The organism is Mycobacterium sp. HM-7 (genome assembly GCF_053852335.1).
Window position 1 is genome coordinate 4,134,925 of the sequence record NZ_CM132657.1, and the last position, 57,671, is coordinate 4,192,595.

Below are 57,671 nucleotides of genomic sequence, written 5' to 3' on the forward strand. Positions count from 1 at the left end.
CTTCAGTGAGCATGGCACTGACGTGGCCGCGCATCGAATCCGACAACTGGTCCGCATGCATCTCAGACATGACCCCTATGACCCTGGCCGCTGCCTCAGACATTCGCTCCACGCTGTAACCACGATCGCGAATCTCGGCTAGATAATCGCGCAAATGCCGCACCAGTGTGGGAGTTTTCACTCCGCTACGTTCGATCCACTGCTCGCGCTGCGGTTCGGGGTCCCAGGCTGCGTACGCAGGACCGAAAGGTGCTGCAAAAGGCAACCGATCCCCCACTGTCACCGACCAAGTCGGGTCCTGTTTCCCGACGACAGCGGTAATCACCAAGGTCTGATCGACGCGTTCAGATACGGACACCGCGTAGCGCAAGCTGTGCGACAGTTGCACCGCCGCAGCGCGCAACGCCTCGTTGAGGGGGCGGACCCGGCGCGCCGCTTCGCCCAGGCCTGCGACTGCGCTACCTAGCGCGTAGGACTTATCAACTGGGTCCCGAGTGACCCAGCCGCAAGCAGTCAGCTCACTCAAAATCGCATACGCCGTAGCCTGATTGAGCCCAAGTTCTCGCACCACGTCGCTGAGCCGGCTCACCGTGTCAACCCTGGCGGCGAGAAGTTCGACCACCTCAACGACCCGACGCGTAGGAGGTGACTCCATTGCCATGTCGATTCCTAACAGCCCTCGCCCAAGAGAACCATCCATCGGAATAACGGATAGTTGACATCTATAGTTGCATAGTCATCATTCCACCCGGCGCATTACTCGACGTTCAACTCCACGCCCGCCCAGTTGAAACTGGGCGTAGTCACAGTGGGGCCGGACACAGACATTCGCACGGCCGACCACTGCTATGCCACCGGAGCTCTGCGGGGTGGCGTGAGCCCCAAGGTCGTCAGCGAGCGCATCGGCCACGCCAACGTCGGAGCGCCAAGACTAATGGCCGCCACCCACGGGGGGCCGCATCGAAGGCAGGCCCGTGGCGTGCCTCATGCGCGTTCACAAATGGCATGAAAACGGCCCTCGGAGAGTCCTCCGAGGGCCGCTTTACCTAGTAGCGGGGACAGGATTCGAACCTGCGACCTCTGGGTTATGAGCTACCCGGTACGCATTTCATAGCGTCCGCACGGTCTCAGCCGTGCAGGTCAGAGCGACTCGACGTTCCGCGGCGTTACGGTCCGTTTCACCATGTTCCATTCGTCTCGCTGCGTTTCGTTCACAAATCCGTTCACAAACTTGGGCGCCGAAACGCGATCCGCACGTGTGCAAACCGCCCACACCCCATGCGCGACGTCATCCCTTCAAAGCCCGGGTTCCGTGCAGCTATCCCCGCAGCAGTGGACGTTGCAGCCCCAGCTCCGCCCTACGCTCTAACGGTGGGTTTCACCAAATCACAGGCCGAGGAAGAGGCTTCTCACGGCTATGGGTCGTCCGACAAGTCGGTACGCCCTGAGCATGTCGACGATGCCGTGCTGAGGGAGCTGACTCTTGAGAACACGACGGAATCGTCATGCAGCTACTTCAACAGGAGCCGGGCCAACCACGCGGCAATGATAACAACCGGGAAGTTCATGCGCCACGCGCCCGCCGGACGCAGCCAGCCGCGAGCCAGGCTGCATCTAAGTTTGAATTTTATTGGTGGACAATTGAATTCGATGTAGCGAGCAAAAATCGCTGGAGGATGCCAATTTCCAATGCCATTATCGAGGCATGTCTACCGTGACCCGCACACCGCTGCGCCGCATACATAAGCTGGCCGAAACAGCCGAGCGGCGGCCACGTTCGATAAATACCGCGGGCGCCGTGGCTCTCACCGGCCCGGAGCTCTTCGAAATGCACACGCCAGCGATGACAGTCACAGCGCCGAGAGCTAAACGGCGATGAACCAGCCACTGATGCACTACTTCACCGCCGACCTACATCTGGCGCATCCCAAGCTTGCCTCCCTGCGCGGCTTTGACACGGTCGCCGCACACGACGCTATGGTGCTGGCACCCATGCACCGGCTCGACCCCAATGCGGCCGTGCTGTGGATACTCGGAGATATCTGCTCAGGCAGCGTCGGAAGCATGAAATCTGCTCTCGCCCAATTGGCAACGGTACCGGTACGTATGCATCTGATCACCGGAAACCATGATCCCGCGCATCCGATGCACCGGAACGCGCAGCGGCGCTTCGCCGACTACGCCGCCGTGTTCGCCAGTGTGCAGCAGGTAGCACGAACGAAGATCGAGGGCGAACAAGTGATGCTCAGCCATTTCCCGTACGCGGGAACACCGGATCGGCTCATGCGCAAGTCTTTTGACCAGTACCAGCTCCCCGACTGCGGAACCTGGCTGATCCACGGACACACACACTCCACGCAACGGCGATCATCTATGCGATCGATCTGCGTCTCATTAGAAGCCTGGGACTTACGTCCGGCGTCGGCAGCGGAGCTGGCCGTGGAGATCGGACGGTAGCGCACCGGCGCGCACGAACTGCAGTATCCGAAGGGCGCTTTCAGGCTCAGTGTCATCGTGCTTGCAACGCCGGCAACTGCTCTGCCTGCTGATGACAAGCCGCCCTATGACTACTGGTCCACGCGCACAACCAAGCAGACGACGCCCGTCGGATGGTTGCTTGGCATCTCAGTTTTCCGCGGAAAACTGACCCAACGTGTGGCAGGCCGACTACCCGTGTGAACACCCATCGGTCATGGCCAACATCGTGGCATCCGGCTCGCCACACCCCGCGGTAATGTAGGCGTGCTGGATAAAGTCCAGCTCATGAACTAACCAGGGGCGGCTTGCCCCCTAAGGGGCGTGACCTTCGGGTCACGCCCCTTTTCATACTGCGAGAGGCTCGGCGTGACGGCACCTGGCCTGGATCCGGCCTCTCCGTACAGCCGACATCTGGCAGCCCGCTTCCTTGACTTCACCAGCCCCAAAACGCCCTGGGCGCGCAGACTGTTCCAGAGCGACATCGCAGCCGTAGCCCGGATGAACAGCCTCCTGGCTGATCCGGCGAAGACTCTGAAACAGGTCAGCGGCTACGTCGAAGCATCCCGTCGCCGAATGTACCGTTGCCGCAACGTTATTGTGCACGGCGGTTCCACCCGAGGCGACGTACTGGATTCAACTCTGCGGGTGGTCGCACCCCTAGTGGGAGCGACACTCGACCGACTGACTCACGCACATCTCGTGCTTGGCATCGAACCGCTCCAGCTTGCGACCCGCGCCGATGTAGCGATCTCAATGGCGTCCGACCAAAAGTTGGGCTCCGATGTAGTGGATCTCCTCGGAGGCTCGTAGTCGTATCCGTCTGCCGTTGAATGGCAGTATGGCAATCACCAGTTTTCCGCGGAAAACTGGCAGAAGGTCAGTTGGTGCCGGCCACCCCGCGACCGTCCCCTGGATCAGTTTCGGCTTACCGTCGCAGTTTGTGTGGGGAGGTCACCAGCCGCTGCACGACAGCCACAACCGTCCGCGAGCGTCAGTTTGATCCGGCACGCTGACCCACTCGGCAATGAGACCTCACACCCCGAACATACGCGCATTTTGCGCGTATGTTCGGGGTGTGAGCCAGCTGTGGACAGTTAATCAGGCCGCGGCCTACTGGGGCGTCACCGCTGCCCGGGCCCGCGGCATCCTGTCCTCGCGCGGCGTTGAACGTGTGACCGGATACCCGCGCGCCGAGATCCTGTCTGTGCAGCGCCGCCGCGGTGCTCGTACCGACCTAGCCGCTCCCACCAACGCACTCCCCATCACCGACGTCGCGCGCGATCGCTAAGGCAGAATCCGAGCAAGTCCGCTGGCGCATATTCCTGGAATTTCGCCGCGGTGCGGCGGAAGCCGACCGCGCCGCCCTGCCCCTGATCCAGGACGAACCCGCCACCACCGGCGACCTGCGCTACGACGCACTCTTGGCGGCAGCCGCCGAGGACGTGACAGCCCACTACGGCACACCCAGTCCCCTGTGGACGATCACCACTGATCGATTTCTACGGTCGGCCTGGTGGGTCAGCGACCTGCCGTCAGCGCGCATATACGCACTGGTGGGGACGCCCGCGGCGTTCCGGCGCCGCGGCATCTACGTCGACCGCTACGACATCACCCACGACGGAGAAACACCCATGCCCGCGCCGCTCTTTGACCACGATGGCATCATCGCCACATTGACCGACCTGGCGACCCGCCTCGAACAGGCGGCGGTTGTAGGGCATGTCCATGTGATCGGTGGTGCCACAATGCTTTTGACTTACGCGCCAGGCTGTTCGAGCTTGCGTGACATCGACGCAGCGTTCAGCCCGGACACCTCTGTGCTGAAAGCGGTCCGCGACATCGCGCGGCGACGTCGATGGCCGAGTAGCTGGCTAAACAAACAAGCGTCGGTCTACGCATCCCGGACACCAGGCGAAGGTCCACATATCTTTGACCATCCCCATCTGCAAGTCATGCCAACTCCCGCCGACCACCTGTTGGCCATGAAAGCACTTTCAGCCCGGGCCACCTCGGACCGCGACGACCTTCGATACCTCATCGATTATCTGAGTGTCACTTCTCAGCACGAAGTCTGGTCCCTCACCGCACGCTACTTCCCCGGCACACCCATCCCGCAGCGTTCGGCACGTCTAATTCGGGAGCTTCTAGAGCCGTGCGCGCCCGCATAAGTGGGGTTCCCCTCTGCGTAATCTTGATCTAAGACAGAATGATCTTCCGTTGACCGCGAAAACCGTGTGCCGATGGCGCCTGCCTCAACTGTCCTTCCGACCCGGCAGGAACGCGTTGAGGACTGGTGCGATCCAGGTGCTCCGCGTGCTGAATCCCAACTCCTCACCCTAAGCGTCGAGAACGCTTTGCTGCTCCGTTGTCGCGGCCAACGCGATTGGCATCGAGCCGCCCCCGAGATATCGCACCGCTGCCAGCCCAAGGAAACAGCACCTTCCGCGGGAACCAACAAGGCCTTTGATCTCTGCCGGCGGTCGACGCGTTGTCATCCCCTCGCCACGTTGCGCCTGCGAGAGTTCGTGACCCGGTAACGGCGGGCCTTAGGTCATTCAGCGACGTGGCAAAGCGAACGACAGTATCTACAGGATCACCGAGGATCCTTCAGCGCGGGGAGGGCGTCTGCGCGGCAATGGCTTCGTCAGGGCTGGTACCTGAACTTCCCGAGAGCACATGCCATAGCTCCCGGAGATCAGACCCCACTAACGGTGCGCCTTGAGGTACATGCCGGTCCCAATCGGAATCGGAAAGGCTGGCAAGGAATTCGCGGGCTTCTGACGGCCGCAACTGAGCTGAGGACTGGCGTTCCACGAATTCGGCGCCTAGCGAGTTCGCAGCAGTTCTTGGGACCGAACTCATTCGCATAACGACGCCGGCCTCTGTATTGACACCGTGGTACAGCATCGCACCCAAGAGATTCACATTGCGTAAGTCCGACTCAGAAACAGACTCGAAGTCAATACCGCTTGTTGGCAGCTTGGACAGGGCAGTCAGCCCCCATGTCCCAGCGGTTGCAAGATTGCGATAGATCGCCTTAGTTGCGTCCGTTAGCGCAGCGGTTGGACTTTCTGCGTTGCCGAAATAGCGTTCTGCAATCAACTTGATTGGTACGCCTTCGACCCAGTCACTCGCAATCTTCGCAGCCCGGTCACCAATCCCAGACCCGACTCCACCGAGTTCGTCGATACTGCCCCTGATCTGAGGAAGCTGCAGCATGACCCGCATTAGGTCTGGAAGTGCACTGGACGCCACATCACCAAACAGGCTATCCGGCTGCCAGTCCGAAACGTCGAGCGCGCTGTCCATCTCCCGCATCGCACCCATGGCGGAACGGATACCTTCTGGCGTGAAGCCGGTACTGTCCGCAAGGGTCGCCGTTTCAACGTGCTGTGCCAGCTCGGCCGCGTATGAGCGTGTCGCTTCAAGGAGTTTGAACCCTTTCTCTCGTTCCGCAGGAGTCGACTCGGCAAGTGAGGAATACCCAAAAGTGTTGCGCAGAAGCAACTCCGTCTCGGCGAGCACCGCATCAAGGTTCTTCTTTTGCGCGAATAGATGTGCGACGTAACTGCGGAAATCGGCCCATTGATCGTTGTAAAGTGACTTGTCGAGGTCAAGCAGTCGACCGGCATCTTCAAGTTCGTCGAGCAGGGTCACAAGCCGCGATACCAGGTCACCGGCCTGCCCAGATACGAACTCCACCAACGAATCGCGATCGCCTTCCTTGCAAGAGATTCCAACAATGCCGATGCTGTCCTGATCCACTCGCCCGGCCCGGCCCGCCAAGTTCCAGAATTCGCGCGGACGCATCGGCCGGCTGAATTTTCCACTTGGAAGATTCCGACTCGCTAAGAGAATCGATGAGACGGGAAAGTTCAGTCCCTGCGAGAGGCCAGTTGTCGCAACCAGAATTCGAAGTTTCCCCTGTTCGGCGAGCCATTCCATTAGAGTCCGAGTTTCGTCAGACAATCCGGCGTGATGAACCCCGACCTGATGGGACAATAACCGAATCAGCGCGTAATCCTCACTAATCTCGGTGGCGAGGTATCGCTGCACAAGTGCGATATCAGGATCGCTTAATTGAGGAAGCTTTGTAGCCAGCTCTCCAGCGACATTCCACACACTGCTAATGGTTGAACAGATGACGATTGCGGTTCCGCGCTCCGACAACGTCAATGCCGACGCTCCAGCAAGTCTGCCAAGGTCATTCTTGATCCCCGAATAGGTCCGGTCGAGTTGAGGTCGCTCCCCGATTTGGTACGTACCTGAAACCCGCATCGACGAACCGCTGGTGAGAAGTGGTTCGAAGTCGAGTCTCCAATCGCGTCCGCGACCGCTTGTAGGAGCAGTCGCCGACACCAGCCCGATGAGCCTGTCGTTTGGCTGCCATGGTGTAGTGGCCAAACTGATGCTCTTCCCTGTGCGGGGAGCCAGCCAACGTGCCAGATCATCACCGTTCGGTACATATGGCATGAGCAGCAAGAAGTTGGCCTGAGGGCAATCCCGTTTCACAGTCGCCAAGAGAAGCTCGATGCGGATACCTCGATCGGCATCTTCGATGTTATGCGCCTCGTCGAGGACCAACAGCGCAAGCGGGCGATCAACCGCCGCGTTTCTGATCGCGAGATGGAGCTTCTCCGGTGTTGCAACGAGAACATCAAACACCGAATCACTCAGCATTCCGGCCTCGATCTCGTCGATCTCGACCGCAGCGGTGAGTTCCTCAACGCGGATGCCGCTTGGTCCGAGATCGCGCCGAAGCCGCCGAGTGATCTGTGCGACCAAGGCGCGGGTCGGGGCCACATATGCGACCCATCCTCGATCTTGCTTGAACTGACTGATGGCCTGAACGATCTTGAACTCAGCGAGAATCGTCTTGCCCGCACTTGTTGGAAGATCGACGACAACTGCGGCGCTGGCAGGGTCCAACAGCCCTTGTTCCTGGATAGCGACGCGCTGTGGAGGAAGCATCTCGAACATCGAGCGATGGCGGGTTACCGTGGCGACGACATTTCTAATCTCCGGACCGATTCTGGTAACCGACCACAGCGCTCCTGCCACCATTCGCTGAGACATTGCACGTTGCCACTGCAGGACGACAACAAAGGCAGGGTCTGCTGACTGCTGGGCGGCAGAGATCGCACGGTCAAAGTGAAAGTCGAGCTGCGTCGAGACGTCTACAGGCTCACCCTGCATGAGGTACGTGGCAACCAGCTCCGAAAGCCTTGCCCAGTGGTAAAGAGCGACAAGTCGCCAGCCGGCCGCGTGCACATTCTCGGGACGATCCTTCGCCGCAAAGAGTTCCACTTCGTTTTCCAACTGGTCGGCGCGTAATCGACCCACGGTCTCCGCGACACCTTCCAGGTCCGCCCAGCCGTCTTTCCGCAGCAATCGGGTCCAGATTTGACCGAGATCGCTCAGAACCCGTGAATCCCACGTTCCGGAGGATTGAAAGCGCTCGGGTGTGATGTCCCGCTCACGCATCCACGAACGAAACTCCGCCCAGCGGTCTGAGCAATATGCGAGCGCACCAAGTTGAAGCACCTGTCGGACAAGCTCCTCAAGAGAGTCAGTCCTCAGAGGAAGCGAACGTAGCAACGCAAAAGCTTCATGAGCAGCTGCCTCCGCGAGCTCCGCTTGCGATCCGGGGATGACGGTTGAGGCCTTGGCCAGTTCGTCAATTCGCTCGCTCGCGGCGAGCTCATACGCGAGTGCGACATCTTCGATCAACCTCGATGCGTTGTGGTCAGCACCGGCGGCGCTCTTAAGCTGCGCTCCAAGGTTTGCGTCGACATACATTGCGGTCGCTGCCTTGTGCGCGGCTGCGACTCGCTCGACACCGACTGCGCTGACGGCCCAGTGCGACTGGAGTCGGTCAAAGGATTCCTGCGAGATAGTCACGCTGCCGTCTCAATCACGATGGCCGCATCAGCGATCTTGACGAGCAGCTCCGCTGGGAGGTAGATCGCGACGAGTTCCATCGTCGTCGGTTCCTTCAAAGTCTTCGAAAGTTTGACTGCCTGCCCCTGAAGGTCGTCCTGGTTGGGCGCGGCCACGTGGACGAGAAGCCCGTAAATGACTACGTCAAGCTTATCGGCGAGATATGTACGGACGGCTGAGCGAAAATCATCGAACCAGGGGCGCCCGTTCCCGTTCATTGCAAGGTAGCGAATGGCCCACTCGCTCCGTTGGTCCCCGGCGTTCAATCCGGTGAGTTGAGCGTGAAGTCCATGTGAGCGGCTCGTAAGGACACTCGGCGGCCAAGCCTGCTGATGACTTGTCTTCACTTCCGCGAATACAAATCTCACGCGTTCGCCATGCTCGAAGCCGATCAGGTCGACGCCTCCGCCACTACTGTTCGGGTTCCTCGTCGATCGGCAGTCAGGCCACGGGAAGCTGCAACTTTTGTTGTTGACAAGATGGTGCTCGGCTAGAGCCTCTCCGACCCGCCACTCGTCATACGAATCTGGAGCTGCGAGCACTCGTTGAAGGGTCTCCGTGTGGAAATCGGTCTTAGCCAGATCGGCGAGTGCCCCATAGGCATCCTCTATACCTTTGTCGTCACGCAGTATCGCGCGAACCTCGGCGGCGATTGCATCAGCCCGGTCCTCGTCGATCGAATGGCCAGCCGCATGCACCGCACAGTGATCGACTTTGTATACCGCAGCGTCAACCACGACCACCGCCTCTCCGTATTTACCCCCTCGGAGATTACGACCCCCTTCGCCTCCGCAAGTGTAATGAGACCCCGATGGTGCGAATTTGCGATGCGCAGCGAATCGTCCGCGGCTACTGCGGTTACCCGCTTGAAATGGAGCGCACCTCATCTGCGGAACCGCGACCTATATCGGTAACTCAGTTGGCGCCGATGACGCACCGCTGTTCGCCGGGCCATACGGTCCGAAGCCATCACTGCAGATGCAGACTCTCGTCTTGCTGGCCTCTCCAACGACGCGAGCGTTGCCAGCACCGTCACCACCGCTTGGTCCGGCCACGACGTGGAATGAAGCAGCCGAATCGCGCACACGGGTCGCGACAGATGATCTGGTCCAGCCACAATGTCGACCCAAAGCCCGTTGCACCACCGCACCCTAAGCGCCCGTACCGACATCTGCCCCGAAAAAGCGCATGGCCGCCAACGCTGCCGCTGCTGCTCACCTCGCAAGCGCCGCGCAGTAAGTGCGGTCGAACAGACCGCGGCCGCGCCGGCCACGACCTCACCTAGTGCGTCCGACGGCGCGCCCGCTCGATCACTGATCGCTGTGAGCGTTTCGCCGTGCTCCTGCACACGACGCAGTGCTGTGGCCGCTTCGCTTCGCCGCTCATCGCGGCCACGTTCGGCTTCGACCTGTACTTCGCGCAGCTGATCGGCTTCCCAGGTATCGACGGCCGTGATTTTGCCGAGCTCGACCATGATCACCGCCGCGTCTTCGACGTTGTCCCGCTCGCGCTTGGTCTGCTCAGCGTTCGCCTGGGCTTGGGCTTCTTTGATTTTCCGGCGCGCCGGCGCCATCGACTTCACTTCCATGGCCCGCACCCTAGAGCCGCTGCGCAATCCATCTCCAGCAACGCAACCAACTTCGTCGTCCGTGAGTTTGTCGTTGTCCATTGCCTTTTCGTGACCCCAACCAGCCGATCCGTTCACAGCTACCCCACAGAAAAAATTTTCCAGTTTCCAAATTCAAGTACCTCCCAGCCCCACCAGAAACGACACACCTCTTGCATTAAGGTCACGTTTTGGTAACAACCACCTGGGTGTTGATGGAATCCGGTGCGCCCCAGTTCATAACGTCCGGCCTGATGGGAGACCAGCGGCCGTGATGTCCTTGCACAAACTGACCGCCGGAGACGGGTACAAGTACCTGATCCGGCAGGTCGCTGCTGTCGATGCCACCGAACGGGGCCGGACCAGCCTCTCGGAGTACTACAGCGCCAAGGGTGAATCACCGGGCCGCTGGATTGGCTCGGGACTAGCCTCGCTGTCCGACACTGGAGCGCGTTGGGTACCGACCGAAACCCTGGCCAAACTCTGGACCGTCGAGGCCGGATCAGAGGTCACCGAATCACAAATGGAAGCCCTATTCGGGGAGGGCTATCACCCCAACGCCGAAGCGATTTCGCTCTACGTCGCCGGCCGGGGAATGCACGGCAGCGCGGCACAACAGGCCGCCAAACTCGGTCGCGAGTTCTACATCGGCGACGACGACAACGAGTTTCTTCGCGCCCTGGCCAAGGCCTACCGCGAGCACAACAACGCGGCTGGGCTGCCCGGCGATACCCCCATCGCCGCGCCCGTGCGCGCCACCATTCGCACCACCGTCGCGCGCGACAAGTTCGCCGAGCAGTACGGCCGCGCGCCCGCCGACGACCGCGAACTGTCAGGCTTCCTCGCCCGCGAAACACGCACGCGCACAACCGCGGTCGCCGGTTACGACCTCACCTTTTCGCCAGTCAAGTCGGTCTCGGTGTTGTTGGCGATCGCCCCCTTGGACACCGCACGGCAGATCGAAGCCGCACACGATGCAGCGGTAGCCGAGACCCTGTCATGGCTCGAAAACCAGGCCGCGCTGACCCGATCGGGCACCAACGGCATCGCCCAACTGAACACCACGGGCTTCATCGGCGCCGCATTCACCCACCGCGATTCGCGCGCCGGCGACCCTGATCTGCACACCCACGTGGCCATCTCCAACAAGGTCGCGACCATCGACGCACACGGCGTCGTACGTTGGCTCGCACTCGACGGCCAACCCCTGCACCGCTTCGGAGTGGCGGCCTCGGAGTTCTACAACACCCGCCTTGAGGCCGAACTTGTGCGCCGGGTCTCAGTGCGATTCGACGAAGTCACCCCCGACCGTCGCGGCAAGCGACCGATCCGCGAAATCGTCGGTGTCCCGGCCAAACTGAACGAAGCGATGTCCTCGCGGCGGGCCATGATTACCGCCCGCAAGGCCGACCTGGCCAAAGAATTTCACGCCGCACATGGCCGCGAACCGACCATGGCCGAGTCGATCGCCCTAGGTCAACAGGCCACCTTGGAGACCCGCGAAGCCAAACATGAGCCACGCTCGCAGGCCGAGCAACGGCAAGCCTGGTACACCCAGGCGGTCGAGGTGCTCGGCGACGTTCGCGCCGTGACCCGCATGCTCGGCGCGGTGCTGTCCACCCCTGCCCAGCAGGTCGAGCTCGTCACCGATACCTGGATTGCCGACCGTGCACGCGAAGTCATCGCCACCGTGTCGGGCGCGCGCGCGACCTGGCAGCGCCACCATGTGCTCGCCGAAGCCCAACGGATCATCCGCGCCACCGGTCACGCCGCCGACCTGGATTTGGCCGAGAAAATCAGCGATGCCGCGCTGTCCGAGCCATTGTCGCTGCCGCACGCGCGGATCACCGATGGCGAATTGGGCGAGCCCGCGTTGTTGCGGCGCCGCGACGGTGCCAGCGTCTACACCCGCCACGGCACGGAAATGTTCACCTCCGCCGAAGTGCTTTCCGCCGAACGCCGCATCATCGCCGCCGCGCACCAACAGACCGGCCGAGCCATCAGTTCCGCCGATGTCGAACTGGCACTGGCGGATTCGTCGGCGCGGGGCAAAACCCTCAATCCGGGACAGGTGGCCCTTGTCGAGGAGATGGCGACCAGCGGCCGAAGCCTTGCCCTGGCGCTCGCGCCGGCAGGCACCGGCAAGACCACCGCGATGGCCGCGCTATCGCACGCGTGGCGCAACTCCGGCGGCCAAGTGATCGGGTTGGCGCCCACGGCCGCGGCCGCGATCGAACTGTCCACTGACTTGTCCGCGCCCACCGACACTCTCGCCAAGTACGCAGACCTTTCTGCCGGCCGCTCGCTGTGGACCGCGCCGGATTGGTTCGACCAGATCACGTCCGAGACGCTGCTGATCATTGACGAGGCCGGTAAAGCCGACACCCTGTCGCTGGAAGCGGTCGTCTCGCACGCCATCGCGCGGGGTGCGACCGTGCGGCTGGTCGGCGACGACGCGCAGCTGGCATCAGTATCGGCGGGCGGTGTCCTGCGCGACATCGCCGCCGAAACCGACGCATTGACCCTGACCGAGTTGGTGCGATTCGTCTCGCCCGCCGAAGGTGCTGCGACACTGGCGATCCGCCGCGGCGACCCCATGGGACTCGGGTACTACATCGACCACGGGCGCGTGCACGTCGGGTCCGAACAGACCGCCGCCGACATGGCATACCGCGCGTGGGCGGCCGATCTGGACGCCGGGCGCGACAGCGTCCTGCTCGCCCCTACCAACGACATCGTCGATGCCCTCAACGCCCGCGCACGCCACGACCGCCTCGTCGCGGCCGACCCCGCCGCGCTGCATGGGCGCGAAATTGTGCTCGCCGACCTACTGCACGCCTCACCCGGTGACATCATTCGGACCCGCAAAAACGCGCGGCATCTGCGGCTGAGCCGCACCGACTTCGTCCGCAACGGGTACCGCTTCCAGATCATCGAAACACTCGACGACGGCGCAATCAACGCCAAGCACCTGAGCACCGGCCGGATGGTGCACCTGCCCGCCCGCTACGTCAAAGACAACGTCACCCTCGGGTACGCCTGCACCATCGACGGCGCTCAAGGCCTGACCGCCGGACACGCCTGCCACGTCGTCGGCGCGGGATCGCTGTTTCGTCAGCTGCTCTACGTCGCCCTCACGCGCGGCCGCGTTGAAAACCACATCTACCTGTCCACCGCCGAATCCGACCCGCACCGCGTACTGGCACCCAAAGCCACCCACCCCGAGACCGCGGTGGACGTACTGTCCAAGGCACTGGCCCGCGACGGCGCCCAAATCTCGGCCACCACCGCCGCCCGCCTGGCACAAGATCCGTTCCAACGACTCGGCGCGGTCGCCGAAATGTACGACGACGCACTGGGCTCCATCGCCGAAACGCTCGCCGGCGCCAACGTCATGGCGGCGATCGACGCCGCCGCCAACGAGGTCCACCCCGACCTGGCGGGCATGCCCGCCTGGCCCACGCTGCGCAAACACCTGGCCACCCTTGCTGTACAAGGACGTGACGCCGCGAGCGCCCTCCGTGAATCGGCGGGCGCTCGCGAGCTGGGCACGGCCGCTGATCTGGCCGCGGTGCTCGACTGGCGGTTGGACATCACCGGCGAGCACTCCTCGGGTATCGGCCCGCTGCGCTGGCTGCCCTCGATCCCCGAGCCGATGGCCGCCCTCGAGGAGTGCGGCCCCTACCTCGCCGACCGCGACACGCTGGTGTCCGAATTGGCCGACGAGATACGTCAGCAGGTCGCCACCTGGACACCAGCAACCGCGCCCGCCTGGGCCAAACCCGTCCTGGCCGCCGACCCGCTGCTTGCCGCCGAAATCGCGGTGTTCCGCGCCGCGCACCGCGTCGAGGCCGAAGACACCAGGATTCTCGGTGCACCCCAATACGCGGTGCGACACCGAAAGATTCAACTTCTGCTCGAAAAATGCGCCGTCGAAGCGATCGCCGAGCACAACCCCGATACCCGCCGCTGGGAACGGCTCATCGACCACATCGACCCACGCATCCGCGCCGACGCCTACTGGCCCCAACTGGCCGCGCGCCTCGCTGAAGCCGCGCCCAGCCGCCCCGACCTGGCCACCCTGATCACTACCGCGGCCGAGTCCGGCCCGCTGCCCGACGAACTTCCCGCCGCCGCCCTCTGGTACCGGCTCGATGGGGAACTATCCCCGATCGCCACCCTGGACACCACCAACGCACACCTGCGCCCGCCCTGGACCCAGGAACTGCACAACATTTTCGGTTCTGCTGCGGCGCAAGCGATCACCGCCGGCGCCGCCTGGCCCGCATTGGTTGCCGCGATCACCGCCGCCGATCCGCGCCGCTGGACCCCAACGGACCTGCTGCACGTCGCGGCCGAACAGCTCGCCGACGCAGACCCCGACCGCACCATCGCGGCCTACCAGTACGCCCGGCTGATCACCTACACCGTGGACCTGCTGTGCACCCCCCACCCCGCCGGCGCCGCCCTGCCCGAGCATCCACCGATGTCCCGGGAAGAGGAAGAGCTTCTCCCCCACGACCCCGAGGCCCCATGGATCGACATGTCCGCAGAACCACTGTCCCAGAGCGACATCGAGCACTGGCTTGACCAACACGACCACCCAGCCCCAGATGCCGCGGCGATCGCCTTCGATGATCTGCCGCGCACCCGACCCGCAGTCCCCGTCGTCCCCGTCGCGGTGTCCAACGTGTATCTGCTCCGCGACCAATACGCCGCCGCCACCGCCGACCTGGCCGCCCTCGAACGCGACGTCGCGATCTTCGGCGGTCCGGCAATGCGCGCCGCCGCCACGCAAATCACCACCATGCGGGCACGGGCCGACGCCGACCGTCCCTACCTGATGGCCGTGCAAGAGGTCATCGCCGCATGGGCCGACGCCGACCAGGCATACGACGACGACCTCAAGTTCCACGACTGGACCCGCGACCAGCTTGCCGCGGTGCGCGCCGATCCCGACGCCGACGAACTCGACATCACCTCCGCTCGCGGCATGGTCGAGCTCGCCGCAATGCGGCTGGGCACCACCACACCGGCCAAGCGCTACCAGCCGCAACTGGCCGCCGCGCACGCCGCCCGCGCTGAGGCCGCCGGAGGCTCGCAGAACATCATCAGCGGACACGACGTCGACACGTTCGTCGCCGAGCTGCACGCCCGCGACCTCGAATCGGTCAAACAAGCACGCTACGACACCCAGCTGGTGCGCAAGCACCTCGATGCCGCTGAGCGCAACGTCGTCGCCGCTTTCGGTGACGCCGAAACCCGGACCGCCGAACATGTCGCCACCCAAAGTGCGTCCCTAGCAACAGAAATGCGGACTCTTGATGTCGCCGGACAACATCAGAGCAGCCGCGCCTTGCGTATCGCCCCGACCGCGACCGCTGGACCTTCCGATACCACTGCTGCGGCCCTGCGCAGCGTCGCCGAACTACCGTTCGCCGTCAGCGTCGTGCACGCACACCCCGACGCCGAACGCACCACAGCGCTGCACATCCTGCACAGCGCTGCTACCGCCGCCGGCCGAAAAGTATTGTGGTGCAGCCCCACCGCGGAACAAGCCGAAGCGGCAAAGCGCGACAACCTCGCCGACGGCGCGACCACCATCGACGACGCCCACGCGGAATTCACCAGCGGCAGCGCCAGCGCCATGCCCGCCGGCGGCCTCATCATCATCGACCACGCCCAGTCCGCCCAGCCCGAGCAGATCGCCGACCTCGCTGAGCACGCCGCACAAGCCAATGCCGGACTGATCCTCATCGACACCAGTACCCGCACCTGGCCACCACAGCCAGCGGACCGCATGATGAAACTGCTCTCGGCCGAACTGCCCTGGACCCGCGCGCTGACCAGCGCTCCGTCGGTGGCCACCAGCCACGCCGGCGCACCCGACCTTGATCCGGTCATCGCCCAGCTGCGTCGCGTCACCCCGGACGTCCTCACCGGCCCACTGCGCGGCGCGCTCGAGCACGCCGACCGCGTCCGTGCGGAAAACCTGGCCGCCTACCGTCGGCACCAGGACGCCAACTGGCTACGTACTCGCGGCCACAACCAAGGCTTGCAGCGCACCCAAGCCAGCACCGTCGACCTCACCGACGACTGACCGCCGTAGGTTTTCCAGGCGAATTTCGCACGGTAGAACAGTCGCCCACGCTGCCGCAACTCACCTTCGTGAGCGCGACTGTCCCCGCAAAGGTGAGTTGCGGCAAGTCGAGCATCGACCTACCGTCCGCGGCTATGGAAATCAACGTCATCCAAAGCAGGATCGACTACATACGGTGCTACCTGATACTGCACGGCGGGAATTGCAGCACAAGCGATTACGAGAACATGACCACCCAGCTGGACGCGATCGCGCAGCAGCGCATCTACCCAGGTATCAAGACCCGCTTGCTCCTAAAGCAAGTGACGCGTGTCGAGCGTCAATTCATCGACACGGTAAAACCACCAGATCCGTGGACATGAGCGCATCGGCGTGCGCTCCGAGCGATTCGTTGATTCGTTGCGGGAGAATGTTGTTGGTACCTACGTGCCCAAAACGGGAGCCATGCAAGTCAGAGCGGTCGATAACGGCCGTCGGCGGCCAGCAGCGGCGCACCCGTCGGGCTAATGAAAGCCCGTTTCAGCGTCTCCAGGTCACGGGACATGAAGTGCGACAGCGGAACCAATTTGACCAGACTCAAGGTTTCGTCGCGTGCGGCGGCCACGGGGCTACCGTCGACCCGGCTGAGCGTCCGGTATCCACGCGTGAACGGGCCCAGTACGTAGCCGGGGGCGACGAACTCGGCTGACCATGGCAAGTCGAGGTAATCGAGGTCCAAGTCTTCGCGGATGTCGTCGCCGAGAATTCTATCGCTAGTAACAACTGTTGATAGAAACTTCTTCCAGGCACGGAAATAGCTTGGTATCTAATGACTACGGTACGTAGATTCTGGCAACAGTATGGCCGGCGTTGGCTCAGGCCGTGGTGACCGGTTCTCGGGGTGCGGTCGCGGTGACGGGCGCCCGGCGCCGTGACGGCGTTTGTGGCCACCAGCTGGCTTCACCCAGCAGGGTTGCGATGGCGGACAGTGAGGGTACGCACCAGGAGCAGTCCGCAGCCGATGATCAGTCCGACTTGGAACATGATCGCCACCGAGCCGATCATCAGGCCGAACATGCTGGCGGCGAAGATCAGGCCGGCGGAGGTGATGACTGATCCGGTGGTGGCGACGGTGCGCAGGACCCCGACGCGCAGGTTGGCCGTGGATTCTTCGCGCAACCGGGACACCAGGAGCATGTTGTAGTCAGCGCCGACGGCGACCAGGATGATGAATGCCAATAGCGGTACGGGCCAGGCGATTTGGTAGCCGAGAATCCATTGGAAGACGATGACGCCGATGCCTAGGGAGGCCAGGTAGTTCAGGATCACGGTGCCCAGCAGGTACAGCGGGGCGATGAGGGCACGCAGCAGCGCCACCAGGATCAACCCGACAATGACCAGGGTGGCGATGGCCAGTTGGGTGAAGTCCGCGGACAGCAGGCGCGGGATGTCGGCGTTGACGGCCGGGAACCCGGCGACCGCCACCCTGGCATCGGTCAGGGTGGTGTTGGGGCGGGCGGCGTTGGCGACGTCGGTGATCTGCTGGGCCAGGCGCATCGCCCCGATGCTGTAGGGGTCGGTGTTGGTGTCGATGGCGAAGCGGGCGGTTTTGCCGTCGGGTGAGACGAAATGTTTGGCGACGTCGGCGAATCGGCGGTCATCGAAGGTGGTGGCGGGCAGGAAGAAACCGGCGGCGGCGTCCGAGCCGGCGGTGGCGCGTGCCGAGTTCTGCAGTGCGGTGGCGATCGTGCTCATGCCGGTGAGCATTTGGATGTTGCTGTCGGCCAGGGCGTGCACGCCGGTGGCCAGCGCACGGGACCCGGCGGCCAGTTGGCCGATGCCTTGCTGCAGCCGGCGGATGTTAGCGGCCAGATCGGCGGGATCACCGAGGGTTTTGAACGCGGCGTTCATGGCGGCCACGGTGTGTTGAATGTCGGTGAGGGTGCCGGTCACGGTGGCATCGGTGGCCGGGTTGTAGTGGTCGCCTAGTGTGGCGACCTGGGTGAAAAACCCGTTGTCGCGCAAGGTGACCAGGACCGCGACCTGGTCACGGATTTGGGCGCATTCGGGGGTGGCCACACACCACGGGGCCGCGTTGAGGGCGCCGGCCAGTGGGTCGAGGACACCGATGGCGTTCTCAGCGCGCTGCGCCAGGGGCCGGATACCGGGGCCGGCCTGGATGGCCTGATCGACACCGGGTGCGGTGGCCGAGAGTTGTTGCAGCAGTGGGCCGAAACGCTGCATGCGGGCACCGGCGGTGGAGGCCTGAGTGAGCACACCGCCCAGGGGTCCCATGGCGGTGCGCACGGCGGTGTCGAGTTGAGCCAGGCCATCGGCCAGTTGGTCGGCCCCGCGGGTCAGGGTGTTCAGGTCGGCACGGTGAGCGTTGGCGTCGGTGACCGATTGGGCCATCTTGTCGCCGATCTGCCCGTTCTGCCAGGACAGTTGGGCCTGCTCCAGGCGGGCGCCGGTGGGGCGGGTGACACCGGCGACCGAGACGACGCCGGGCACTTGGGCGATGCGGGAGGCCATTTCGTCGAGGTCGGCCAGCCCTTTGGCGGTACGCATGTCGGTGGGGTTCTGCACTACGAGGAATTCGGCCAGAACCATGTCTTTGCGGAAGTGCCGGTTGAGCAGCTGGTAGCCCTGGTTGCTGGCGGTGCTGGCGGGTTGTCCGGCGCGGTCGTCGTAGCTGATGGTCATCGCGGTGGCCGCGGCCGCCAGTAGCCCCAGGATGAGCAGGCTGGCGACCAGCAGCGGCACCGGGCGGCGCACCACCGCGACGGCGACGGCATTCCAGTAGCGGCGGGTGCGGTCGGGTTTGGGTTCGCCGATGCCGCGGCGGGCAGCCAAAGCGAGCACCGGGGGCAGCAAGGTCACCGTGGCGACGAAGCCGACGGCGACGGCGACCGCGCAGGCTGGACCTAGCGCGGCGAACACGCTCAACGTGGCGAACACCATGGACAGGAACGCCAAAGCGACGGTCGCCGCCGAGGCCAGGATGACCCGGCCGATGCTGGCGGTGGCGGTGATGACCGCCGCCTCCGGTGGTGTCCCGGCGCGGCGCTGTTCGTGGTACCGGCTGATCAGGAACACCGTGTAGTCGGTGCCGGCGCCGAGCAGGATCGCGGTCATGAACGCCACGGTGAACTGCGAGACCGGCAACCCGGACTCGCCGGGCCCCGAGAGCACGCCCCGCCCGACGGCCAGGCTCAGCCCGATGACCAGCAGCGGCAGCAGTGCGGTGAACAGGGATCGGTACACCATGAGCAGGATCAGCGCGATCAGACCAGCGGTGGCGATCGACACGAACAGCAAATCGTGTTCGGCAGAAGAGATCTGGTCACTGAAGGTGGCCGCCGGGCCGGTGACATAGGCGCTCACCCCCGATCCGGTGAACACCCCGGTGACGATGGCGCGCACCGCGACCACCGATTCGGCCGCAGTGGGATCACCGAGCGCGCCGGCGATACCCACCGGCAGATACCAGGCTTTCCCGTCCCGGCTGACCGCCTGAGTTCGGGTCACCGAATCGGCAAGCAGATCCTGCACGAGCAACACATGGGCATGATCGGCGCGCAACCGGTCGATCAACACCGCGTACCGCTGACGCGCCCGATCGCTGAGCCCGGCGGGGTCCTCCATCGCCACGAACAGCATCGTCTTTGAGCCCTGCTCGCCGAACGCCGTGCTCATGCGGTCCACGGTCTGAAACGACGGCACATCGCGCGGGATCAGGTCCACCGACTGGCGGCGCACCACAGTTTCCAGCTTCGGGAACAGCAGGGCCAGCAGTGACCCGGACCCGCCGCGCGGTGCCAGGCCCGTCGGTGTGATCACTCATGCTGCCCCTGTCGCCAAAATGGAACTAAAAGTATCGCTTCGATACTGGTATGAGCCCAATTAAGTTGCGGCCGAGTCACTTTCGTCGATGCCGTCCACACGGGCGCCGGTCCTCGCGGCCGGCGGCGGCAGTGAGGTCCAGCGGTTAGCCTCGATCTTTCACGTGGGCAGTGATGTTGTTGAGTTCTGTTCACCGTGGATGGGTAAGTGGTTGGGCAGCAGGGATTTCCGGCGTTGCTTCTCGCCGGTGCTCCTGGTCCTTGGTCGCTGAAGTGGTGGTTGTGGGTCAAGCGGTTTGTAGCGCGGTCCAGCCGGTTTCGATGAGGTCACTCCAGGGCCAGCCGCGGGGCAGTCGTAGGTATCGGCGCCGTCCGGTTCGGATGATCCGTCCAGCCACCGCCAGCAGGCGCAGGCGTAACCGTTTGGGTTCCCAGCGTCGCGCGGGCCCGCTGGCGAATGCCAGGACTTGGGTCCATACCAGCAGGTCAGCGGCCAGCAAGGTGACCTGCAGCCAGATCTGATTTTGGGCGAACCCGTGAAAGGGCAGGTTGGTCAGCCCGGTGTCTTTGAGGTTGCGGATACGGTCCTCGGCACGAGCGCGTTGGCGGTGGCGGTGGCGAACTTCCAGATCCGGGATCGACCAGCCCTTGGTGTTGGTCGCAAAGCAGGTGATGCGCCACCCGTTGTCGTCGGTCAGACGCAGCTGGGCACCGGGGTGAGGGCGTTCACGGCGAGCGATGACCCGCATCCCCGGCGGCCAGCCACGCAGCGTGTCGGGCAGATAGCGGGTCAGCTCAGCGACCTGGGCGCCCTCGCGCGGTGCGCCGTCCCCGTCCAAGGCAGCGCGCCATGCCTGCCGGGGCACCTTCGCCAGGGCGTCGACGATCGGGGGCATGCCGTAAAACCCGACGCTGTACTGCAATCCCAACCTGGTGATGTGGTGCAGGAAGTCTTTGACCCCACCGGTATCGGTACGCACCAACACGTTCGGTCGTTCGTGTTCGGGGAGCTGCGCCAGCGCAGCATCCAGGACGCTGATGTGGTCAGCGGCGCTGTTGGACCCCGCTGATCCTGGGCGCAGCAGCCCGGCAAGGGCTTCACCGGATCCATGCACACCGTGATCAACGAACGCCAACATGGGGTGAAACCCGTACCCGTACTTGAATGTCGGTGCCGCACATTCCTTCTCGCTATGTGCGGTCACCAAGGTGGCATCGAGGTCAACGATCACCTGATTGCCCGTCCCGGGCAACGGTCGTCGGCGACGCCAGACGCGCTGGCGAGCAGCGGCCCGCGCGGCGCCGATCGCGGCCAACACAACATCGACATCGCCGGCGAGCGTGGTGATCAACCGCGACACCGTGGCATCGGAGGCCACCGCCCCAAACAGGTCCGGTTGAGCCCGCACGATCGCGATATCAGCGGCGCAGTCCCCACCGAGGGCCACCGCGACCAACAAGTCGCACAGCGCCTTGGCCGGATCGTGGACCGACCGCGGCGCCCGCCACGGCCCCAATGCCGCTGACATCGCCTTTTGCAGTCCCGAACAGGCCAGCGTCTGCCGCAGCAGAACCCCACCCGCTGACGACACCAACGACTCGCGGGTCGCCTCCATCACCACAGAACCTACTGAGCTACCCTTCACCTACGGAGTGCCTTTCCTCGGACTTACTTGTGACGTCGCAATCCCAAGTTTTCCAAGTAGGACAGGCACTTCCGTGCATTACAGGCCCGTGTCACGGGCCAATTCATGAAATGTCGAGGTTAGGCGGCGATACCCCGGCACACCAGGGCGGTGATCGCGTTGGTCTGGGCGATCAGAACGTCACGGTCGGGTTGGTGCCCGTAGCGCAGCGCGATCCCGAAAGGGATCGCCACGATCGACTCGGCGGTGGCACCGATGTCGAGGTCGGGGCGGATGTAGCCGCGGTCGATGCCGTTGCGCAGCGCCGCACCCAGGACCGCGGCGCCGCTGTCATACATACGGTGAAACCGCTGCGACATCTCCTGATCCACCCCGGCGGCCTGCACCACGATCAGCTGCAACAGCCGCGGTTCTTCGGCGAGGACGTCGGTGTAGGCCATGCCGATCGAGGACAGGTACTGACCGAACTCCTCGATGGAGGTGACCAGGCACGGCGTGGCCTCGTCGATGGCAGCGCCCAGTCGGCTGTTGATCTGCCGCACCGCGTGATCGACGATGTCCCGCTTGTTCTCGAAATACCGGTAGAACATCGAGTGCCCCGAGCCGAGCCGCTTGGCGATATGGCTGATCGAGGTCTGGTGATAGCCCCGTTCGGCGAACTCGGCCAACGCGGCATCAATGACCTCTTCGCGGACCAATTCGGCACGCTGGGCGCGCTGACGATCGGCCATCGTGGTGCGCGGCTTACCCGCCGCGGACGCCGCGGCCACGGAGCTATCGGTTCGAGTACCCATCGCGAGCCTCCCACGTCAGTGGAACAAAAAGTATCCCTCCGATACTACTTGTTCCATGTTCGCCCGGTGCAGCGTTCGTCAACATATTTGTGGCGGCCCGCGGCGGAGTCGGCGAGGCAATTAGCTTGCGGCAGCGTCGATATCGTCGACCGGCAGGTCATGACGCACGATGCGGACCTGCCCGGGCGGCAGGCAGGCCATGTAGCCGTGCCGTTTGCCGTACAGCTCCCAGGAGGCCCGGTCGCCATCGGGGGTGACATCGATACGATGCCCGGTCGACAAGGCCAGATGTAGCGCCCCGTTGTCGTCACATTCGGCATGGGTGCACGTGGCGCCGGCCATATCGAGCAGGGCGCGGTGTTGCGGCGCCATGTTGTCCGGGTCGATCACCACCTGCTCTTCGGGATACGGGCCCACCGGCGGCAGCGTCAACTCCATCGCGGTGGCGATCACCAGCTCGTTGTAGTCGTCAAGATCGAGCACCAGCCCCTCGTGCAACGAAACCCGCTGGATGGTGCACTGCGTGATCCACAAAGTGTGCATGACCCGCTCCTTTCGGCACATCGTTGTGCACACTCATGGTACAAAAAGTAGCGCAGCGATACCACAAGTTCCGCTATCGAATGTCAGTGCGCGCCAATGCCCCCAGCAGCTGGCCGATGGCGCGGTCGATGCGCTCCCGCGCATCGGCGGGGGCCACCCGCCCGCTGATCACGGCCGTGAGGTTGGCCAGCCAGATATCGGCGATCAAACCGGCCAGGTGCCGATCCCGCGGCGCGGGCACGGGTCCGCCGAGCGCGCGGGCGAACATGTCCTCGATCACGCCGACGGCGTACTGCACGGCATCGGCCGCGCCGGCATCGGCCACCACGAACGCCCGCACCATCGCATCGGTCAACGCAGGCTCGTCCAGCCACCGCTGATGCAGCCGCGCCGTCAACCGCGCCCATCGCTGCGGCGAGGTCAATTCATCGGCGCTCCAGTGGAATTCGGCGTCCAGGCGCTCGATTTCGCGGGCCAGCACCGTCACCAGCAGGTGCGTTTTGGACGCATAGTGCCGATACAGCGCGCTCGCGGCCGTGCCGGCTCGCGCGGCCACCGCACGCATACGCACGCCCTCAAAGCCGTGCATCGAGGCAATCTCCAGCGCGGCATTGAGGATCTCCTCGCGCCGCCCGCCGACCGCCACCGGACTCGGGCGAACCGGCGGCGGGCGCAGGTGCGCATCAGGGGTGCTCATCTGAACATCGGGCATGCTCATCGCGGCCCACTATCGCGCGCGCCACCGTCGCCGTCGATGACAGCGTGGCGCGCGAGGTCGGCGAACATCTCGTTGAACGCGGCGATGTCGCCGTGCGCGGCGAAATGAGCCGCGTCCACGGCGATGAAGACCGCCGCCGCGGTGAACCGGGTGACGCCGTCACGGCCCACCCCGGTGGCCTCCACGCGCAGCACGCGGCCGCGGCGATCCACGACGCGGGCGCGCACGCGGTGAAGGTGGTGCAGCGGGACCGGCTGCAGATACTCGACTGTCAAGCTGCGTGTTACTGCCGGGGTGCCGGCGATCCACAGCGTGAAGCCGAGCACGTCATCGCAGGCCGCGGCGATCGCGCCGCCGTGGGCCAGGCCGGGCGCACCGATGTGCCGCTCATCGAAGGTCACATCGGCGAACACCTCCGGGCCGTCGCGGTAGGCCGTCAACTGCAGGCCATGCGGATTATCAGGGCCGCACCCCATGCACACCGGGGTGTGCGCGGGGAGCCGCTGCGGCACACCCTCATCGGCTACCGGGTCGCTCACGCCGCCCCCGCCGGCTCACCCGAACTCGCCGGGGCGGGCACCACCGGCGCAGGCTCCTCGGGTGGGGGTGCCGATCGGCCCGGCGCCCACACCGCGACGAGCACCGCCGACACCGCGCTGATCACCCCAAGCGCGAAAGCCCCTGTCGCGCAACCATGAACAAACGCCGACCTCGCCTGCTCGACGGCGGCGTCAGCCACCGGCCCGACACGATGCGCGGCCTGCGCCGCGGCCGCCAGCGAGTCCTCGAACGCGGCCCGCAGCGGCGGCGGCAGGGCGGCCGCGGTCGCGGCGACCCGACCGCTGTAGCCGGCGGCCAGCACACTGCCCGCGATGGCAATCCCGATGGCCGCGCCGACTTCGCGGGCCGCATCGTTGACCGCCGCGGCCACCCCATGCTTGTGCACCGGGGTGGCGTCCACCACCGCTGCCGTCGACGGCGCCGTGCACAGCCCCAACCCGGTCCCCAGCGCCAGCAGCGACCACACAATGTCCGCATAGCCCGAGTGCACATCGAGCCGGCTCGCCAGAAACATCCCGACCGCCAGCAACCCCAGACCACCGGCCAGCATCACGCGCAAACCCCAGCGCGCCGCCAACTGCGGTGCCGCCACCGAGACCACCACGATCGGCACAATCAACGGCGTCAGCGCCACCGCCGACCTGATCGGCGAATAGCCGCTGATCAACTGTAGGTACTGCACCAGCAGGAAAAACACCCCGAAAATCACCACGAAATGCAGCACCAACGACACCGTGCCCGCCGCGAAACCGCGATCGCGAAACAACCTCATGTCCAGCAGCGGGTCCGCGCGCCGCAGCTCCACCACCGCGAACGCCACCAAACATCCAGCGGCACAACCAAACAGCGCCATCACCATGGTGTCCGTCCAGCCGCGATGCGGCGCCTCGACAAGAGCGACCACCAGCAGCCCGATCGCCAGCGCGATCACTACCGATCCCAGCACGTCGATACGAGGATGGGCACCCTCGCAGGACGTGGGCACCCGCAGCGCCGCGACCAGAAGCAGCACCGCCGCACCGGCCAGTCCGACGAAAATCGCCCGCCACGACCAAAGCTGCAGCAGCACACCAGAAATCAGCACCCCCACCACTGCACCCGAGGCGGCCACACCCGCCCAGATGCCCACCGCACGTCGCCGCTGCGTCACCCCGAACTCCCCGGTGAGGATCGACAACGTGGACGGCATCACCAACGCCGCACCCACCCCGGCCGCCGCCCGCGCACCGATCAGCCACCACGGGCTGTCGAACGCCAACGGAACCACCGACGCCGCCGCGAACACCGCCAAACCGGCGATCAGCACGCCCCGCCGGCCATAACGGTCACCGACCGCGCCCGCCGGCAAGACCAGGCACGCGATCGCCAAGGTGTACCCGTCGACCACCCACGTCAGCTGACTCTGCATCGCCCCGGTATCGACCGCGATGTTCGGCAACGCGGTATACAGCGCCGCCATCGAACCGATCACCAGCGCCACCGCCGCACACGACACCACCAGGGTCCACTGCTGCCCACGCGAGAACGACCTCTGCTGATCCGGCACGCTCAACACCCCTGTACACTCGGTTTCGCTGCGCTACTCGATGTACCATATCTGAGGTTATCGACAAGCACACCCGGGATCAGCAAAGGAGCCACAGTGAAGAATCAGGCCCTGCCGATACCGGACGACTATGACGAGGACATCGATCCGCGCCGCACCCGGTCACGGAACCGACTGCTCGATGCCGCCGCCAACCTGCTCAAGACCGGCGGCGTTGAAGCCGTCACCATCGACGCGGTCACCAAAGCATCCAAAGTCGCCCGCACCACCCTCTACCGCCACTTCAACAGCTCCACCCAGCTACTCGCAGCGACCTTCGAACGCCTACTGCCGCAAGTCATTCCGCCCGAACCGACCAGCGGAACACCGCGCGAACGACTCATCGAACTGCTGTCACGACAAGCCGACCTCATCGCCGAAGCCCCAGTGCAAGTCACTACCCTCGCCTGGGCAGCACTCGGCACCACCGAAACCCCCAGCACCGACACCGACGGCACCCCTCACCCCAGCGCCCACACTCTCCGCGCCCGCGTCGTCGAGCAATACCGCCAGCCCTTCGACAACATCCTGCAAAGCCCCGACAGCCGCCACCAACTCGGCAACCTAGACCTCGACCTCTCCATGTGCCAACTCGTCGGTCCCATCGTCTTCGCCCGACTGACCGGCATCCGCGCCATCACCCACAACGACTGCGTCCGCCTCGTCGACACCTTCATGGACACCTACAGCATCAACCCGGCCACGACAAGACCCGAGGGGCTATCTCGTTAACGGTGTTTCCGGCGGTTTTCATCAGTAGGTTTCTGCTGCCGGGAATCGGTCGGCGAAGGTGATCGCGAACGCGTGGAGCGCTGGCTTCCACCGCATCATCCATCGTGCCCTGCCCACCCCGGTCGGGTCCAGGGAACGGGTCACCAGATACAGGCACTTCAGTGCGGCCTGCTCGGAGGGAAAGTGTCCGCGGGCCTTGATCGCGCGGCGGTGAGGGACTCGATGGCATTGGTGCTGCAGATGACCCGCCGGGTCTCCACGTCGTAGTCCAGGAACGGGATGAACTCGGCCCAGGCGTTGTCCCACAACCGGATCACCGCCGGGTAGCGCTGGCCCCATTTCTCGGTCAGATCGTCGAATGCCGTCCGGGCCGCGGTCGCGTTGACCGCGGTTTAGATCGGTCTAATGTCACGCTTGATCTCATCCCAATACTTGCGTTCTTCGCGGGCAGGCTGGTGGTCTGTCTGCCGGTTGCTGTCGTAACTTTGCGTCGAATGGTGTTCAGCGATTTCTTCGACGGGTAGGTGTAGATCAGTTTCCGGTCGCTTCCCCTCTGCCGGTGCCGCTGGATGCGGAACCCGAGGAAGTCGAAGCCCTCGTCGATTCCGACGACTCGTGTCTTATCGGTCGCCAAACGCAACCCGACCGTGGCGAGTACGGTCTCGATCTCGCCGTAAAGTTCCTCGGCTTGGTGCCGGGTGCCGAACACCATGACCACGAAATCGTCTGCGTAGCGGATGATCCGGTAGGTCGCGGCGCCGCGGCGGGTGGCACGCCAACGCTGGGTCTGGTTGCCCATGGCCTGCCACTTATCCCGGAAGTGCTCGTCGAGGACTGATAAAGCGAGGTTGGCCAGCAGCGGAGACAATATCCCGCCCTGGGGAGTTCCGGTAGTACTGTCGCAGGCTTCATTCAACTCGTCCAGCAGCCCCGCCTTGAGGAACGCTTTGACTAGCAACAGGATTCGTCGGTCGCTCACGCGAATCCTCAACCGGCCCACGAGGGCCGGATGCGAGATTTCGTCGAAACAAGCGGCGATATCGCCCTCAAAGACCTGTTCGTAGCCGCGCGCGGCATAGAAACGGATCTCCTCGATAGCATCCTGGCATCTGCGTTCCGGGCGGAAACCGTAACTGGATGGGTCGAAATCGGCCTCCAGAATCAGCTCCAGCACCAGCTTTAGGGCCGCTTGCACGACGCGATCGCGAACCGTGGGGATGCCGAGGCGACGGGGTTTACCGTTCGCTTTGGGAATCACCACCGTCCGTACCGGCACCGGACGAAACGAGCGGTCCCTCAGCGAGTTCCGCAGTTCAGTCAGGAAACCGGCAACGCCGCGCTCGCTGTTTTCGACCGACCACGCGGTGGCCCCGTCGATGCCAGCAGTTTGAGCGCCCTTGTTCTCCCGGACTCGGGTCCACGCCATCACGAGGAACGCCGGGTCCACCACGAGATTGAACAGATCATCGAAACAACGGCCGGGATCGGCCGCTGCCCAACTGTGCAGTTTGGTTTGAATCCCCAGTACCCGCTGGTGCACCACAGGGGAACACTCCAGCAGCGCAACGATATTCACCGGCGCATCTTCTGACATGACAATTCCGTTCTGCCTGACTTGCTGCCGCCCTTCGCCCTGTGACCGGCTCTCCCGATCTCTGACTACTACGACGGCTCCGCCCCGTCCCGGCCCGATCGGCCGACAACGAACCCAACCTCCACCGCCCGCACCGGATGTGCGGGAAATGTGGTGGGACCGAGACGGTTCCCGTGTTCATCTGTTACCGCTCAACGAGTCCGGTGCCCAGCTATACCCCGGCGGTCGACGGGAGTACGCCGCAGACTTTCCTCCCGCCCTGTCCCTACCGATGGGTTCGGTAGGGACGGACGCCACCACCGCAACAATGGTGACGCGCACCGCTGCCCGGCCCATATCCACCAGATTCGAGCCGGTTCCTGTTAACGAGGCGTCCCACGCTGGTTCCTCGCGTACACCTTCTCGTCTTGCTCGCCGAACCCGCACCATCTGGCAGTGCTGGCACGTTCCGGCTTTGTCGGGGCCGCTTCCACCCTCCTCGGCGTTTCCCAAGTCAGGCTGCCCCCAGCTTCACCCGGCCGCTACGACGGCCCAGCGTTGAAGGTCTTCCACCTCCAATCGGTAAAACAGACGCCTCACGGCGCACGTTGCGGATCAAATGAATGATGCAGGTCTGCACGGTCGCTTGTGGCCACACGTTGCTGACCGCCTCGGGCAGTCCCTTGAGCCCGTCACGGACCACGAAGAACACGTCCTTGACGCCGCGGTTACGCAGATCGGTCAGTACGCTCATCCAAAACTTCGCGAAAGCGCACGGGTTCGCGCGAACGTGTGCGAGGCGCCGCCTGAATTGTCACGGGTTTGGTAGGCGGGCGGTGTCAACGTGGTCGGTCAGGTAGGCGATGACGGCTTCGTGGCGCATGCCGTAGGCGACGGCGACGGCGACGGCGACGGCGACGGCGACGAGTTTGGGATCTACGGTGCCAACCAGATCGACCAGGCGGGTGGAGCGCAGGATGCGCGGTTGAAGGCCGACCCCGCGCAGGGTGTTCTTGACATAGCCGTCAGAGGCCGGCGCTCTGGTGGCCTTGGTCTGCGCGGTCACAAGCAGGTGGGAGTTTGTTGCTGCCGAGCGTCTTTCGGTGGTCTAGACAGCATTGCAGCGCCGTCCAGGTCCAAGGATCCAATGGGGTCGGCTGTCGTCGGCGACCCAGTCGGACGCGGTGCCGATCGTGATCGATGTCCTTGTCGGTGAGGTGTTGCAGGTCTTGGGTGGTAGCGCCGTGCAGCAGGGCGGCCAGCCCGACGAATGCCTCGTGCGGGTGAACCTCGGGGCCTGTGCTCCATCGATAGAACAGCTCGCGCTGGCGGTCGGCGGGACGAGTCGGTCCGCGAAATGCCATGGTCTGCGGTGCTTTTACCCCTGCAGTGGGGTCGATGAGCATCAGCCGGCGTCGGCGTGCGTAGCGGCAGAACTGGCGCAGCCCGGTCAGGTAGGAGGCACGTCGGCCGGGATGAGCGTGCAGTAACGCTTCGATATCACCGACCTCGACGGTGGCCCAGTCAGCTTTGCCGCGGTCGTTGAGCAGGTATCGGGCGAAATCACGCACCGCGGTGAGTCGGGCCTCGACGGTGGCGTGCCCGCGGGGTTGACCGCCGACGCGGCGGGCGCGATCGCGGCCGCTGACCATGTGCTCGGCGAACCTGGCCACCGCCGGCCGCAACGGTTCAGGGACGGCGTCAATGCGGGACCGTCGGCGGGCGGCGGCGCGACGCTCGTCGTGGTCTGACCACAGCACCAGCTTGCTCGCGGTGAGGAAGTCTTCCAGAGCCCGCGCGAGCGGCCCCTCCTTGGCGACAGCTTCCAGCAGTGCCTCCGGATGCACCGGGGAATCCTGGACCAGGTGCTGGCCGAGTCGGCTGAGCACGGCGCACGCCCGGCTGGGATGATGACGTCCGACTAGGTAGGCGGCGAAGTCGCCCAGCCAATCGGGTGGATCATCCAGTGTTGCAGCCAGATTGGCGGCCCGTACCGCGATCCTGTGCGGTGAGCGCGCCCAACAGGACCCGCACCGCCCGGCACCGGTCAGCCGGGTGACCCGCCCGCAGTCGACGCAGGCGGCGTCCGGATTCGGTGGCCGGCCCGGATGCGAGCACGACCCGCACCAACCGGTATCGGATCGCAGGACCCTGCGTTTGCGGCATCGTGGGCACTCGGCTCGATCGGCGTCCCGCCGCTGGCGTCGGACACAGTCCTTGCAAAGGTCGCGGTCGACAAATAGCACCGGCGCCCCGCAGGTCCGGCAGGTGCGCGAGCAGAGCACGCAGTGGCAGGTATCTGGCTGCCGGACCTGATCGATGCCGCAGCGCGGGCAGGGATGCTTGACCGGCACGTGCACAGCCGCCCACTGGCATCGAGCACACAGATCACGGCCGGGCTTGCCAACCGCGCGGCCGCACCGCCGGCAGTCCCGGATCCGTCGAGTCATTCTCAGATCGGCGGCATCGACCGGCCACGCCGCAACGCTGGCGCGTCGTTCACCACGGCCGTGGCCGGTTTGGGTGAAATTGGTTGTGCGACTGGAGTGGTATCGATGTCAAAGAGGTCGTTGGGCGTGCGCTCAAGCGCGGTGCACAATGCGATCAGGGTAGCCAACTTCATCTGGCTGGGCTGCTTGGTGAACAACGCCGACACCGACGCCGATGACAGCTCCAATCCCTCCTTCTCCGCCAGTAGCCGTTGCAGCTGGGCACCGGTCCACACCTCACGCTGAGCGGCGGCCATCCGAAGTTTCCACCTGATCTGCATGCTCACTCCTGTCCGGTCAGTTCGCTCAGCGTCGCTGAGATCGCGCGCTGGTAGGCATCTTCGATGAAGGTCTCCGGCGGGCGCACATACCACATGGTTGACGCGACTGTCCAGTGCCCTAGAAGTTGTTGGATGGCGACCAGATCCACGCCTCGTTCATTATTGTGGGTTGCGCAGGCACGGCGCATCCCGTGCGGGCTGAACCACTCGACTTCGGGCCGTCCCTCCACGCTCATCAAGTGCCGCAACCGATTGCGGATCGTGGCCGCGGCCATCCGACCACCAGACTCGTCACACAGCAGCGCCGGACTATCCGGGAACCGGCCGGCCGCGAACGTCCTGCAGATACCAACGCAGCACCAGATCCAGCCCGTCCAACATCGGTACCCAGCGCGGTCGAGGCCCGGACCCCTTGGCGCCCTTGCCGAACCGCACGTGCAGCTTGCCGAACGTGCCACGCCCAAAATGCACGTCGGACCGGTCGAGCATCACCGCTTCTTCCGACCGCAGTCCGGCGTGATACAGCGTGCGGAACAGTGTGTAATCCCGCGCAGCCGGCGCGTACTTACGGGCGGTCGCGATCCGCCCCTTGAGGAACTCGAAGAACGCGCCCACCCGCTCTGGAGTCGGCGGGGCATCGGTGCTCGGCGAGTCGTCACCGACGTGTCGGGCGGCGTTGAACTCATCCAGCGGACACGCCAGTCGCACCCCGAACGCCGCCTCGATCTCGACCGCTTTGCGGACCTCGAGAAATCGGTGAAAACCCTTGAAGACCTGCAGATAGTTCCGTCGCGTCGAGACCGCTCGTCCCGAGCTGGCCAGCTCGCCCACCACCCGGTCGACGTCGTCGGCGGTCACCTCCCATGCCGGTCGCCCTAGGGCTGCCAGCATCCGCTCCAGCACGCCAATGTCGTTGGCGATCGTCGATTCGGCGAACCCCCGCGCGGTCCACGATGTGACGAACGCGTCCACGCATTCGGCCTGGAACCGCTGCGGATCTCGCGTCTGGACGACTGGTGCGACGTCGCCCGTGATCACCCGCAGCGGCCCGTCGCCCACCTGCACCTTCTGCACGCCAGAGTTTTCGAGGCAGTACCTTAACTCACGGGCCTACGCCTTGAAGATCAGCGACACGCCAATAGACCGGAAAACCTCAGGCAGCAGCACCAATCCGGGGAAACGAACGTGTGCTCGTTCCATATCCCTCCCCGCCGGTGCCGGCCCACAATCCGAGGATGTCGCGTTCCCCGCCCAGGGTGACCCCGATCGCGGCATAGAACCGCCGGTTGGCGACCTGGCCGTCGCGGACCTTGACCACGATCGCGTCGATGAAAATCGCCGCGTAGGTCTCATCCAACGGACGCACCGACCAGTCATTCATCTCCTCGATCACCTTGTCGGTGATCCGGCTGATCGTTTCCTTCGATACCGAGGCACCGTAGATTTCGGCGAAGTGCGCCGAAATCTCGCCCGTGGTAAGTCCTTTCGCGTACAGCGACAATACGACCTCATCAACACCGGACAGGCGGCGTTGGCGTTTCTTGACGATCTGCGGTTCAAACGTCGCTGCCCGGTCCCTGGGCACGTCGAGCTCGACCGCGCCGGTGGTGTCGGTCAGCACCGTCTTGGCCCGTGTGCCGTTGCGGATGTTGCCCGTCCCCGCTTCCGGCGGGTCGTGTTTGTCGTAGCCCAGGTGCTCGGTCATCTCCTCATTGAGCGCGATCTCGAGCACCGTTTTGGTCAGCTGTTTGAGCAGTCCGTCCGGACCGGTCAGCGATGGCCCCTGTTGCTGGGCCAGCCGCACCAGCTCGACCGCAGCCTGCTGCGCAGCGGAGGGCCCCGACTTTTTCTTCGCCACATCCAGTGGCGTCATCACGGCACCTTCCTCGCCGAGCTTCGCTCAGCGTGTCAGGCCGGAAACACCGATAAATCCACAGTCCCGAAGCTCTGGACACAGCTGACGCCCGGCGTATCCATCGATCATGGCTCGGAGTGGATTCTTCGCACTATTCTTAGCCTGCTTGCCGCCAGCGGGCCCCGAGAGCGCAGCGGAGACGGATTACGCGGGTACGACGAACGGCCGCTAATTCCCGCGATCGCCTCCAGCAATAACGATCGCGCAACGGAACAACCTTGACGTACTGTCTCATCAGCATCTATGTCTTGAAAGGCTGAATATGCCGGTGAACTTCGCCACATTCAACGACCGTGTCGCCGAACAGTTGAAGGACTCCACAGTGACCGTCGGCGGACTCGCGGGCTACCTCGGTTTCCGACACACCGAGTTCATCGCCGGCCGACTGGTCGCAGAAATGGACGCCCGAGACGACTTGAAGACACCGTTCGGCAACCTGCACGGCGGCTGCCTGTCCGCCATGGTTGATCACTGCCTCGGTGTCGTGTTCTACCCAGTCATCCCTGAGGGCTCATGGGTTGCGACAACAGAGTTCAAGCTCAACCTGCTTCGGCCCGTATCCGCCGGCAAGTGCGTCGCAGTCGCCGAGATTGTCGCGCTCGGGAGAACCAGCGGCGTTGCTCGGATCGACATCACCAACCAAAGTCGCGCAGTATGTGTCGCCCAGGGCACTGTGACGATCGTGGGCCTGAAGCCGACCTCGTGATCAATGGCGAGCGGAAGGGCTGAAGGGTGACCGCTGCGCTTGAGCGCGTGCCAACCAGCGACGGGCTCACTCTGGCTGTTGACTTCTACCGCTGTGCCGCACCTCGCGCGGTTGTATTGCTACTCCACGGCGGCGGTCAGAGCCGACACGCCTGGGACGTCACAGCACTGCTTTTGCGCGCGCGCGGATTCACGGTGGCCGCGTATGACGCACGCGGGCACGGTGACAGCGACTGGGATCCCACAGGCCGTTACGATCTGAATCGGCTCGGATCCGATCTGATCGCAGTACGGTCGTACGCGAACCTGGGACGGCCGATCGTGGCCATCGGGGCATCCCTTGGCGGCCTCACCATTCTCGGCAGTCACTTGCTAGCTCCGCCAGACTTGTGGGACGCCGTGATTCTTGTGGACGTCACACCACGTATGGAGATGAAAGGCGCACGGCGCGTCGTCGCCTTCATGTCGGCGCACGCCAACGGGTTCGACAACCTGGAATCCGCCGCCGAGGCCATCGCGGCATACAACCCGCACCGCTCGAGACCGAACAACCTCGACGGACTTCGAAAAGTCCTACATCAACGAAGCGACGGCCGGTGGGTGTGGCGTTGGGATCCCGCGTTCGTGGCATCGAATTTCCAGTTTCTCCAAGGCGACCAGGCAGCCGGGACAGCGGAATTCGAGAAGATGAGCACTTTGTTGGTCGACGGTGCGCAGCGTGTTACGGCACCAACACTCCTCGTGCGCGGGTTGCTGTCCGACGTGGTATCCGACGAAACTGTGAACGATTTCCGCGACCTCGTGCCGCATGCGCGCACTGTCGATGTCACGGGCGCAGGCCATATGATCGCCGGCGATGACAACGCTGTCTTCTCGGAAGCGGTGCTCGATTTCCTCGACGACCTCGTCTAGCTCCTTGATCAACCACTCTGATGCGGCGTCCGGCGCCGTCGCGTTTATCCTGCTCACATGCCCACAGAATCCATGCGGATGTCATTCCGCCGACACATGCGCGACGAGGTGTTGCGGGCGGCCCGAGAACTCACGATCGAGAAAGGGTGGGAGCGAGTCCGAATGAGCGAGGTTGCCGAGCTCGTCGGCGTATCTCGCCCAACTCTGTACAAGGAATTCACCGACAAGCAGGGCCTAGGCGACGCATTGGTTGTCACTGAAGGTCAGCTCTTCTTGGAAGGAATTCACGCCGTCCTTGCATCGCATACCGGTGATATCGGTGGTGGAATCACCGCCGCCGTGGAGTACACGCTCAAGGAAGCTGAGGCCAGTCCTCTGCTGAAAGCCGCGTTGACATCGACCCGTACAACTACAACGGAGACACGCGACAGCGCAACCGGTGTCCTTCCGCTGTTGCCCACATCCGCATCACTGCTTGAGTTGTCATCGGCCGCGCTAATCGCGTGGTTCGGCGAGCACTTCGACCAGCTCGATCCCGAGGACGTCAATGAAGTGGCCGACGTACTGGTCCGGCTCACCGTCAGCCACCTCGTGCTGCCAGCCGCCGACGCCCACACCACCGGGCGGCGAATCTCGCAGGTAGCACTGCGCTATCTGGCCCCGCGATAGCGGTGCATCAATGATCGGCCTGTCACGCGCGAGGCACTGGCGGCCGCCGCCACCGTTGCACCGCTATTGTCCAAGGCCGCATAGTCAATGAGATCAGCTGTTCAAGAGGCACTCTCCGAAGGCAACAGATCGCTGCCGATGCCTCTGCCAGCTTCAACGATGCACTTTTAGGCACAAGCAGGCCGAGTAAGCACTTGCCGATGGCGTCGTCAGAAACAGCGTCGACTCTAACTCATCACTTCACGCGTGCATTGAAAATACGAGGCGTACAGCAGATTTCACTGGGGCATGGTCGGCCGATCCGAGTTCAAACCCTGGTCTCAGCCCGGTCTCGTCGCGAGACGCAAAATGCGCGGCGACGGTCAGCGAAGAGTTGGGGGCGCCGAAGAGTTGATTGCTCTACCCACATGCTCGTACTTCATCCTCTGGGGCCGCCTCTCAACAGCAACTGAATTCTCATCAGTTGTCGCGCGCTCTGGTCACGATTCAGTTGCCGCCGACACCGCCAAGCCGATTCCCGTAGGAGTGTCACACCGGCTGCAGTTTGGGTGGCTCGACTTGCCCAAAATGTAGTCGATCCTGGGCCACCCGCCCGCTCACTTCTAGACCGAGCCGACACCGCCATGCACACATAAGACTACGCTTGCAAAAGGGCACTTCTGTCGATATATTTACTTTCAATATATATCTGTAAACGTGCCGCGCCGTCAGGTCGGACACACAGAGCTGCCTCCTCCCGAAAGGTCAGAGCGAAACATGCTTGAAGACAAAGCTTCTCGGAATACTCGCGTTCTACCAACACCACGACGAGTGACGTTTGCGATGCCGTCAGGGAATCGCCGACAGCATTTCGTAGACGACGATCTTGTGATGAGTCATTTCATAGCCGTACTATCGGCGACGTTTCCGGAGGGAGAAGATTTCTTCATACGATCAGTGCGCCAATTCCGAACTTCGGTGATCGACGCAAGCCTGCAAGAGGCGGTAAAAGGCTTTGTGGGCCAAGAAGCGACGCACCGATACCAGCATCGACTATTGAACGAGCGCCTTCAGACCATGGGATATCCCACCGCGCGTATTGACCGCCACGTAGGCAGGCTGATAGAGCGACTCGAAAAGCGTCTTTCTCCAGCGATGCGACTGTCACTGACCTCAGCGTTAGAGCATTATACCGCAACACTGGCGGAGATAATCCTCACTAGCGAAAGCGCCCGCCAACTCATCGGCAATGGCGAAGTGAGATCGATTCTTCTTTGGCATGCGTTTGAAGAGTCCGAACATAAGGCGGTGGCTTTCGATGTCTATCAAACAATCGGGGGCACCGAGCAGATGCGTATCCGCGGCATGCGCATCGCTTCGGTAATCCTTTTCGCCGAGTTGTTCGCCCATACGGCCCTTTCAATGGCCGCAGATCGCGCATCCTACAATCCCATTCGCCTGTTGCGCAGCCTCTATCGATTTTCCCGTAGCCCGATTTTTACTGCGGACGCACTGCGGCGCTTTCGCTCTTACACGCAACGCGGCTTCCATCCAGACGACTGGGATAGTACCGCGGTCTTGGAATACTGGAGCCGAGAATTGTTCGAAGCAGATGGATCGCAGAAGTCCGTCGGCCCGTAGCTGAGTGGCCGACGCACGTCGTCTCGGTTACAGCGGGTCGACGCCAAGTACAGCGTGACCCATTTGAGTCAGTAGCGCAGTTGTGCGCTCGGTCGCCATCCCGGTTTCACCGTACTGAAGCGTCGACTGGATGGCGCCGATCGCTCCGTGCACTACGACACGTAGGCCGATTTCGTCTAGTTCGGGACGCAACTCACTCAGTACGTGCACCCACTCCTCAAGATACAGACGTTGTTTGCGGCGCAACCGGCTGCGGTGCTGCGCAGCGAGATTGTGAAGTTCACGGTAGTAGACGATGGCAAGCTCGCGTTGATCCAAGACGAGGGCTACGTGGTCTGCCACTAGCGCTGTCAGCGCCTCGGTCTCGCTTTTACTTTTCTCCACAATCAAAGAAGCGCGTCGCAGCAGGGAATCGATCACCTGCTCGAAGAGTGCCGTCAGTAAGCTTGCTTTGCTGTCGAAGTGACGATAGATCGCCGGACCGACGACACCAGCAGAATCGCCGATATCCGCCATCGACGCCGCGTGGTATCCGCGGTCGGCGATGTGCTGCGCGGCCGCCGCGAGAATCCTCTCCCGACGTTGATCTCCTTTACCGCGACTGTGAGCGACTGTCATGTGCGTTGGCGACCAGCCCTTTCGCCGAATTGGTGGAATTTATCATGCCACACAAGGGGTTGAACAAAATGTTAACACCGACTCATCAGGGAAGCCCACTGGCTTAGGTGGAGATTCAGATCCGATGGCCCGCGATCGTGCCGGCGAGCCGATGGCCGAGCGCGCCGGCTGTGCAGCGTCTTTGATGGCGCTAAGTGAAAGTTCCCAGTTTCTCCCGGTGCGGCCGTTGCCTGTCGTCCTGCGTGACGAGATGGCATGACCACAGTGGACGTTAGCGGGGTTGTGTCCGGAATCCGGTGTAAATAGGGAGGACGGGCGTAGGTTCCGCTTCACGACCTGCAAGTCTGTGAAGAAGGAGTCGCGCCCGTGCCTGTTCGAGTATCAGCCCATCGACCGTATCCGCACCGAGATCCACGCCTTGTTTGGCGAGGATCGCGAGCTGCCGGAGATCCTTGAAGAAGTCGCCCGCCTGGGCGCCCAGCTTTGATGCAGGCGGCCCTGGAGGCCGAGGTCACCGAGTTCCTTGGCCGCGAACGCTACCAACGCACCGCCGCCTGTCCCGACGCTAACGACGGCTCACGCAACGGGTATCGGCCGGTGATGGTCAAAACCATCACCGGGCCGGTCACGTTGGAGCGGTCAAAGGTGCGCGGCAGGACCGCAGCGTTCGCGTCGCGGTTGTTCAGCAAGCACGTGACGAAAACCAACGCGCTGGAGACGCTGGTGATCGCCTCGTTCGTGCGCGGGCTGTCGGTGCGCGACGTGGAGGCCACCCTGGTGAAACACTCGGTGATCCGGCCGCGATCTCCAAATCCACGGTGCTGGAAGTGTGCAAGGCGATTCGAGCCGAATACCAGTCGTGGGCGCGTCGCCGACTCGACGAGATCACGCTGGACTACTTGTTTTTAGACGCCAGCTTCTTTCGGATGCACCCCGGGTCACCGGCCGAGCCGATGTTGGCCGCCTGGGGCATCACTACCGAGGGCAAGCCGGTGTTCGTTGGGTTGACCCCCGGGACCGGCGACTCGACCGGCGTGTGCCGATTTCCTGACCGATCTGCGCGAACGCGGCCTTGGCTGTCCGCTGCTGGTCGTCTTTGACGGCGCCAAGGGCCTGATCGCGGCAATCGAACAGATCTACCCAAAAGCGTTGCGCCAGAGATGTCTTATTCATCGACTTACGCCATCAGCCTGGAGTGGGCGGTACTCGACCGAGCCTCGGCCGATTGGCGCGGGCTGACCATGACACCGGTCGGCACCCGATTGCTGCAAGACTTACGCCGATCACTGCTTGACCCACCCCGTGAACTGCGGCCGCCGCCCGCCTCCATGAGTTCCAACACCGGCTCCGCAGAGCCCATTTCGGCCACCGCGTAGCGACCTCGGGTCGCGACGCCGGTACGACTCAGTAAGGGATCGCCGCTATACGTGTGAGGGTCTACCTGCCCGCATCTGACAGCTTTTACCGCTGGCTATGATGGCTGGCGGTGACCAGGTCGATCGGTGGGATGTAGCCGGTGATGCTGTTGATGGTGCGATGCAGGCCGTGGTGCAGCGCGTCGATGTCGCAGCGGGCCAGGCCGCCAGCGGTGGCGATGACGTGTTCGGTGGTGAACGCTAGGTCGTTGATGGTGCCCAGGATGCGGCGGTCGGCGGTCTTGGCCACGGCCACCTGCTGGGGGCAAGATTGCCGAGCGTATCGGCGGGCAGCCCTTCGGCTTGCAGCGCGGCCTGGATCGCCGAGACGACGGGCGGTCCGATCGGGCGCAGCCCCGCGGCGGTGACGTTCGGCATGAACACCGGGAACAAGGTCCCGGCATGGGTCACCAGCAGGCATTTGCGCCGGTCGATCCAGACCAGGTGGGCATACCAGTCCCGCGCGCACGCTTCGCCGATGGCCGGCTCAGACACCCCCAGCAGCGCCAACACCTTGGCGGTACATCGCAGCATCACGGGTCATGATGGCAGGCAAAGCCACCGACGGTCGGTACGCCAGAACACCGTGGCTTGGCGCCGGTACAGTGTGGCGACGTGTTGGTCGCTGATCTGCATCACTTCCTCGACATGCCGGGGTGTGCTGCACGTATAGGTGACATCTGAGTTGGCTTGCCGGGACCGTCGGGCCTATCCGAATTTCGGTGTAAATGGCGGTTTTCCTAGCCTCGGTTGAGGTCGTGCATCCTGTCGGCGAATGTTACCGCGAGCGCGTTCAAAGCGGGCTTCCATCGCACTGCCCATCGCTGCTGGCCAGTGCCTTTCGGATCCAGTGATCGGGTCACCAGATACAGACATTTGAGTGCGGCAGCCTCGGAGGGCACATGGCCACGTGCCTTAATGGCCCGCCGGTAGCGGGCGTTGAGTGACTCAATCGCATTGGTACTGCGCAACACTCGGCGAATCTCGGTGGGATAGTCCAAGAACGGAATGAACTCGTTCCAGCAGGACCGCCACATCCGGATCAACGCCAGATAGCGTGCGCCCCACTGCTCGTTGAGGTGCTCGAGCGCGTCCTCGGCAGCGGTAACCGACGGTGCGGTGTAGATCGGCCGCAGATCGCGTTTGAGCCCGTCCCAGGTCTGGCGCGGCAGGTAACGGAAGCTATTGCGAATGAGGTGCACGGTGCAGGCCTGCACGATGGTGGCCGGCCACACCTCGCTTATCGAGTCGGGCAGCCCCTTGAGTCCGCCACAGACCAGGAAAAGACGTCGGTGACGCCCCTGTTGCGCAGGTCGGTCAGCACCGCGAACCAGAATTTGGCTGATTCCCCGTGCCCGTCACCGGCCCAGAGCCCGAGCACATCCTTGTGGCCGGCTAGGTCCACGCCGATCGTGGCGTAGAACGGCCGGTTGGCGACCTGCCCGTCGCGGACTTTCACGCTCAGTGCGTCGACGATTACTGCGGCGTAGATCGTCTCCAGCGGCCGGGCCACCCAGTCGGACATGTCACCGATGATCTTGTCGGTGATCCGGCTGATCGTATCTTGAGAGATTTTAGTGTCGTAGAGCTCGGCGAAGTGCGCGGCGATCTCCCCTGTGGTTATACCCTTGGCATACAACGACAACACGATCTCATCGACCCGGGTCAACCGCCGCTGACGCTTACCAACGATCTGCGGCTCGAACCTGCCGTCCCGGTCCCGGGCACCACAATGTCGATCTGGCCGACGGTGTCAGTGAGCACCGTCTTGGTGCGCGTACCGTTACGGGAGTTGGCACCGTTTCGGCCAGCCGGGTCGTGCTTGTCATAGCCCAGGTGAACGGCCAGTTCTTCCAGCGCAGTCTCGACCACCGTCTTGGTCAACGCCCGAAGCACCCCGTCGGCGGTATCGGCGAACGACACCCCGCAGGCCTGCAACAGGCGCACCAGCTCCCGCGCGGTCGCCAGCTCATCCGGTGCGGGTGAGCTGGCCATGGACACATCATCGTGAGTATCAGCTGCAGAGGACACAGCCCTCATCGTCTCGGTCACTGTGGACCCTTCCCACCAAGCTCACGCTCGGCGTGTTGGGCCATTTACACCGAATCCCGCAAACTCCCCCCAAGTATTCACTTGCGGTGCCGAAGCGGGCCACGACCGAAGCGTGGTGACGGCAGTTGGTAAGCGCGTCTTCACTTCCAGCCGGCGTTCTCTACAGCGATTGTCGCGAGCACGTTCGACGCTCACTCGATCATCGACGAACGATTCGAGCGCTCTTGTGAGTACAGGGTTCGAAAGTACCAGGTATCTACCGCTCGATACACGAGCAAGCCTAGCGCGATGGTAGTGATAGTTGCGATGAAACGACATCAGGATGGGTAAGTCCCCTGGCATGGTGGGGTTTCGGGACGGGGGGTGACAGTGCGGGGTCCTTGGCCGGGTGTTGGGGTTGACCCCTGATGGTGGACATCTGATCGCGGGACTGCTGGTCCTGCGGGGAGGATGTTCCCGTGTCGGGAAACCGCAAGAAGTACGCCCCGGAGTATCGCGAGCAGGCCGTGCGCCTGGTTTGTCGATACCGGTCGGCCCGTTGCGGACGTAGCCGCAGAGATCGGTGTCGGAGATCAATTGCTCGGCCGGTGGGTCGCCACCGCCAGAGCACGTTCGGCGTCCGATAATCCCGAGGTGCTCGACGATGATGAACGCAAAGAGTGAGAACGGTTGCGCACAGAGAACGCCGAATTGCGTTTGGACCGTGCGTTTTTGAAAAGGACGCAGCCTTCTTCGCCTCCGAACAGAACTGGTAGAGATGTACCGGATCATCGAAGCGGAGAAGGCCAACTTCACGATCGTGCGGATGACTGGACTGTTGGAGGTGTCCCGGTCGGGCTTCTACAAGTGGCGCACAGCCCGTGCGGCGGGGCCCACGCCGGCCCAGCAGCGCCGTGAGGCGATCGACGTCAAGGTCAAGGGTTTCCACGACGCCTCCGATCAGGTGTACGGCGCACCGCGCATCCTGGCCGATCTGCGTGAAGACGGGGAGGTGATCTCCCGCAAGACGGTGGCGGCCTCGATGCGCCGCCAACGCCTGGCCGGGATCAGCCCGCGGAAGTTCACCCCGGTGACCACCGTGGTCGACCTCGACGCACACCGCCCCAACGACCTGGTCAACCCTCGATTCGACCGCGGTGAGCTCGACAAGGTCTGGACCTCGGACATCACGTACTTGCCCACCGCGGGCAAGGCCCCACGCAGCGCCACTGCCATCGACGGTGCGGACTCCACCAGATCGGTGCGCATGTGGTCCTCGACTGCCCAACCCAGGACCCGCCGCGAGCACCCGTCGTCGAACCGCGCACAGGTACAGCCAGCCCTCACTATCCTTCTCGGGCGCCGACCAAGGTGCGGAACGGACCAGAGTCAAGTCGTGGCTCCTTGGGCAAACCGAGCAGTTTCTCCCCAACAATATTTCGCTGCACTTGAGAGCTACCCGCGTAAATCGTTGCGGCCCTTGCGGCGAGCGCAGACTCAACCCACGCGAGCGACGCGTTCGGCGTACCGAGGTCCGCCGTTATCAAGGCTCCATTTGTTCCCGTGCCAGACGGCGTGAGCACGTCCGACCCGAGTATCTCCATTGCAAGTTCGGTTTCACGTTGGAAGAACTCACTCCAGATTATCTTCGTCATCGCCGCCTCGGCTCCGGGATACTCACCCTTCAAGAAGCGCGACAACGCTTGGTAGCCACGACAGCGCATGATCTCGACGCGGCTGCAGCACCACGCGAGTTGTTCACGGATGTGCGGGTCGCTCGTCTTGCCTCGCTCTCGCGCCAGGTCAATGAGCCGAGTGACGTCGGCTTGAAATCGGATTGCATCGGTGGTGACGCTGGTTCCGCGCTCGAAACCGAGCAGGGTCATCGCCACCGACCATCCGCCGTTGAGCTCCCCCACAATGTTGCCCGCCGAGGTCCGAGCGTCAGTGAAGAATACTTCATTGAACATCGTCTGACCGACCATGTTCTTGATGGGCCGAACCTCGACGCCCGGCTGATTCATCGGTACGAGGAGGAAGGAGATCCCCCTGTGTTTGGAGGCGTCCACGTCCGTCCGACACAAGACGAAAATCCAGTTTGCGAGATGACCGGCGGAGGTCCAAATCTTCGATCCGTTGATCACCCACTCACCGTCGTCAAGCACCGCCCTGGTCCGCAAACTGGCAAGATCCGATCCGGCGTCGGGTTCGGAGAATCCCTGGCACCAGAGGTCCTCACCGGACAGAACTCGCGGCAAGAACCACTCCTTCTGCTCCTCGGTGCCGCAGACGACGAGCGTATTGCCGAGCAATTGGATCCCGAACATGTCGTTCTCGGTTCCCGTAGGTACTCCAGCGCGTGCGAACTCCTCAGCCAGGACGACCTGCTCGACCGGACTCAGACCGGCGCCGCCATACTGCTCTGGCCATGACACTGCGAGTAGTCCCTCGTCTGCAAGAATCTTCCGCCACTTGCGGATGAACTCCTCGCGCTCGGTTTGATTCAGCGCCCCGATTCCGGCGAAGTCGGCAGGCACATTGGCGGCGATGAAGCTGCGTACCCGCGTCCTAAACGATTCAGCTGCTGGGGGATAAGTTAGATCCATGGTCGGGTCGTTGTCCCTTCTTCAGTCATGGCGTCAACCCAAGTGCGGGAGCACTTAGATTCCGATGCGGTCGGCGACATCGAGCCACTGATCACGTATTGACCCAAGCAGCACGCTGTCGGCTTTCGCACGCCGGTAGTACAAGTGCGCGTCGTGCTCCCAGGTGAACCCGATCCCGCCGTGAATCTGCACATTCGACGACGCGGCGAGATCAAATCCGGCAATGGCGGTCGCCAGCGCCATCGGAGCCGCTTTAGCGAGTTCAGGCCTGTCCTCCGCCGCCGCCAGGTAGGCCGCGTAGAGGGTGATCGCCCGTGCGCTGTCCAAATCGATTGCCATCTCGGCACATCGATGCTTGATCGACTGGAAGGAGCCGATGGGTCGATTGAACTGATGGCGTATCTTTGCGTACTCGACCGACATCGACAGCGCACCTTCGATGCCGCCAACGATCTCCGCCGCAAGCAAGGTCCGCGCCACATCGAACGCTTGGCGTGCGCCTGCAGCACCGTTCGCGTCGGACAAGGGCACCGCCTTAACCGCTTCGAACACCAGCGTGGCCATCGGCCTGGTGATGTCAAGCGTGTCGACGCGGGTCCGAGTCAGACCCGCAGCATCGCCGTCGACGAGATACAACTCTGGTTCAACGGAGTCCCCAGGTGGCAGTGCAAGCACGAGCAACGTATCCGCAGCGTGCCCATCGATCACCTGGTTCTTGGATCCGGTCAGAGTGACCGCTCCGCCGTCTTCCATCGCACGCATGCACACGCCACCGAAGCTGGCGGCGTTACCCGGTTCGTTGACGGCGGTCGTCGCCGTACGAGTGCCAGCCGCGATTTCCGGGAGCAGTTCCTTCTTCCGCTCTTCACTCGCCCCGATCAGAATCGGAACGACTCCCAACGCAACGGTCGCGAACAGCGGGCACGGTACGACGCCGCGTCCGAGCTCCTCCATTGCGATGGCCACCTCGATCATCGTTGCTCCGGCCCCGTCGTACTCTTCCGGGATCAGCAGGCTCGGCAACCCGAGTTCCCGGCTCATGCGAGACCAGAGGTCGCTGTCGTATCCCGGCGCAGTTGCGACAACCTGTCGGACCTTTGACAACGGCGACAGTTTTTCCACGAACTGCCGGACGCTCTGTCGAAAGTCGTTCTGCTCCGGGCTCAGCACGAAATCCATGGCACCTCAATCCTGTTCAAACCCATTGTCTGCCTCACCCCACTGTGTGGCGACCCATCCATGCCGACGGTCCGGCAATGGCAATTGCCAGCGGCAGGACAGTTCCGAAACAGTTTGAGCAAGCTGCTTCGAAATCGCCGCTCCGCCAGCGGGCTTGGCGTTAGCCCCGGGGCAGTCCCATCTCCGATAGTCAGCGTTTGCGTCTGATGAAAGACACACCTTAGGTTGCGGCGAGTGCATCATCAGAACGCTGCTTCGTCGAGTTCCATGACGTCGTTGTCCATGGTGTCGATCACCTGGCGAGTGCTGGTGAGCAGCGGCAGGAAGTTCTTCGCGAAAAACGAAGCCACGGCGATCTTCCCCTCGTAATAGGTGCGATCAGTGTCGCTGCACCCGGCATCCAGCGCCTTCAACGCCACAGCTGCGTGTCGCTGCAGCAACCACCCGAGCATCAAGTCGCCGACACACATCAGGAACCGCACCGACCCCAGGCCAACCTTGTAAATGCTCGAAACGTCTTCCTGCGCATCCATCAAGTAGCCGGTCAGTGTCGCCGTCATCGCTTGCACGTCTGCGAGCGCAGTCGACAGCAGCGCTCTCTCGGCTTTGAGGCGACCATTGCCGGAGTCGTCGTTGATGAACTTCTCGATCTGACCGAAAACATGTGCCAGTGCCGCACCCTTGTCGCGGACGATCTTGCGGAAGAAGAAGTCCTGCGCCTGGATTGCCGTAGTGCCCTCGTAGAGCGAGTCGATCTTGGCGTCACGGATGTATTGCTCAATCGGGTAGTCCTGCAGGAAGCCGGAACCACCGAAGGTCTGCAGGCTCTCCGTGAGCTTGGCGTAAGCCTGCTCCGAGCCGACACCCTTGACTATAGGCAGCAGAAGGTCGTTGACCTTGACAGCCAGGTCGTCGTCGATTTCGTGCATTGCTTTGGCCATGACCGCGTCCTGGTAGGTCGCGGTGTACATGTACAGCGCGCGCAGTCCTTCTGCGTAAGCCTTCTGGGTCATCAGGCTGCGACGCACATCAGGATGGTGGGTGATGGTTACCCTTGGCGCGGCCTTGTTAGCCATCTGGGTCAAGTCAGCTCCCTGCACGCGCGACTTCGCGTACTCCAGGGCGTTCAGGTAACCGGTCGACAGGGTTGCGATGGCCTTTGTGCCGACCATCATGCGGGCATACTCGATAACGTCGAACATCTGCGCGATGCCCTCATGTACCTCGCCAACCAGCCAGCCCTTGGCCGCGACGTCGTGCTGGCCGAAGGTCAGCTCACACGTCGCAGAGGCCCTAATGCCCATCTTGTGCTCGACATTGGTAACGAAAACGCCATTGCGCTCGCCGAGTTCGCCAGTCTCGAAGTTGAACAGGAACTTCGGAACGAAGAACAGGGACAGACCCTTGGTGCCAGGTCCAGCGCCCCCAGGGCGAGCCAGCACCAGATGAAAGATGTTCTCGAATAGATCATCTGCGTCCGCAGATGTGATGAACCGCTTCACTCCCTCGATGTGCCATGAGCCGTCCTCTTGTTCAACAGCTCTCGTACGCCCGGCGCCAACATCCGAGCCGGCGTCCGGTTCGGTCAGCACCATGGTCGAGCCCCACCCGCGCTCGGCGGCGATGACAGCCCACCTCTTCTGCCCAACGGTCCCGAGTTTGTAGACGATGCTGGCAGAACCGCCGCCACCCGCATAGAAGAACGCGGCGGGGTTCGCTCCAACAAGCATTTCCCGCAGCGCCCAGGCGAGAGCCTTGGGCATCGGCAGACCCCCGAGTTCCTCCTCGATGCCGACCTTGTCCCACCCCCCATCGAGCAGCGCGCGCACGGATTCCTTGAACGGAGCAGGCAGCGTCACACTGTGTGTGGCGGGATCGAAAACTGGAGGATTGCGATCGGCACTGGCGAACGAAGCGGACAGCGCACCTTCGCATAGCCGACCCGCTTCGGAGAGCAACTCGCGAATCGTCGCTTGGTCCAAGCCGTTGAACTCGGCGCCGCAAACCTCGGGCAGGCGCAGCACTTCAAGCAGATTGAACTCGAGATCTCGCAATGGTGACTTGTAGTGATTCATCAGTCTTCCTTCGTGGGGCACTCAGATGCTCGCGTGGCTTGTCTGGGGTCCTGTCGTCGATCGGTCCGAAGTCCTCGTCGTTCTGGGAAAGTTAACCACGCATAACTATTTACGAATCGCCGAACCCATCCCGCGGCCGCTAAGAGATCAGCGAGAAACGACACTGGGGATACCGGCCTCAGAACTCCCATGTGGGTGATGTTAATCATTGTTCATCTCGGACGGGATAGGCTGATCGAAATTGAGACCAACACCACACCACCCGTCAACCTGCGCCACCGCTATGGGCCGCCGGTGATGCCCAACCCGACACGCCACTCGCTTCAGAATCTCGTTGGCGCGCTTGAGTTCTCGGATCTCCTGCGCGAGTTCCTTGACCCGCGCCGACTCCGTGGTCGTCACGCCAGGCTCGTACCCGTCGTCGATGTCAGCTTGGCGCACCCACGAACGCACCGACTCCACCCCGTAGCCGAGCTGACGGGCGACCCGATACACCGTCCCATGTTCGGTACCCAGCTCCGCCCGCCCCCAACGTGCGGACCGTCCGGACCGCAGCGGCGTTCTCCTCCCAGCTGTACCTACGTGTGGTCGGCTTCCCTGGTGACTGTTCACTCGGCATGACTCCATCCTCGTTTCCAAGGTCAGGAGCCTCCACATTTCCCGTTGCGATTCAATGTCGATCTGGCCGACGGTGTCAGTGAGCACCGTCTTGGTGCGCGTACCGTTACGGGAGTTGGCACCGTTTCGGCCAGCCGGGTCGTGCTTGTCATAGCCCAGGTGAACGGCCAGTTCTTCCAGCGCAGTCTCGACCACCGTCTTGGTCAACGCCCGAAGCACCCCGTCGGCGGTATCGGCGAACGACACCCCGCAGGCCTGCAACAGGCGCACCAGCTCCCGCGCGGTCGCCAGCTCATCCGGTGCGGGTGAGCTGGCCATGGACACATCATCGTGAGTATCAGCTGCAGAGGACACAGCCCTCATCGTCTCGGTCACTGTGGACCCTTCCCACCAAGCTCACGCTCGGCGTGTTGGGCCATTTACACCGAATCCCGCAAACTCCCGCTGGCTCCTCTTGTCCTCTCGCTCGACGTGCCGTACGCTCCCGACTGTGAATCTGAAGTAACATTCGAGTTCGGCTTTAGTAGGGGCCGTGAAGAGGGTTTGATTGCCAGCGCGGATGGTCACGCTCCCATTTGCATTACTTCCAGGCCCGGGTCTCTACGGGTGAGTCGCGAGCTTGCTGCTTTTACCGAGAAGTTGGGGAGTTATGCGGTCTGACGTAGTTCTGAAACCCGTTGGTGCGCTCGGGGGCTTCTTCGCGATGACCCTGGATACTCTGGTGGCAATGGTGCGGCCGCCCTTTGCCTGGCGAGAGTTCTTGCTGCAGGCGTGGTTCGTTGCACGGGTATCGGTCGTGCCGACTGTGATGCTGTCGATCCCGTTCACAGTGCTGTTGGTCTTCACATTCAACGTGCTGCTGGTGGAGTTCGGCGCCGCAGATTTCTCGGGCACCGGTGCTGCCCTCGGGACAGTCACCCAGATCGGTCCGATCGTGACGGTGCTGGTGGTCGCCGGCGCCGGCGCGACGGCGATGTGCGCGGATCTGGGTGCCCGCACCATCCGTGAGGAACTCGACGCGCTGAGGGTCATGGGCGTTGATCCAATAAAGACCCTCGTGGTGCCGCGCGTGCTGGCGGCCATGGTCGTCGCGCTGCTGCTGTCATCGGTCGTGGTGTTGGTTGGACTCGCTGGGGGCTTCGGGTTCTCGGTGTTTGTTCAGCACGTTACGCCGGGGGCGTTTGTCGCCGGTCTGACATTGGTGACCGGACTGTCCGACGTGATAGTCGCCCTGATCAAAGCCGCGCTATTCGGCTTGTCGGCCGGGTTGATCGCCTGCTACAAGGGCACCACCGTCCAGGGTGGGCCTGCGGGGGTCGGCAATGCGGTGAACGAAACCGTGGTGTTCTCGTTCGTAGCGCTGTTTCTTATCAACGTGGTTGCCACCGCCGTCGGCGTGAAGGCTAAATGATGACCGCTAGTGTTCCCAGCAGACGTTTGTCTAGGCTGAGCCGGACGGTGCGGGGCGTCGTCGACCGTTGGAACCAAATGGGTGGCCAGGCCCATTTCTACTTCAGTACGCTCGCGTCCACCGGTGACGCGCTGGTGCGCTACCGGGCCGAGACGGTGAGGTTGGTCGCCCAGATGGGACTGGGGACTGGGGCCTTGGCAATCATCGGCGGCACGATCTCGATCGTCGGATTCCTCACCCTGTCAACTGGAGCGCTGGTGGCGGTGCAGGGTTACAACCAGTTCGCTGATTTCGGCGTCGAGGCGTTCACCGGCTTCGCATCGGCATATCTGAATGTCCGGCTCATCGCGCCTCTGACCGCCGCCATAGGGTTGGCCGCCACCATCGGTGCCGGTGCAACGGCGCAGCTGGGCGCGATGCGGATCAACGAGGAGATCGACGCACTCGAGGTAATCGGTATCCGGTCGATCGCATACCTGGGTTCCAGCCGTTTGGTGGCAGGGGTGATTGTGCTAATCCCGCTTTACTGCGTAGCGGTACTGATGTCTTTCTTCGCTGCGCGCTTCGGCACTACCTTCGTGTACGGCCAGTCGACCGGTGTGTACGACCACTACTTCAATACGTTCCTGAGCCCAACCGACCTCATTTGGTCGTTCTTCCTGGCGATCGCGATGGCGATCGTGGTCATGCTCGTACATACGTACTACGGATTTACAGCCGCCGGCGGGCCGGCAGGCGTTGGTGAGGCAGTGGGACGGGCGATGCGTGCGTCGTTGATCAGCGCCGCGATGGTGATCGTGTTCGTGTCGCTGGCCATCTACGGTCAGGCCGGCAACTTCCACCTGGCCGGTTAAGGAGCTCCGCTCATGGACTTTCGATCAGGGGAACGCAGCATTCACCCGGCGTGGTGGACGCTGATTCTGGTGGCTGCCATCGTGACGTCAGTGGTGGTGTGCTTGGGTTTCTTCGCGGGGTCCTTCAAGTCTTTCGAGACGGTGACGTTGGTGTCGGACCGCTCAGGGTTGGTGATGGAGCGAGGGGCAAAAGTCAAAATGCGCGGCGTCGAGGTCGGTCGGGTGGCCTCGATCAGCGGCGGTGCCGGACCGGTAAGCATGAATTTGGACCTCTTCCCCACCCAGATGCAGTTCATCCCCGCCAACGTCGAGGCCGAGATCAAAGCGACGACCGTGTTCGGCGCGAAGTACGTCGAACTGATTGCGCCGAGTGATCCGAGCGCCCAACACCTGACAGAGGGGGCGGTGCTGCGATCACGCAACGTCAGCACTGAAGTCAACACGGTGTTCCAGAGTCTCGTCGGCGTGCTGAAGCAGGTCGACGTCTCGAAGCTCAACGCGACGTTGAGCGCGCTGGCCGACGGGGTGCGCGGTCAAGGCCGGCGCATCGGAGAAGCCACCACCGCAGCCAACAGCGTGTTAACGGCGGTCAACCCGAGAATGGACACCTTGGCGCAGGATTGGCGCTCGCTGGCGGGTTTCAGCGACGCCTACCGTGCGGCCGCTCACGACATACTGGCCACAATCGATGCGGCCAGCGTGACGAGCACGACGATCACAAACCACGCCTCGGACCTGAACGCCTTGCTGCTCAACACGATCGGTTTCGCGAATGCGGGTGTCGACGTGTTGGCGCCGAACAGGGACAACCTGGTTAATGCGATCAACATCGCGGCCCCCACCACAGCTTTGCTGCTGAAGTACAACCCTGAGTACACCTGCACCCTGGTGGCCACCAGGAATCTGATCACGTCCGAGAACGGCGGGTACTACGTGTACGGCGGCGGCAACGGCCATTCGATCATTTTGGATGTGGGTTTGGACCTGGGTGACGATCTCTACAGGTACCCCGAAAACCTGCCGATCGTCGCGGCCAAGGGCGGCCCTGGCGGAAAGCCAGGCTGCGGTTCGCTGCCCGACCCCAACAAGAACTACCCAGTGCGCTATCTGGTTACCAACACCGGGTGGGGTACCGGTCTCGATGTGCGGCCGAATCCAGGCGTCGGCCATCCGGGGTTGATCAACTTCTTCCCTGGCACTCAGGCGGTGCCCAAACCGCCATCCGTGCGGGGTGACGGGCCACCGGCGATCGGCCCGGTGCCGTACCCGGGAGCACCACCATACGGAGCGCCCCAGTACAGCCCGGACGGCGCGCCGCTGTATCCGGGAGTTCCGCCGGCTCCGCCCCCGTCACCCTGACCGCCCGACCAGACGCTGAGGAATGCAGCTATGAAAGAAAACCTAGCAGGAGCGACCCGGCGCCTCGCGATCTTCGTGGTCGTGTGTGCACTGGGCACCTTCGGCCTGCTGGCCGTGTTCGCGCAACTGCGATTTGGCGACGAGCAGCTCTTCAAGGCCGAGTTCACTGATGTGGGCGGGCTGGAAGAAGGTGACTTCGTGCGGATCGCGGGCGTAGAGGTCGGCAAGGTCAGCAAGATCTCCATCGAACCGAACGCACTCGTGCTAGTGGAGTTCTCGGCAGCCAAGTCCGCTGTGCTGACTGATGGCACCATTGCCGCGATCCGCTGGGCCGACGTGATAGGCGGACGCTACCTTGCCCTCGAGGAGGGTGCCGGGGGTGTGAAGCGGTTGGCGCCAGGGCAGACCATCGCCACTGGGCAGACCCGGCCCGCGCTCGACCTGGATGCGCTGATCGGCGGGTTCAGACCGTTGTTCAGGGCGCTGAACCCCGACCAGGTCAACGCTCTGAGCGGTCAGCTGATCGCAGCGTTTCAGGGCGAGGGCACAACGGTGAACTCGTTTCTCGCTCATACGGCAGACGCCACCGCCACACTGGCAGACCGCGGTCAGCTGATCGGTGAGGTGATCACCAACCTGAATACGGTGCTGGGGTCACTTGCACAGCGCAGCGACCAGTTCGGCAAGGCGATCGACTCGCTCGCGCAGCTGATTCAGCTGCTCGCTGAGCGTAAGAGCGACATCAGCAGCGCGGTTGCACACACCAACGCCGCTGCGGCGGCAGTCGCAGATCTGCTAGGGGCTGCTCGGCCGCCGATTCATAAGGTCGTCACCAACCTCGACCGCACGGCCGGCAACGTGGTGGCCGATCACCAATATGTCGATGATCTGCTCAAGACCCTGCCAGATTCGTACCGCATGCTTCGACGTCAGGGGCTGTACGGCGGGTTCTTCAGCTTTTACTTGTGCGAAATTCTGGTCAAGCTCAACGGCAAGGGAGGTCAACCGGTGTTCGTAAAGCTGGCTGGTCAGACCTCGGGACGGTGCGCTCCTCGATGAAACCTTTCGCTCAACGCAACCCTGTGGTCACCGGTGGAATCGGCATCGCACTGACCGTGGGCCTCATCCTCGCTGCCCTGCAGTACGACAAGCTGCCCTTCTTCGACCAGGGCAGGCAGTACTCGGCGTACTTCGCCGAGGCCGGGGGCCTGCGGCAGGGCGAGGCTGTGCAGGTATCGGGACTGAAGGCGGGCAAGGTTTCTGCCATCGAACTCGACGGACCCCGCGTGCGGGTCACTTTCACGGTGGACAAGAATATTCGCCTGGGCGAGCGGACCGAGGCGGCGATCAAGACCAAGAGTCTGCTCGGCGCCAAGATCCTGACCCTCACGTCGAGGGGTGACGGCCAACTGTCCGAGCCGATCCCGCTGGACCGCACCACGCCGGCCTACGAACTGCCCGACGCTCTCGGTGACTTGGCCACCACGGTCAGCGGGTTGGACACAGACCAGGTGTCGAAGTCACTGGCCACGCTGGCCCACACGTTCTCCGATACTCCACCAGATCTCAAGCTCGCCATCGACGGGGTGGCCCGGTTCTCCCAAACCCTCAATGATCGCGACACCCAACTACGCGGCCTGCTGGCTAACGCCAATAAGGCGACCACGGTGCTCGCCGAGCGCACCGACCAGATAGTGGGCCTGATCGCCAACACCGACACACTGCTAGCCGAGTTACGAACGCAGAGCGCTGCCCTCGATCAGCTCTCCGCGAACATTTCGGCGGCCGCCGGACAGCTTTCGGGGTTCATCGCGGAGAACCGGCAATCGCTGCGGCCGGCCCTGGATAAGCTCAACGGTGTTCTCACGATCATCGACAATCGGAAAAAACAAGTGCAGCAAGCACTGAAAGAGCTCCCGGGCTATCTGCTGAGCTTGGGTGAGTGCCTTGCTTCGGGCCCGTTCTTCATGGCCTACATCGTCAACCTACTACCCGGGCAGTTCGTGCAACCATTCATTGACGCCGCTTTCTCCGATCTCGGTCTCGACCCGAACGTGTTGCCGCCCAGCAAGTTGAGCGACCCACAGACCGGGCAACGCGCCACCCCGCCGCTGCCGCTCCCGTACCCCCGCACCGGTCAGGGCGGCGAGCCACACTTGACGCTCCCTGATTCGATCACCGGAAATCCGGGCGATCACCGGTATCCGTACCGGGAGCCCTTGCCGGCGCCGCCGCCGGGCGGGCCGCCGCCAGGACCTCCGAGTGAGGCGACGCCCGGCCCGGTGTGGACGCCGCCCGCGCCGAAGACGGTCGTCAGCCAAGCTCCGGCAGAGGAGCCGGCACCGTGAGCCGCAAGAGCCGAGCGATCCTCGCCGTCGGGCTGTTGCTCATCCTGGTCGCCGCTGTCGCTGTTGTCGTCCGTCCGCTGTGGGGTGTGACGAATCGGACGCACATGGTTGCCTACTTCGACAACAGCAACGGCATCTTCGTCGGGGACGAGGTGCGCATCCTCGGCGTCCCGGTAGGCGAGATCGACCGGATCGAACCTCAGCCGCAGCGCGCGAAGATCTCGTTCTGGATCAACGGCGCGTACAAAGTTCCCGCTGACGCGAAGGCGGTGATTCTTGCCCCACGCCTAGTCACAGCGCGTGCGATCCAGTTGACGCCTGTTTACACCAGCGGACCCGCGATGAGTGGCGGTGCCGTAATCCCCCAGAACCGCACCGCCGTGCCGGTGGAGTGGGACGAACTGCGCGACCAGCTCGAGAAGCTGACAAAGGCCCTACAACCCACCCAACCCGGTGGAGTCAGCACGCTAGGTGCATTCGTCAACACGGCCGCGGCCAATCTCCGTGGTCAGGGTGCCAAAATCCGCGAGACAGTCATCAAAATCTCGCAAGCCTTCGCCATACTCGGAGACCACAGCAACGACATCTTCTCGACCGTCAAGAACCTAAATGCGCTTGTGTCCGCTCTGCAATCGAGCAGCGATTTGTTGGCCCAGTTGAATGTAAACCTCGCCGCGGTAACCGCCACGCTGGCTAACGACCCCGATGAGGTGGGGCGCGCCGTCCAGAATCTCAACACCGCTGCTCGCGATGTCACGGATTTCGTTGCCGACAACCGGGAGGCCATCGGCACCACCTCTGACAAGCTCGCATCAGTGTCCCAGGCCCTGGTCGACTCCCTCGGCGACATCAAAGAACTCCTGCACACTGCGCCGAATACGATCCAGAATCTCAACAACATCTACCAGCCCGCGCAGGGGACTCTCTCAGGTGCCCTGGCGATCAACAATTTCGCTAATCCGATCCAGTTCCTCTGCTCGGCCATTGAGGCCGCCTCACGTGAGAACGGGGAGCAGTCGGCGAAGCTGTGCGCGCAGTATCTGGCGCCGATCTTGAAGAACCGGCAGTACAACTTCCCGCCGATCGGAGAGAACCTCTTCGACGGAACAACCGCCCGCCCCAACGAAGTGACGTATAGCGAGGACTGGATGCGACCCGACTATGTGCCACCGCGGCCCGCGCCGGCGCCGGAGGCAGCGCCCCCGGTAGGCCCGCTGCCCGCCGAAGTTCCGCTGCCGAACGGTCAGGAGTCTTTGCCTGCACCCGCTCCCACGGCTGTGCCCACCGACCCGGCCGCCGGTCTGCCCGGCCTGATGTTGCCGCCGGGGGGAGGATCGTGACGGCGATGCGTCTACCCGCGATCCTGCTGGCTCTTGCGCTGGCGGCTGTGCTGTCGAGCTGCGGCTGGCAGGGCCTGAATTCGCTGCCGATGCCGGGCACCGAGGGGGGCGGACCCGGCTCGTACGTAGTTCAGGCAGAGCTCGCGGACGTGACGACGATTCAGCCGAACTCCCGTGTTCGGATCGGCGATGTCAACGTGGGCACTGTCACGAAGGTGGAGCTGCAGGGCTGGCACGCCCTGATCACGATGCGACTCAATGGTGACGTGACCCTGCCCGCGAATGCGATCGCCACCATCGGGCAGACGAGTCTGCTGGGCTCGACGCACGTCGAGGTGGCCGCGCCGACAGATGCCGCCCCGCAGGGCCGGCTGCACAACGGATCGCTGATCCCGCTGTCGTCGAGCGCGACCTACCCCACCACCGAGCAGACGCTGGCGGCCGTTTCGTTGTTGCTCAACGGTGGCGGCATCGGCAGAATTGAAGAGATCACCCGGGCGTTCAGCACGGCCTTCGCCGGGCGCGAGAAGGACCTGCGCAGCCTGGTCGAGCAACTCGACCGGTTCGCGACGCAGGTAAGCACCCAGAAGAACGATATCATCATGGCCACTGAGAGCCTCAACCGCCTCACCGGCCAGTTCGCCGAGCAGAAGCCGGTCGTGGACCGCGCCCTCGTGACGATCCCCGATGCGCTGGCGGTGCTCAACGAACAGCGCACGAATCTTGCCGACGCACTCGATGCGTTTGGCAAATTCAGCGCAGTGACTACCGACGCCGTCAATAACACCAAAGAGAATTTGGTCAAAGAACTCAACGACATCGGCCCGGTGTTGGAGTCCCTGGCCAACGCCGGCTCCGCACTGACGCGATCATTCAGCTTCTTCCTCGCTCCCCCGTGGGCCAAGGAAACGCTCCAGAAATGGTGGCGAGGTGATTTCGCCAACTTGACGGCGGTTATCGACCTCACTCTCAGCCGCCTCGATTCATCGCTGTTCACCGGCACCCGGTTCGAGTGCCAGCTAACCCAACTCGAGCTGCAGTGGGGCCGCACCATCGGCCAGAAGCCAAGCCCGTGCACTGCTGCCAATCCGCTTGTAGCGCCCTACCGAACCGACCAGGGGCCGTGACGTGCGACTGAACAGACGTGTCAAGCTTCAGCTTGCAATCTTCATGGTGGTGGCCCTGGTCGCCGGTGCTGTCATGATCTTCGGATTCATCCGGCTGCCGGCAACACTGTTTGGTGTAGGCGAGTACACGGTGACCGTTGAACTGCCGCGAGCGGGTGGCATCTATGGCGGTGCCAACGTCTCGTACCGCGGTACGGAAGTGGGCCGCGTTACCGCGGTGCATCTCACAGACAAGGGTGTTGCGGCGGTCTTGTCGCTTCGATCCGACGTCGCGATCCCCTCGGATCTCGACGCGGACGTGCACAGCGTGTCGGCGGTCGGAGAGCAGTTTGTCGCACTGTCTCCACGCAACGGCACCTCACCGCCCCTGAAGAACGGCGACACCGTCGTCCTAGACCGCAGCACCGTCCCGCCCGACATCAATGGGCTTGTCGATGCCACCAACCGGGGCCTGCAGGCTATTCCGCGCGACAACCTCAAGACCGTCGTCGATGAGTCCTACACCGCTGTTGGCGGCTTGGGACCGGAGATTTCACGGATCGTGCGCGGTTCCACCGCACTCGCCATCGACGCCAACGCCCAGCTGGATTCGCTCACCTCGTTGATCGACCAGGCCCAGCCGGTTTTAGATTCCCAAGCTGGCACCGCCGACGCAATTCAGGCATGGTCCGCGCACTTGGCCGAGATAACCGCTCAGTTGCGGAACCGTGACGCGGACGTCGCCGGGTTGTTGACAACGGGTCCTTCGGCCACCGACCAAGCTCGCCAATTATTCAAGCGGGTGCGGCCGACCGTGCCGATCTTGTTGGCGAATCTGGTGAGCTTGGGGAAGGTGGCGGTGCTCTACCAGGCCGGTATCGAACAGCTCTTAGTCGCTGTGCCGATGACTGTCCAGAACTTTTACTCTGTCACCGTCGCCAACCACAACACCAAACAGGCGTACCGGGGTGCTACCCTGGACTTCAATCTCAACATCAACCTACCGCCGCCCTGCACAACCGGTTATTTGCCTGCGCAGCAGCGACGCTCGCCTGCACTTGAGGACTACCCGGACCCGCCGCGAGGCGCGTTGTACTGTCGTATTCCGCAGGACTCGCCCATGGCGGTCCGCGGCGCGCGCAACATCCCGTGCGAGACGAAGCCCGGTAAGCGAGCTCCGACCGCGTGGATGTGCGAGAGCGACGAGCGGTATGTGCCGCTCAACGATGGGAACAACTGGAAGGGCGACCCGAACGCCACCCTGACCGGCCAGGGCATTCCGCAGTTCCCTGCGGGCGCACCGCCGGTGCCTAACACGCCGCCATCGACACCGCCGCCGCTGTCGGTTGTCGAATACGACCCTGGCACGGGAAACTTCACCGGTCCTGACGGTAAGGTCTACTCGGCAATCAGCGTGAGCCAGACTGTGAAGCCGGCGAACGACTGGAAGGCGATGCTGCTGCCGCCACAGAGCAGGTGACAGCAGAGGGCCCGCTGGCCGCGAATCGCGGAGAAGCGGACTGCCCAGAACCGGCGGACCAGGGTGTGGTGGCCACTTGCCTGTGAACTCGGCGAAAAGCACGCTGGCCAGCTACGGCATCGTCGGCGTTGATGAACCGCCCTGGCCTCCCAGTGCCGCGTCAAGTACTTCCCAGCGGCCCATGTGGATAGGATTCCAAAGAATCAGGGAGGTGTATATGGCAAGGCAACGGGCAACGAGCGCGCAGGCGATTGTCGATGCGGCCGCGAAAGCTTGTGAACGCAAAGGGTACGGAGACGCGACGATCGGCAATATTGCAGTAGAAGCAGGGGTGAGCAAACCGACCGTCTATCAATACGTCGAATCCACGTAGTGGCCGTTGGAAACGATCGTCGAGCAATTGATCTACCCGCTGCGCGATGGTGTCTTGGAGATTGTGAACAGCGACTACACATCTCGGACGAAACTTGAGAGCTACATTCGTCTACAGGTCGACTAGGCTATCCGCGACCGTGCCTACTCTAAGATCCTATTGGCGGATCA

40 protein-coding genes and 12 pseudogenes (1 of these 52 running past the window's edge) are annotated in these 57,671 nt (G+C 63.4%); 22 read left to right on the forward strand and 30 right to left on the reverse strand.

Features of this window, described 5'->3' with window-relative positions; genetic code table 11:
* A protein-coding gene (locus ACWW1C_RS19935) for an IclR family transcriptional regulator (protein ID WP_455980002.1) crosses the window boundary here: on the reverse strand, positions 1-622 show its 5' portion. It extends 215 nt beyond the left edge of the window; the window shows 622 of its 837 coding nt (coding positions 1-622); its start codon is at positions 620-622; its stop codon lies off the left edge, out of view.
* A gap of 749 nt (positions 623-1,371) precedes the next feature.
* Here ACWW1C_RS19935 and ACWW1C_RS19940 point away from each other — a divergent pair.
* From ACWW1C_RS19940 to ACWW1C_RS19955, 4 genes are all read left to right on the forward strand, one after another.
* Positions 1,372-1,656, forward strand: coding sequence for a hypothetical protein (locus ACWW1C_RS19940; RefSeq protein ID WP_162563522.1), 285 nt, complete (start codon positions 1,372-1,374; stop codon positions 1,654-1,656).
* Between the two features lie 219 nt (positions 1,657-1,875).
* On the forward strand, positions 1,876-2,457 hold the full coding sequence (locus tag ACWW1C_RS19945; RefSeq protein ID WP_226519086.1) for a metallophosphoesterase family protein: 582 nt from the start codon (positions 1,876-1,878) through the stop codon (positions 2,455-2,457).
* A gap of 1,096 nt (positions 2,458-3,553) precedes the next feature.
* Complete coding sequence (locus tag ACWW1C_RS19950) at positions 3,554-3,766, forward strand: hypothetical protein (protein ID WP_061003546.1); 213 nt, start codon at positions 3,554-3,556, stop codon at positions 3,764-3,766.
* Positions 3,767-3,899: 133 nt separating this feature from the next.
* The gene (locus ACWW1C_RS19955) at positions 3,900-4,646 is read left to right on the forward strand and encodes a hypothetical protein (RefSeq protein WP_226519087.1); all 747 of its coding nucleotides are present in this window, start codon (positions 3,900-3,902) and stop codon (positions 4,644-4,646) included.
* A gap of 439 nt (positions 4,647-5,085) precedes the next feature.
* Here ACWW1C_RS19955 and ACWW1C_RS19960 read toward each other — a convergent pair whose 3' ends face one another.
* From ACWW1C_RS19960 to ACWW1C_RS19970, 3 genes are all read right to left on the reverse strand, one after another.
* Positions 5,086-8,379 (reverse strand): DEAD/DEAH box helicase, encoded by a 3,294-nt coding sequence (locus ACWW1C_RS19960; RefSeq protein WP_060998886.1) that lies wholly within the window; start codon positions 8,377-8,379, stop codon positions 5,086-5,088.
* Positions 8,376-9,161 (reverse strand): hypothetical protein, encoded by a 786-nt coding sequence (locus ACWW1C_RS19965; RefSeq protein WP_162563271.1) that lies wholly within the window; start codon positions 9,159-9,161, stop codon positions 8,376-8,378. Before ACWW1C_RS19965 ends, ACWW1C_RS19960 begins: the two co-directional genes overlap by 4 nt.
* 140 nt (positions 9,162-9,301) lie before the next feature.
* Positions 9,302-10,006: a hypothetical protein gene (locus ACWW1C_RS19970; protein ID WP_162563270.1), complete on the reverse strand. Its 705-nt coding sequence runs from the start codon at positions 10,004-10,006 to the stop codon at positions 9,302-9,304.
* A 292-nt stretch (positions 10,007-10,298) separates the two neighbouring features.
* Between ACWW1C_RS19970 and mobF the strand changes: the two genes are divergently transcribed.
* Together mobF and ACWW1C_RS19980 are read left to right on the forward strand one after the other, a co-directional pair.
* Positions 10,299-16,124, forward strand: a complete 5,826-nt coding sequence (gene mobF / locus ACWW1C_RS19975; protein ID WP_071288461.1) for a MobF family relaxase — start codon at positions 10,299-10,301, stop codon at positions 16,122-16,124.
* Positions 16,125-16,258: 134 nt separating this feature from the next.
* On the forward strand, positions 16,259-16,486 hold the full coding sequence (locus tag ACWW1C_RS19980) for a hypothetical protein (protein WP_060998878.1): 228 nt from the start codon (positions 16,259-16,261) through the stop codon (positions 16,484-16,486).
* A gap of 89 nt (positions 16,487-16,575) precedes the next feature.
* Here the strand turns inward: ACWW1C_RS19980 and ACWW1C_RS19985 are convergent, their stop codons facing one another.
* From ACWW1C_RS19985 to ACWW1C_RS20020, 8 genes and pseudogenes are all read right to left on the reverse strand, one after another.
* Positions 16,576-16,842 (reverse strand): Imm61 family immunity protein, encoded by a 267-nt coding sequence (locus ACWW1C_RS19985; protein WP_060998875.1) that lies wholly within the window; start codon positions 16,840-16,842, stop codon positions 16,576-16,578.
* Positions 16,843-16,978: 136 nt separating this feature from the next.
* Positions 16,979-19,898 (reverse strand): annotated as a pseudogene (locus ACWW1C_RS19990) (MMPL family transporter); the annotation flags it as partial.
* Between the two features lie 334 nt (positions 19,899-20,232).
* Complete coding sequence (locus tag ACWW1C_RS19995) at positions 20,233-21,561, reverse strand: IS1380 family transposase (RefSeq protein ID WP_061001144.1); 1,329 nt, start codon at positions 21,559-21,561, stop codon at positions 20,233-20,235.
* A 149-nt stretch (positions 21,562-21,710) separates the two neighbouring features.
* On the reverse strand, positions 21,711-22,385 hold the full coding sequence (locus ACWW1C_RS20000) for a TetR/AcrR family transcriptional regulator (protein ID WP_226519088.1): 675 nt from the start codon (positions 22,383-22,385) through the stop codon (positions 21,711-21,713).
* A 120-nt stretch (positions 22,386-22,505) separates the two neighbouring features.
* Complete coding sequence (locus ACWW1C_RS20005; protein WP_061001143.1) at positions 22,506-22,928, reverse strand: DUF6188 family protein; 423 nt, start codon at positions 22,926-22,928, stop codon at positions 22,506-22,508.
* A gap of 73 nt (positions 22,929-23,001) precedes the next feature.
* The gene (locus ACWW1C_RS20010; protein ID WP_226519089.1) at positions 23,002-23,646 is read right to left on the reverse strand and encodes a TetR family transcriptional regulator; all 645 of its coding nucleotides are present in this window, start codon (positions 23,644-23,646) and stop codon (positions 23,002-23,004) included.
* Positions 23,643-24,122, reverse strand: coding sequence for a PaaI family thioesterase (locus ACWW1C_RS20015; protein WP_061001145.1), 480 nt, complete (start codon positions 24,120-24,122; stop codon positions 23,643-23,645). The genes ACWW1C_RS20010 and ACWW1C_RS20015 overlap by 4 nt, the downstream gene beginning before the upstream one ends.
* Before the next feature lie 59 nt (positions 24,123-24,181).
* The gene (locus ACWW1C_RS20020; protein WP_419197410.1) at positions 24,182-25,759 is read right to left on the reverse strand and encodes an MFS transporter; all 1,578 of its coding nucleotides are present in this window, start codon (positions 25,757-25,759) and stop codon (positions 24,182-24,184) included.
* Positions 25,760-25,849: 90 nt separating this feature from the next.
* Between ACWW1C_RS20020 and ACWW1C_RS20025 the strand changes: the two genes are divergently transcribed.
* Complete coding sequence (locus ACWW1C_RS20025) at positions 25,850-26,524, forward strand: TetR/AcrR family transcriptional regulator (RefSeq protein ID WP_061003654.1); 675 nt, start codon at positions 25,850-25,852, stop codon at positions 26,522-26,524.
* A 21-nt stretch (positions 26,525-26,545) separates the two neighbouring features.
* Here ACWW1C_RS20025 and ACWW1C_RS20030 read toward each other — a convergent pair.
* From ACWW1C_RS20030 to ACWW1C_RS20070, 9 genes and pseudogenes are all read right to left on the reverse strand, one after another.
* Positions 26,546-26,961 (reverse strand): annotated as a pseudogene (locus ACWW1C_RS20030) (transposase); the annotation flags it as partial.
* 74 nt (positions 26,962-27,035) lie between these two features.
* Positions 27,036-28,118, reverse strand: a pseudogene (gene ltrA, locus ACWW1C_RS20035) (group II intron reverse transcriptase/maturase); the annotation flags it as partial.
* 568 nt (positions 28,119-28,686) lie between these two features.
* Positions 28,687-28,863 (reverse strand): annotated as a pseudogene (locus ACWW1C_RS20040) (transposase); the annotation flags it as partial.
* A gap of 48 nt (positions 28,864-28,911) precedes the next feature.
* Entirely contained in the window at positions 28,912-29,163 is a 252-nt protein-coding gene (locus tag ACWW1C_RS20045) for a hypothetical protein (protein ID WP_226519090.1), read from the reverse strand.
* On the reverse strand, positions 29,123-29,986 hold the full coding sequence (locus ACWW1C_RS20050) for a hypothetical protein (protein ID WP_226519091.1): 864 nt from the start codon (positions 29,984-29,986) through the stop codon (positions 29,123-29,125). Before ACWW1C_RS20050 ends, ACWW1C_RS20045 begins: the two co-directional genes overlap by 41 nt.
* A gap of 563 nt (positions 29,987-30,549) precedes the next feature.
* Positions 30,550-30,867, reverse strand: coding sequence for a helix-turn-helix domain-containing protein (locus ACWW1C_RS20055; protein WP_061003650.1), 318 nt, complete (start codon positions 30,865-30,867; stop codon positions 30,550-30,552).
* 2 nt (positions 30,868-30,869) lie between these two features.
* Positions 30,870-31,142 carry a tyrosine-type recombinase/integrase gene (locus ACWW1C_RS20060; protein ID WP_234785575.1) on the reverse strand — a complete coding sequence of 91 codons (273 nt, stop codon included), beginning with the start codon at positions 31,140-31,142 and terminating at the stop codon, positions 30,870-30,872.
* A gap of 34 nt (positions 31,143-31,176) precedes the next feature.
* Positions 31,177-31,941 carry a tyrosine-type recombinase/integrase gene (locus ACWW1C_RS20065; protein ID WP_226519092.1) on the reverse strand — a complete coding sequence of 255 codons (765 nt, stop codon included), beginning with the start codon at positions 31,939-31,941 and terminating at the stop codon, positions 31,177-31,179.
* A gap of 127 nt (positions 31,942-32,068) precedes the next feature.
* Positions 32,069-32,740 (reverse strand): annotated as a pseudogene (locus tag ACWW1C_RS20070) (IS256 family transposase); the annotation flags it as partial.
* A gap of 310 nt (positions 32,741-33,050) precedes the next feature.
* Between ACWW1C_RS20070 and ACWW1C_RS20075 the strand changes: the two are divergent.
* From ACWW1C_RS20075 to ACWW1C_RS20090, 4 genes are all read left to right on the forward strand, one after another.
* The gene (locus ACWW1C_RS20075; RefSeq protein ID WP_061003656.1) at positions 33,051-33,488 is read left to right on the forward strand and encodes a PaaI family thioesterase; all 438 of its coding nucleotides are present in this window, start codon (positions 33,051-33,053) and stop codon (positions 33,486-33,488) included.
* A 26-nt stretch (positions 33,489-33,514) separates the two neighbouring features.
* Positions 33,515-34,399 (forward strand): alpha/beta fold hydrolase, encoded by an 885-nt coding sequence (locus tag ACWW1C_RS20080; RefSeq protein ID WP_061003648.1) that lies wholly within the window; start codon positions 33,515-33,517, stop codon positions 34,397-34,399.
* A gap of 96 nt (positions 34,400-34,495) precedes the next feature.
* A complete protein-coding gene (locus ACWW1C_RS20085) occupies positions 34,496-35,068 on the forward strand; it encodes a TetR/AcrR family transcriptional regulator (protein WP_061003646.1) in 573 nt (190 codons plus the stop codon).
* Between the two features lie 822 nt (positions 35,069-35,890).
* Positions 35,891-36,688: a metal-dependent hydrolase gene (locus ACWW1C_RS20090; protein WP_455984368.1), complete on the forward strand. Its 798-nt coding sequence runs from the start codon at positions 35,891-35,893 to the stop codon at positions 36,686-36,688.
* Between the two features lie 27 nt (positions 36,689-36,715).
* On the opposite strand, the gene ACWW1C_RS20095 is transcribed toward ACWW1C_RS20090, so the two are convergent.
* Positions 36,716-37,306: a TetR/AcrR family transcriptional regulator gene (locus ACWW1C_RS20095; RefSeq protein WP_061006417.1), complete on the reverse strand. Its 591-nt coding sequence runs from the start codon at positions 37,304-37,306 to the stop codon at positions 36,716-36,718.
* Positions 37,307-37,672: 366 nt separating this feature from the next.
* Here ACWW1C_RS20095 and ACWW1C_RS20100 point away from each other — a divergent pair.
* A pseudogene (locus ACWW1C_RS20100) lies at positions 37,673-38,682 on the forward strand (IS256 family transposase).
* Positions 38,683-38,767: 85 nt separating this feature from the next.
* On the opposite strand, the pseudogene ACWW1C_RS20105 reads toward ACWW1C_RS20100, so the two are convergent.
* Both ACWW1C_RS20105 and ACWW1C_RS20110 read right to left on the reverse strand, forming a co-directional pair.
* Positions 38,768-39,255: pseudogene (locus ACWW1C_RS20105) on the reverse strand (DUF6933 domain-containing protein).
* 206 nt (positions 39,256-39,461) lie between these two features.
* A pseudogene (locus ACWW1C_RS20110) lies at positions 39,462-40,773 on the reverse strand (IS256 family transposase).
* Between the two features lie 805 nt (positions 40,774-41,578).
* Between ACWW1C_RS20110 and ACWW1C_RS20115 the strand changes: the two are divergent.
* Positions 41,579-41,776 (forward strand): annotated as a pseudogene (locus ACWW1C_RS20115) (IS3 family transposase); the annotation flags it as partial.
* A gap of 182 nt (positions 41,777-41,958) precedes the next feature.
* On the opposite strand, the pseudogene ACWW1C_RS20120 reads toward ACWW1C_RS20115, so the two are convergent.
* The 6 genes and pseudogenes from ACWW1C_RS20120 to ACWW1C_RS20145 all read right to left on the reverse strand — a co-directional run.
* Positions 41,959-42,100: pseudogene (locus ACWW1C_RS20120) on the reverse strand (IS3 family transposase); the annotation flags it as partial.
* Entirely contained in the window at positions 42,099-43,358 is a 1,260-nt protein-coding gene (locus tag ACWW1C_RS20125; protein WP_061010676.1) for an acyl-CoA dehydrogenase family protein, read from the reverse strand. The gene ACWW1C_RS20125 and the pseudogene ACWW1C_RS20120, both read right to left, overlap by 2 nt.
* 54 nt (positions 43,359-43,412) lie before the next feature.
* Entirely contained in the window at positions 43,413-44,537 is a 1,125-nt protein-coding gene (locus ACWW1C_RS20130; RefSeq protein ID WP_061010674.1) for an acyl-CoA dehydrogenase family protein, read from the reverse strand.
* Positions 44,538-44,779: 242 nt separating this feature from the next.
* Positions 44,780-46,612: an acyl-CoA dehydrogenase gene (locus tag ACWW1C_RS20135; protein ID WP_061010673.1), complete on the reverse strand. Its 1,833-nt coding sequence runs from the start codon at positions 46,610-46,612 to the stop codon at positions 44,780-44,782.
* Positions 46,613-46,912: 300 nt separating this feature from the next.
* Positions 46,913-47,231: pseudogene (locus ACWW1C_RS20140) on the reverse strand (transposase); the annotation flags it as partial.
* A gap of 38 nt (positions 47,232-47,269) precedes the next feature.
* Positions 47,270-47,605, reverse strand: a pseudogene (locus ACWW1C_RS20145) (transposase); the annotation flags it as partial.
* Between the two features lie 274 nt (positions 47,606-47,879).
* Here ACWW1C_RS20145 and ACWW1C_RS20150 point away from each other — a divergent pair.
* The 9 genes from ACWW1C_RS20150 (at position 47,880) to ACWW1C_RS20190 (ending at position 57,501) form a co-directional block, all read left to right on the forward strand.
* Entirely contained in the window at positions 47,880-48,641 is a 762-nt protein-coding gene (locus ACWW1C_RS20150) for an MlaE family ABC transporter permease (protein ID WP_082762349.1), read from the forward strand.
* A complete protein-coding gene (locus ACWW1C_RS20155) occupies positions 48,641-49,495 on the forward strand; it encodes an ABC transporter permease (RefSeq protein ID WP_061010783.1) in 855 nt (284 codons plus the stop codon). The genes ACWW1C_RS20150 and ACWW1C_RS20155 overlap by 1 nt, the downstream gene beginning before the upstream one ends.
* A 12-nt stretch (positions 49,496-49,507) precedes the next feature.
* The gene (locus tag ACWW1C_RS20160) at positions 49,508-50,854 is read left to right on the forward strand and encodes an MCE family protein (RefSeq protein WP_061010785.1); all 1,347 of its coding nucleotides are present in this window, start codon (positions 49,508-49,510) and stop codon (positions 50,852-50,854) included.
* A 30-nt stretch (positions 50,855-50,884) separates the two neighbouring features.
* A complete protein-coding gene (locus tag ACWW1C_RS20165) occupies positions 50,885-51,913 on the forward strand; it encodes an MCE family protein (RefSeq protein WP_061010787.1) in 1,029 nt (342 codons plus the stop codon).
* Entirely contained in the window at positions 51,910-53,202 is a 1,293-nt protein-coding gene (locus tag ACWW1C_RS20170) for an MCE family protein (RefSeq protein ID WP_061010789.1), read from the forward strand. The genes ACWW1C_RS20165 and ACWW1C_RS20170 overlap by 4 nt, the downstream gene beginning before the upstream one ends.
* The gene (locus ACWW1C_RS20175) at positions 53,199-54,542 is read left to right on the forward strand and encodes an MCE family protein (protein ID WP_061010792.1); all 1,344 of its coding nucleotides are present in this window, start codon (positions 53,199-53,201) and stop codon (positions 54,540-54,542) included. The genes ACWW1C_RS20170 and ACWW1C_RS20175 overlap by 4 nt, the downstream gene beginning before the upstream one ends.
* Before the next feature lie 5 nt (positions 54,543-54,547).
* Positions 54,548-55,669 (forward strand): MCE family protein, encoded by a 1,122-nt coding sequence (locus ACWW1C_RS20180; RefSeq protein WP_061010796.1) that lies wholly within the window; start codon positions 54,548-54,550, stop codon positions 55,667-55,669.
* Between the two features lies 1 nt (position 55,670).
* Positions 55,671-57,128, forward strand: a complete 1,458-nt coding sequence (locus ACWW1C_RS20185) for an MCE family protein (RefSeq protein ID WP_260940852.1) — start codon at positions 55,671-55,673, stop codon at positions 57,126-57,128.
* A gap of 217 nt (positions 57,129-57,345) precedes the next feature.
* A complete protein-coding gene (locus ACWW1C_RS20190; protein WP_162563878.1) occupies positions 57,346-57,501 on the forward strand; it encodes a TetR/AcrR family transcriptional regulator in 156 nt (51 codons plus the stop codon).
* Positions 57,502-57,671 lie beyond the last annotated feature (170 nt).

Excerpts from the sequence above, each read along its gene's own strand:
- ACWW1C_RS19945 (WP_226519086.1), top strand. The coding sequence starts at position 1,876 with ATGAACCAGCCACTGATGCACTACTTCACCGCCGACCTACATCTGGCG.
- ACWW1C_RS19970 (WP_162563270.1), bottom strand. The coding sequence starts at position 10,006 with ATGGAAGTGAAGTCGATGGCGCCGGCGCGCCGGAAAATCAAAGAAGCC.
- mobF (WP_071288461.1), top strand. The coding sequence starts at position 10,299 with ATGTCCTTGCACAAACTGACCGCCGGAGACGGGTACAAGTACCTGATC.
- ACWW1C_RS19980 (WP_060998878.1), top strand. The coding sequence starts at position 16,259 with ATGGAAATCAACGTCATCCAAAGCAGGATCGACTACATACGGTGCTAC.
- ACWW1C_RS19995 (WP_061001144.1), bottom strand. The coding sequence starts at position 21,561 with ATGGAGGCGACCCGCGAGTCGTTGGTGTCGTCAGCGGGTGGGGTTCTG.
- ACWW1C_RS20000 (WP_226519088.1), bottom strand. The coding sequence starts at position 22,385 with ATGGGTACTCGAACCGATAGCTCCGTGGCCGCGGCGTCCGCGGCGGGT.
- ACWW1C_RS20005 (WP_061001143.1), bottom strand. The coding sequence starts at position 22,928 with ATGCACACTTTGTGGATCACGCAGTGCACCATCCAGCGGGTTTCGTTG.
- ACWW1C_RS20010 (WP_226519089.1), bottom strand. The coding sequence starts at position 23,646 with ATGAGCATGCCCGATGTTCAGATGAGCACCCCTGATGCGCACCTGCGC.
- ACWW1C_RS20015 (WP_061001145.1), bottom strand. The coding sequence starts at position 24,122 with ATGGGGTGCGGCCCTGATAATCCGCATGGCCTGCAGTTGACGGCCTAC.
- ACWW1C_RS20055 (WP_061003650.1), bottom strand. The coding sequence starts at position 30,867 with ATGCAGATCAGGTGGAAACTTCGGATGGCCGCCGCTCAGCGTGAGGTG.
- ACWW1C_RS20060 (WP_234785575.1), bottom strand. The coding sequence starts at position 31,142 with ATGGCCGCGGCCACGATCCGCAATCGGTTGCGGCACTTGATGAGCGTG.
- ACWW1C_RS20085 (WP_061003646.1), top strand. The coding sequence starts at position 34,496 with ATGCGCGACGAGGTGTTGCGGGCGGCCCGAGAACTCACGATCGAGAAA.
- ACWW1C_RS20090 (WP_455984368.1), top strand. The coding sequence starts at position 35,891 with ATGCCGTCAGGGAATCGCCGACAGCATTTCGTAGACGACGATCTTGTG.
- ACWW1C_RS20095 (WP_061006417.1), bottom strand. The coding sequence starts at position 37,306 with ATGACAGTCGCTCACAGTCGCGGTAAAGGAGATCAACGTCGGGAGAGG.
- ACWW1C_RS20125 (WP_061010676.1), bottom strand. The coding sequence starts at position 43,358 with ATGGATCTAACTTATCCCCCAGCAGCTGAATCGTTTAGGACGCGGGTA.
- ACWW1C_RS20130 (WP_061010674.1), bottom strand. The coding sequence starts at position 44,537 with ATGGATTTCGTGCTGAGCCCGGAGCAGAACGACTTTCGACAGAGCGTC.
- ACWW1C_RS20135 (WP_061010673.1), bottom strand. The coding sequence starts at position 46,612 with ATGAATCACTACAAGTCACCATTGCGAGATCTCGAGTTCAATCTGCTT.
- ACWW1C_RS20150 (WP_082762349.1), top strand. The coding sequence starts at position 47,880 with ATGCGGTCTGACGTAGTTCTGAAACCCGTTGGTGCGCTCGGGGGCTTC.
- ACWW1C_RS20155 (WP_061010783.1), top strand. The coding sequence starts at position 48,641 with ATGACCGCTAGTGTTCCCAGCAGACGTTTGTCTAGGCTGAGCCGGACG.
- ACWW1C_RS20160 (WP_061010785.1), top strand. The coding sequence starts at position 49,508 with ATGGACTTTCGATCAGGGGAACGCAGCATTCACCCGGCGTGGTGGACG.
- ACWW1C_RS20165 (WP_061010787.1), top strand. The coding sequence starts at position 50,885 with ATGAAAGAAAACCTAGCAGGAGCGACCCGGCGCCTCGCGATCTTCGTG.
- ACWW1C_RS20170 (WP_061010789.1), top strand. The coding sequence starts at position 51,910 with ATGAAACCTTTCGCTCAACGCAACCCTGTGGTCACCGGTGGAATCGGC.
- ACWW1C_RS20180 (WP_061010796.1), top strand. The coding sequence starts at position 54,548 with ATGCGTCTACCCGCGATCCTGCTGGCTCTTGCGCTGGCGGCTGTGCTG.
- ACWW1C_RS20190 (WP_162563878.1), top strand. The coding sequence starts at position 57,346 with ATGGCAAGGCAACGGGCAACGAGCGCGCAGGCGATTGTCGATGCGGCC.